The organism is Caballeronia sp. SBC1 (assembly GCF_011493005.1).
Taxonomy (GTDB): domain Bacteria; phylum Pseudomonadota; class Gammaproteobacteria; order Burkholderiales; family Burkholderiaceae; genus Caballeronia.
Genome location: NZ_CP049156.1, coordinates 1,263,636 through 1,321,306 on the forward strand (window position 1 = coordinate 1,263,636; position 57,671 = coordinate 1,321,306).

Annotated in this window: 44 protein-coding genes, 1 tRNA gene and 1 riboswitch (2 of these 46 cut by a window edge); of the genes, 25 read left to right on the plus strand and 20 right to left on the minus strand. The window is 60.5% G+C overall.

Annotation, left to right across the window (positions count from 1 at the left end; translation table 11 throughout):
* Both SBC1_RS05515 and SBC1_RS05520 read left to right on the plus strand, forming a co-directional pair.
* A protein-coding gene (locus SBC1_RS05515) for an Lrp/AsnC family transcriptional regulator (RefSeq protein ID WP_089160731.1) crosses the window boundary here: on the plus strand, positions 1–463 show its 3' portion. It extends 20 nt beyond the left edge of the window; only the last 463 of its 483 coding nucleotides appear in the window; its start codon lies beyond the left edge, outside the window; it ends in the stop codon at positions 461–463.
* Positions 464–584: 121 nt separating this feature from the next.
* On the plus strand, positions 585–791 hold the full coding sequence (locus SBC1_RS05520) for a hypothetical protein (RefSeq protein WP_165088302.1): 207 nt from the start codon (positions 585–587) through the stop codon (positions 789–791).
* Between the two features lie 65 nt (positions 792–856).
* Here SBC1_RS05520 and SBC1_RS05525 read toward each other — a convergent pair whose 3' ends face one another.
* Complete coding sequence (locus SBC1_RS05525; RefSeq protein WP_165088306.1) at positions 857–3,595, minus strand: FUSC family membrane protein; 2,739 nt, start codon at positions 3,593–3,595, stop codon at positions 857–859.
* A 254-nt stretch (positions 3,596–3,849) separates the two neighbouring features.
* Here SBC1_RS05525 and recC point away from each other — a divergent pair, with 254 nt between their 5' ends.
* Genes recC through arfB form a run of 4 tightly spaced genes read left to right on the plus strand, consistent with a single transcriptional unit; the run spans position 3,850 to position 13,410 of the window.
* The gene (gene recC, locus SBC1_RS05530) at positions 3,850–7,239 is read left to right on the plus strand and encodes an exodeoxyribonuclease V subunit gamma (protein ID WP_165088311.1); all 3,390 of its coding nucleotides are present in this window, start codon (positions 3,850–3,852) and stop codon (positions 7,237–7,239) included.
* A complete protein-coding gene (gene recB / locus SBC1_RS05535; RefSeq protein ID WP_165093079.1) occupies positions 7,239–10,949 on the plus strand; it encodes an exodeoxyribonuclease V subunit beta in 3,711 nt (1,236 codons plus the stop codon). Before recC ends, recB begins: the two co-directional genes overlap by 1 nt.
* The gene (locus tag SBC1_RS05540) at positions 10,946–13,000 is read left to right on the plus strand and encodes an AAA family ATPase (RefSeq protein WP_165088315.1); all 2,055 of its coding nucleotides are present in this window, start codon (positions 10,946–10,948) and stop codon (positions 12,998–13,000) included. Before recB ends, SBC1_RS05540 begins: the two co-directional genes overlap by 4 nt.
* Positions 12,997–13,410 carry an alternative ribosome rescue aminoacyl-tRNA hydrolase ArfB gene (gene arfB, locus SBC1_RS05545; RefSeq protein ID WP_241202030.1) on the plus strand — a complete coding sequence of 138 codons (414 nt, stop codon included), beginning with the start codon at positions 12,997–12,999 and terminating at the stop codon, positions 13,408–13,410. The genes SBC1_RS05540 and arfB overlap by 4 nt, the downstream gene beginning before the upstream one ends.
* Before the next feature lie 237 nt (positions 13,411–13,647).
* Here arfB and SBC1_RS05550 read toward each other — a convergent pair whose 3' ends face one another.
* From SBC1_RS05550 to thiC, 5 genes are all read right to left on the minus strand, one after another.
* Entirely contained in the window at positions 13,648–15,246 is a 1,599-nt protein-coding gene (locus SBC1_RS05550) for an L-lactate permease (RefSeq protein ID WP_165088318.1), read from the minus strand.
* Between the two features lie 221 nt (positions 15,247–15,467).
* Positions 15,468–15,602: a hypothetical protein gene (locus SBC1_RS40395; RefSeq protein WP_255540518.1), complete on the minus strand. Its 135-nt coding sequence runs from the start codon at positions 15,600–15,602 to the stop codon at positions 15,468–15,470.
* 259 nt (positions 15,603–15,861) lie between these two features.
* Positions 15,862–16,293, minus strand: a complete 432-nt coding sequence (locus SBC1_RS05555) for a hypothetical protein (protein ID WP_165088323.1) — start codon at positions 16,291–16,293, stop codon at positions 15,862–15,864.
* A 281-nt stretch (positions 16,294–16,574) separates the two neighbouring features.
* The gene (locus SBC1_RS05560) at positions 16,575–16,787 is read right to left on the minus strand and encodes a glycine zipper 2TM domain-containing protein (protein WP_165088326.1); all 213 of its coding nucleotides are present in this window, start codon (positions 16,785–16,787) and stop codon (positions 16,575–16,577) included.
* Positions 16,788–17,098: 311 nt separating this feature from the next.
* Positions 17,099–19,030, minus strand: a complete 1,932-nt coding sequence (gene thiC, locus SBC1_RS05565) for a phosphomethylpyrimidine synthase ThiC (protein ID WP_165088329.1) — start codon at positions 19,028–19,030, stop codon at positions 17,099–17,101.
* Positions 19,031–19,294: 264 nt separating this feature from the next.
* A riboswitch (TPP riboswitch) is annotated at positions 19,295–19,423 on the minus strand.
* Between the two features lie 375 nt (positions 19,424–19,798).
* Here thiC and SBC1_RS05570 point away from each other — a divergent pair.
* Positions 19,799–20,914 (plus strand): EamA family transporter, encoded by a 1,116-nt coding sequence (locus SBC1_RS05570; RefSeq protein ID WP_165088334.1) that lies wholly within the window; start codon positions 19,799–19,801, stop codon positions 20,912–20,914.
* A 461-nt stretch (positions 20,915–21,375) separates the two neighbouring features.
* Positions 21,376–22,989 (plus strand): Fic family protein, encoded by a 1,614-nt coding sequence (locus SBC1_RS05575; RefSeq protein ID WP_206366017.1) that lies wholly within the window; start codon positions 21,376–21,378, stop codon positions 22,987–22,989.
* Positions 22,990–23,196: 207 nt separating this feature from the next.
* On the opposite strand, the gene SBC1_RS05580 is transcribed toward SBC1_RS05575, so the two are convergent.
* Together SBC1_RS05580 and SBC1_RS05585 are read right to left on the minus strand one after the other, a co-directional pair.
* Complete coding sequence (locus SBC1_RS05580; protein WP_165088337.1) at positions 23,197–23,337, minus strand: entericidin A/B family lipoprotein; 141 nt, start codon at positions 23,335–23,337, stop codon at positions 23,197–23,199.
* Between the two features lie 375 nt (positions 23,338–23,712).
* Positions 23,713–25,119 carry a sensor histidine kinase gene (locus SBC1_RS05585; RefSeq protein WP_165088340.1) on the minus strand — a complete coding sequence of 469 codons (1,407 nt, stop codon included), beginning with the start codon at positions 25,117–25,119 and terminating at the stop codon, positions 23,713–23,715.
* Between the two features lie 230 nt (positions 25,120–25,349).
* Between SBC1_RS05585 and SBC1_RS05590 the strand changes: the two genes are divergently transcribed.
* The 5 genes from SBC1_RS05590 to SBC1_RS05610 all read left to right on the plus strand — a co-directional run bounded on the left by SBC1_RS05590 (position 25,350) and on the right by SBC1_RS05610 (position 27,796).
* Positions 25,350–25,526 carry a DUF1328 domain-containing protein gene (locus tag SBC1_RS05590; RefSeq protein ID WP_165088345.1) on the plus strand — a complete coding sequence of 59 codons (177 nt, stop codon included), beginning with the start codon at positions 25,350–25,352 and terminating at the stop codon, positions 25,524–25,526.
* A 186-nt stretch (positions 25,527–25,712) separates the two neighbouring features.
* Positions 25,713–25,874, plus strand: coding sequence for a DUF1328 domain-containing protein (locus SBC1_RS05595; RefSeq protein WP_074264073.1), 162 nt, complete (start codon positions 25,713–25,715; stop codon positions 25,872–25,874).
* Between the two features lie 141 nt (positions 25,875–26,015).
* The gene (locus SBC1_RS05600; RefSeq protein ID WP_165088350.1) at positions 26,016–26,609 is read left to right on the plus strand and encodes a bacterioferritin; all 594 of its coding nucleotides are present in this window, start codon (positions 26,016–26,018) and stop codon (positions 26,607–26,609) included.
* Positions 26,610–26,724: 115 nt separating this feature from the next.
* A complete protein-coding gene (locus tag SBC1_RS05605; RefSeq protein ID WP_165088353.1) occupies positions 26,725–27,357 on the plus strand; it encodes a response regulator transcription factor in 633 nt (210 codons plus the stop codon).
* 13 nt (positions 27,358–27,370) lie between these two features.
* Complete coding sequence (locus SBC1_RS05610; protein WP_241202031.1) at positions 27,371–27,796, plus strand: response regulator; 426 nt, start codon at positions 27,371–27,373, stop codon at positions 27,794–27,796.
* A 37-nt stretch (positions 27,797–27,833) separates the two neighbouring features.
* Here SBC1_RS05610 and SBC1_RS05615 read toward each other — a convergent pair whose 3' ends face one another.
* From SBC1_RS05615 to SBC1_RS05625, 3 genes are all read right to left on the minus strand, one after another.
* Complete coding sequence (locus SBC1_RS05615) at positions 27,834–29,048, minus strand: MFS transporter (RefSeq protein ID WP_165088358.1); 1,215 nt, start codon at positions 29,046–29,048, stop codon at positions 27,834–27,836.
* A 221-nt stretch (positions 29,049–29,269) separates the two neighbouring features.
* Positions 29,270–29,641, minus strand: a complete 372-nt coding sequence (locus SBC1_RS05620; RefSeq protein ID WP_165088361.1) for a nuclear transport factor 2 family protein — start codon at positions 29,639–29,641, stop codon at positions 29,270–29,272.
* Between the two features lie 262 nt (positions 29,642–29,903).
* A tRNA-Leu gene (locus SBC1_RS05625) sits at positions 29,904–29,988 on the minus strand.
* Positions 29,989–30,266: 278 nt separating this feature from the next.
* On the opposite strand from SBC1_RS05625, the gene SBC1_RS40400 reads away from it, so the two are divergent.
* From SBC1_RS40400 to SBC1_RS05635, 3 genes are all read left to right on the plus strand, one after another.
* A complete protein-coding gene (locus SBC1_RS40400; protein ID WP_255540524.1) occupies positions 30,267–30,389 on the plus strand; it encodes a hypothetical protein in 123 nt (40 codons plus the stop codon).
* Positions 30,390–30,623: 234 nt separating this feature from the next.
* Positions 30,624–31,208: a TMEM175 family protein gene (locus SBC1_RS05630; protein ID WP_165088364.1), complete on the plus strand. Its 585-nt coding sequence runs from the start codon at positions 30,624–30,626 to the stop codon at positions 31,206–31,208.
* Between the two features lie 71 nt (positions 31,209–31,279).
* Positions 31,280–31,744, plus strand: coding sequence for a metallophosphoesterase family protein (locus SBC1_RS05635; protein ID WP_165088367.1), 465 nt, complete (start codon positions 31,280–31,282; stop codon positions 31,742–31,744).
* 136 nt (positions 31,745–31,880) lie between these two features.
* Here SBC1_RS05635 and proP read toward each other — a convergent pair whose 3' ends face one another.
* The 3 genes from proP to argA all read right to left on the minus strand — a co-directional run bounded on the left by proP (position 31,881) and on the right by argA (position 35,734).
* A complete protein-coding gene (gene proP / locus SBC1_RS05640) occupies positions 31,881–33,347 on the minus strand; it encodes a glycine betaine/L-proline transporter ProP (protein WP_165093083.1) in 1,467 nt (488 codons plus the stop codon).
* Positions 33,348–33,987: 640 nt separating this feature from the next.
* A complete protein-coding gene (locus SBC1_RS05645) occupies positions 33,988–34,263 on the minus strand; it encodes an oxidative damage protection protein (RefSeq protein WP_165088370.1) in 276 nt (91 codons plus the stop codon).
* Positions 34,264–34,363: 100 nt separating this feature from the next.
* Positions 34,364–35,734 carry an amino-acid N-acetyltransferase gene (gene argA / locus SBC1_RS05650; protein ID WP_165088374.1) on the minus strand — a complete coding sequence of 457 codons (1,371 nt, stop codon included), beginning with the start codon at positions 35,732–35,734 and terminating at the stop codon, positions 34,364–34,366.
* A gap of 1,033 nt (positions 35,735–36,767) precedes the next feature.
* Between argA and hrpA the strand changes: the two genes are divergently transcribed.
* Positions 36,768–41,033, plus strand: coding sequence for an ATP-dependent RNA helicase HrpA (hrpA, locus tag SBC1_RS05655; RefSeq protein ID WP_370469612.1), 4,266 nt, complete (start codon positions 36,768–36,770; stop codon positions 41,031–41,033).
* A 74-nt stretch (positions 41,034–41,107) separates the two neighbouring features.
* On the opposite strand, the gene SBC1_RS05660 is transcribed toward hrpA, so the two are convergent.
* Together SBC1_RS05660 and SBC1_RS05665 are read right to left on the minus strand one after the other, a co-directional pair.
* Complete coding sequence (locus tag SBC1_RS05660) at positions 41,108–41,659, minus strand: outer membrane protein assembly factor BamE (protein WP_165088377.1); 552 nt, start codon at positions 41,657–41,659, stop codon at positions 41,108–41,110.
* Positions 41,660–41,747: 88 nt separating this feature from the next.
* Complete coding sequence (locus SBC1_RS05665) at positions 41,748–44,606, minus strand: YadA-like family protein (protein WP_165088381.1); 2,859 nt, start codon at positions 44,604–44,606, stop codon at positions 41,748–41,750.
* Positions 44,607–45,139: 533 nt separating this feature from the next.
* On the opposite strand from SBC1_RS05665, the gene SBC1_RS05670 reads away from it, so the two are divergent.
* From SBC1_RS05670 to SBC1_RS05685, 4 genes are all read left to right on the plus strand, one after another.
* Positions 45,140–46,150 carry a beta-propeller fold lactonase family protein gene (locus tag SBC1_RS05670; RefSeq protein WP_165088385.1) on the plus strand — a complete coding sequence of 337 codons (1,011 nt, stop codon included), beginning with the start codon at positions 45,140–45,142 and terminating at the stop codon, positions 46,148–46,150.
* 114 nt (positions 46,151–46,264) lie between these two features.
* Positions 46,265–47,284 carry a sterol desaturase family protein gene (locus SBC1_RS05675; RefSeq protein WP_165088389.1) on the plus strand — a complete coding sequence of 340 codons (1,020 nt, stop codon included), beginning with the start codon at positions 46,265–46,267 and terminating at the stop codon, positions 47,282–47,284.
* A 195-nt stretch (positions 47,285–47,479) separates the two neighbouring features.
* Positions 47,480–48,337, plus strand: coding sequence for an EI24 domain-containing protein (locus tag SBC1_RS05680; protein WP_165088394.1), 858 nt, complete (start codon positions 47,480–47,482; stop codon positions 48,335–48,337).
* Positions 48,338–48,359: 22 nt separating this feature from the next.
* The gene (locus tag SBC1_RS05685) at positions 48,360–49,172 is read left to right on the plus strand and encodes a molybdopterin-binding protein (RefSeq protein ID WP_165088399.1); all 813 of its coding nucleotides are present in this window, start codon (positions 48,360–48,362) and stop codon (positions 49,170–49,172) included.
* A gap of 32 nt (positions 49,173–49,204) precedes the next feature.
* On the opposite strand, the gene SBC1_RS05690 is transcribed toward SBC1_RS05685, so the two are convergent.
* Positions 49,205–49,669: a rhodanese-like domain-containing protein gene (locus tag SBC1_RS05690; RefSeq protein WP_165088404.1), complete on the minus strand. Its 465-nt coding sequence runs from the start codon at positions 49,667–49,669 to the stop codon at positions 49,205–49,207.
* A 367-nt stretch (positions 49,670–50,036) separates the two neighbouring features.
* On the opposite strand from SBC1_RS05690, the gene glnA reads away from it, so the two are divergent.
* The 3 genes from glnA (at position 50,037) to ntrC (ending at position 54,415) form a co-directional block, all read left to right on the plus strand.
* The gene (gene glnA / locus SBC1_RS05695; RefSeq protein ID WP_165088406.1) at positions 50,037–51,452 is read left to right on the plus strand and encodes a type I glutamate--ammonia ligase; all 1,416 of its coding nucleotides are present in this window, start codon (positions 50,037–50,039) and stop codon (positions 51,450–51,452) included.
* A 167-nt stretch (positions 51,453–51,619) separates the two neighbouring features.
* Complete coding sequence (gene glnL, locus SBC1_RS05700; RefSeq protein ID WP_165088410.1) at positions 51,620–52,765, plus strand: nitrogen regulation protein NR(II); 1,146 nt, start codon at positions 51,620–51,622, stop codon at positions 52,763–52,765.
* Between the two features lie 144 nt (positions 52,766–52,909).
* Positions 52,910–54,415 (plus strand): nitrogen regulation protein NR(I), encoded by a 1,506-nt coding sequence (gene ntrC / locus SBC1_RS05705; RefSeq protein ID WP_165088414.1) that lies wholly within the window; start codon positions 52,910–52,912, stop codon positions 54,413–54,415.
* 176 nt (positions 54,416–54,591) lie between these two features.
* Here ntrC and xth read toward each other — a convergent pair whose 3' ends face one another.
* The 3 genes from xth to SBC1_RS05720 all read right to left on the minus strand — a co-directional run bounded on the left by xth (position 54,592) and on the right by SBC1_RS05720 (position 56,126).
* Positions 54,592–55,368, minus strand: a complete 777-nt coding sequence (gene xth, locus SBC1_RS05710) for an exodeoxyribonuclease III (protein WP_165088417.1) — start codon at positions 55,366–55,368, stop codon at positions 54,592–54,594.
* Between the two features lie 159 nt (positions 55,369–55,527).
* Positions 55,528–55,821 carry an addiction module antidote protein gene (locus tag SBC1_RS05715; protein ID WP_165088420.1) on the minus strand — a complete coding sequence of 98 codons (294 nt, stop codon included), beginning with the start codon at positions 55,819–55,821 and terminating at the stop codon, positions 55,528–55,530.
* Positions 55,818–56,126 carry a type II toxin-antitoxin system RelE/ParE family toxin gene (locus SBC1_RS05720; protein WP_165088423.1) on the minus strand — a complete coding sequence of 103 codons (309 nt, stop codon included), beginning with the start codon at positions 56,124–56,126 and terminating at the stop codon, positions 55,818–55,820. The genes SBC1_RS05715 and SBC1_RS05720 overlap by 4 nt, the downstream gene beginning before the upstream one ends.
* 296 nt (positions 56,127–56,422) lie before the next feature.
* Here SBC1_RS05720 and SBC1_RS05725 point away from each other — a divergent pair, with 296 nt between their 5' ends.
* Positions 56,423–57,671, plus strand: the 5' portion of a protein-coding gene (locus tag SBC1_RS05725; protein WP_165088428.1) for an amidohydrolase family protein. 26 nt of this gene lie beyond the right edge of the window; 1,249 of the gene's 1,275 nt are visible here — the first part of the coding sequence; its start codon is at positions 56,423–56,425; the stop codon falls past the right edge of the window.

Sequence of the window (57,671 nt, forward strand, 5' to 3'; positions counted from 1 at the left end):
TCGCAAGTTGCTGGAGCTGCTGCAGGAAGACGTGACAATGCCGATTGCCGAACTGGCGACGCGCGTCAATCTCTCGCAAACTCCATGCTGGAAGCGCGTGCAACGGCTAAAGGAAACGGGCGTGATCCGTGCTCAGGTCGCGTTGTGCGATCCGCGCAAGCTGGGGGTTGGGACAACGGTGTTTGTCGCCGTGAAGACCAATCAGCACACGCAGACCTGGGCGGAGGACTTCACGCGCGCGGTGCGCGATATTCCCGAAGTCGTCGAGGTGTATCGAATGAGCGGTGAAACGGATTATCTGATGCGCGTGGTGGTGTCGGATATCGACGATTACGACCGCGTCTACAAAACGCTGATTCGCGCTGTCCCACTCTACGACGTGAGTTCGAGTTTCGCGATGGAACAGATCAAATATTCCACCGCCCTGCCTGTGCGCTCGCCGCTCGGGGTGACGGGAAACTGAGGTTTTGCGGTTGAGGTGGAACGCGTTCTGCGGTGTGGACGGAAGGCTGACGCAACCCTTCTGAAATCCATGTCGGGTAAGATCGTGCGCTTCGTCCAATCCCACTCAGAGCTTCGATTTCATGACCGATGACCGCCGCAAAAAGGCCCCGACGCGGAAGAACCCCACCTTCGCGATCAGTATTCTTATCGTGGTCGTGGTGATGCTTGTGATGGGCACGTTGTTCTTCAACGCCATCCGCGACAAGCGCGAGTACGAAAGAGAGAATCCGCCGGATGCAGCGAGCGCTACTGTACCCGCCGCGGCTGCGACAGGGGCTTCGCAGTAACGCTTTTCCGCCTAGCGGTTTGTGCGGTTATGCGTTTATGTGCGATAGGGTGGGTGTCCGGGCCGTCACTCCGGCAGGTTGATCAGGCTCGCGTTCTTGCGAATCAGCAACGACGCCGTCAGCATTTGCTTGCACTGATGCGCAAGCAGCTTCAGATCCTGGACGGCATCGACCGGGATATCCTGGGCGCGCTCCGCACCCACCACCATGGAATCCAGTTCGCGCGTGAGCAGCTTCGACTGCTCGGCTTGATCTTCGGGGGCGGGCACTCCATCCTGCGCCTGCGTTAGATTGTCGCGGATGACGGTCAGCGCGCGTTGCACGGGTTGCGACGCGTGCCCTGCGGCAGACTTCCCTACCGATTGCAGCAACGGGCCCGCCGCCGTGATCTGCGACGCGAGCACGTGGCTGCGGATCAGCAGATCGTTGAGTTCAGGCACGAATTTTTGCTGCGCTTTCGGTTCGAGCATCATGCGCTGAAACGCCTGGCCGAGATTCGCAAACGCTATATGCACGTTCTTACGCGCGAGGCGATAGCGGAAGTCGCTGTCGAGCGCCTCCGCTGCAATGGCTGCCGCGGCGGAGGCGCCTGAAATGGCGGTCGCGGCCGCGCTTTCGCCGGCGACGTTTTTTTTCTTCGACACCGCAGCCGGGCGATTGTTACCCGTTTCAGTGACGGTTGGTTGATCCGAGGTCTTCGCTGTCGCGCCCGCGAGCGCCTGGGCCGGGGCGTCCGCTTGCTTCATGGGCGCGGGAGGCTGCGCTTCGCCGGACGTCTCCATGGCTGACGCGGCGACCGCATGCCTATCAAAGCTTGCGGCTAACTCGTCGTTCGCGAGGTCTGCTGCGGTGCTTCCGTTCGATACCACCGTCTCCGCCAAAATGGTTGCCCGGTCGCTCACGACGGGCGAAGGCCCGGCGTCGTCTCCATTTGCCAAGCGGAGGGAAGCATTCCCCGCCGTCGCGAGTTCCGCTTCGCCGGCTTCCACCCGCGCAAGCGCGGCTGTTGCTGCTTGCGCTGTTCCGGCGTTGGCATCGGCGAACAGATTGGCGTCCGCCGTGCTCTTCGCTTCAGCCTGAGCGGAGGGCTTGCCGGTCCACCACCAGCTTGCCTCGAGATAATTTCGCATTGCGCCGATCATGTCGCGCACCTGCTTGCCCATCAACCGGTATTCCCAGTACGGGAACAGATGGCTTGCGGCAATGGCGATAGCGCATCCGACGACGGTGTCAATGGCGCGTTCGCCGATCAGCCGCATGCCGCCCGGCGCGAGCAGGTGCAGCATCAGCAACACGTAAGCTGACGTGAACACTACGCTCGCCGTGTAGTTGAACAGCAGCAGGCTGTAGCTCATGACCATGCAGGCGAACATGGCCACCAGCAACACGTGCGGGTCCTTTACCACCAGGATCAGCCCCACGCACGCCGCGCAGCCGATTGCCGTGCCGATGATCCGCTGCACGTTACGCTGTTTGGTGAGCGAGTATCCGGGCTTGAGAATGATGACGGTTGTCATCACGATCCAGTACGCGTTGGTGAGCGGCAGCAGCCGGCCTAGCCAGAACCCTACCCCCACTGCAATAGTCACGCGCAGGGCGTGCCGGAAGCTCGGCGAGGCCATGGTCAGGTTCGAAAAAATCTGCATGAACGGCACACGGCGGCTCGACACAAAACGGGACAAGGTCGGATCGACGCGAATCACCGTTTCCGTGATGCTCGGATCATGCCGTGTCTGGCGACGCATTTTGTCGATCAACCGTGTCGCACTCCAAAGCCTCCTGAACGCGGCGGACACCGCCGAATAGGCCTCCGGATTTTTCTGCGGGACGTCGTGCCGGCGCATCTGGTCGAGCTCGTATTCAATCGCGCGCAACTCGGCTTTCACATTGATGCGTGCCCGCGCCGGGCGGTTTTGCAGCACGGCCAGGCCGATGTCCTCGAGATCGAGTGCGGTCTTTCTCATCAAGTCGCGATAGAAAATCAGGATGTCCTGACCGCCGAAGGAGTTGCGCACGAGCGGGTAATCGGTGTGCGCGCCCACGAACATCTCGTGCAGGTCGACCACGTTGATAAAGAGGTTGAAGAGCATGACCCGGCGGGCATCGAGCTTGCCGCTTCTCAGTTTCGGCAGGTTGCGCAGCACGATGTCGCGCGCCGCGTCCTGGCGCTCGACAGCCGCGATCTGATTTTCGATCAGTTTTCGGTAACACTCGTCAAGATTGGCGTCCAGATCGTAAAAAGCCGAGCGTGCGAGCAGATATTCGGCGCACCTGAACACGCTCTCAGCCAGCGCCTGGCGCTCGATGCGATAGACGAGCGAACGGCTGACGAAGGTCGCCCAGTAGGTGTACCAAAGGCCGCCGAGGAGAATCCATGAAGCGTTGACAAGCGCCTGCATGGGCGTGAAATGCTCTTCCAGCGTCACGATCATCATGAAGAGCGTGGCGAAGCTGATCTGCGGCCAGCGGTTGCCGTACACCACGATCAGTGACAACACGAACGTGAGCGGCACGACGGTCAGCCACAGCGTCACCGCATTCGCGCTCGCGATGCCGGTAGCAAGCGCCGATAAAAAGCCAATGACCGTACACGCCAGCATTTCGTTGTGCTTGTACTTCAACGGCCCAGGCATGTCGACGACGCTTGCGCCTAGCGCACCCGTCGCAATCGTGAATCCGAGTTCACGATTGTGAAATACAGTCAGCATCAGGATGGCCGGCAGCGACACGCCGAGCGCGATCCGCAAGCCACCGAAGAAGTACTGGCTATAAATGAATTTTCTGATTTCTAGCGAGTAACGCATCGACTTCCTAATTTGCTGCCCGGATTTCTTCGGGGTGTCTCAGGTCCCGCCATGGTCTTGATATGCCACGTCGGGGCACTGGACCTGACTTAATGTGGCATCGAGTCTAACCCAACTCGGCGGTGTCCAAACCTAGGCCGTTCGGACGAGTCCCGGTTAAGAACGGCCTTTGCTATCCTGTCGTTTCACCTCGCGACACGTCCGCGGCGTTTGCCGAACGAGCCGTTGCCTTTCATGCCCAACTAGCAGGATCCATGCTCGAACTTTTCTATTCGAATCGCCATGAAACGCTGTCGCAGGCGCTGCTCGACGACGTCGCCGCGTTCGCGCTGAATGGCGGCGATCCATTCGCGAGCCAGACGATCATCGTGCCGAGCGCGGCAGTGCGCCGTCGGCTCGAACTGGACATGGCCGCCCGCTTTGGCATTTGTGCAAACGTGGACCTGTGTTATCTGGCGCAGTGGTTGTGGGCGAGGATCGGCGGTGTGTTACCCGTACCCGAGCATTCGCCGTTTGCGCCCGACCGGTTGGTGTGGCGCTGCTTCCGGCTGCTCGGAGCAATGACGGAAGCAGCGCCGGAGAGCTCGTCGCGACTGCGCGTCTACCTAGATGCCGCCGACGACTCCATGCGCTATGAACTCGCGCGCCGTATCGCAACGGTGTTCGATCACTATCTGACGTATCGGCCGGAATGGCTGCTGCACTGGCAGGCCGGTGGGTCGATCCTGGCGTCGGCCGGCGGGGCAATCGACGCAAACGGTCCGCGCTTGCCGAACGCCACGGCCATCCAGCGCGAGGACGAACGCTGGCAGGCCTCGCTATGGCGTGCGCTGCTCGCCGACCTCGCGCAAGACGCCGGCGCGCACGATCCCACGCCGCCCGCGTACCGGTTCCTGAGCGAATCGCCGAAACTCGATCTCGACGCCGTGATGAAGGCCGAGTGGCCGGAGCGCGTGAGCGTGTTCGCGTTGCCGACCATGCCGCCGTTGCATATTGCGTTGCTGCGCGAGTTGTCGCGATGGATCGACGTGCGGATCTATGCCATTGATCCGTGCCGCGAGTTCTGGTTCGACATCGTGAGCGAGGCGCGTGTGGAGCAACTCGAACTGGCGGGGAAGCTGGATTTCCAGGAAGTGGGCCATCCGCTGCTCGCCGAATGGGGCCGCCAGACGCAGGCGCAATTGCACATGCTGCGCGAGCTGACGGAGAGCGCGGCGTCGCGGGAAGCCAGTCATTTCGAGGAGAATCCCGCGCCCACATGGCTCGCCCGCGTGCAGAACACGATCCTCAATTTGAACGAGGTTGCCGAACTGGGCGAAGCGGACGAAGCGCTTGAACCCGGTATCGAAATTCACGTGTGCCATAGCTTGTCGAGGCAGCTTGAAGTGTTGCACGATCGTTTGCTTGGCTGGTTCGACGAGATGGACGGGCTGCAGCCGTCGGACGTGCTCGTGGCGTTTCCGGATCTCGCGGCGGCGGGTCCGCTTATTGATGGCGTGTTTGGCACCGCGCCCGCTGGCGTGGCCGGTGAGCGCCGGCGGATTCCGTATCGGATCACGGGCCTGCCCCCTTCGCAGGCAAACCCGGTCGCGCGCGTGTTGCTCGATTGGCTGGCGTTGCCTGAACGCAGTGTCGGCGCACCCGAGTTGATCGAATGGTTGCGGGTCGACGCGGTCGCGGCGCGTTATGGCATAGATGCCGTCGCGCTGGAAACCGCGCAAACGTGGCTCGCGGCGGCCGGTGCACGGCGCGGGCTCACGCCGTCGGCCGTTACTGCTGCGGACGTGCCTGCTGCCCGTCACACCTTTTCCGATGCCCTCACGCGGTTGTTCCTCGGCTATGCGTTGCCGGATGGCGGCGCGCCTGTCGACGAGTGGCTGCCGGTTGGCGGCGCTCAGGGGTCGGACGCGGAATTGCTCGGCCGGCTGACGCGGTTTATCGACGACATTGACGCGTTCGGCGAGCGTATAGCCACACCGCGTACGCCGCGGGCCTGGACGCAATTGCTGCTCGACGCACTCACGCAGTTCTTCGATGCCGGTCTGCCGTTTGCAGACTCAATCGCCGACGTCCGGTCGACACTCGATGCACTGATGCTTTCCATGAGCGAAGGCGCCGTGGATACCGAAATTGCCGCCGACGTTCTGCGAACGGCACTCACCGACGCACTCGACGACGCCGCGCGTGGCGGCGTCCCATGGGGCGGCGTGACGTTTTCGTCGCTGACGAGCTTGCGCGGGCTGCCGTATCGCGTGGTCTGCCTGCTCGGCATGGACGACGGCATGTTGCCGAGTCTCGCGCGCGCTGACGAATTCGACCTGATGGCGAGTTTCGGCAAGCTCGGTGACCGGCAACGCCGTGACGACGAACGCAACTTGTTCCTCGACTTGTTGTTGTCGGCGCGAGACCGTTTGATGATCGCGTACACGGGACGCAGCATTCGCGACAACGCCGCGCTGCCGCCTGCCGCGCTGATCGACGAATTGCTCGACTATCTGGCGGAAACGGCGGCGGGCGAGGGGGCATCGCCGAAGGAGATCGAGCGCGCGCGCAGCCGTTTCGTATTCGAGCATCCGTTGCAGCCGTTCGCGCCCGAGTACTTCAGCGCGCCGTTGTTCACCTACGAGCCGGAGCGCGCGGAACTGGCGCAGACGCTCGCGCTCGGCAGGAGCGAGCCGGCAACGAAATTCTTTAGCGGGCCGTTGCCGGCGGAAGAGGTTGAACCCGTTGCGTTCGATGACTTCGAGCGTTTCTGGCGTCATCCGGCGCGCGCTATCTTGCGTGATCGGCTCGGCATTTCGCTCTTCGACGCTGAGACCGAACTCGGGGATACGGAACCATTCGAGCTTGAATATCCGGGCCGGGCCGCGCTGGCCGATCGGGTGCTGCCCGCGCTGCTCGAGCTCACCGCCGACAATGAAGCAAGCGGCCTCGACCGCGCGCGGCGAGTCGCGCGTGCGAGTCCCGAAATGCCAGGCGGCGCGACGGGCGGCGTGTGGCAATCGCGGGAAATTAGCGCCTTGCATTCGCTTGCCAATAGGGTGCGTGTCGCGACAGGGGAAGGCGCGGAGCGCTTGCCGTTCACGCTGGATATCAAGCCACGCTGGCCGGATGCCGAATTATTCGGCCGCCACGACGCTACGTTGCAAGATGATGCTTTGCAGCCGCTGCAGCTTCACGGCACTCTGAGTTTGCTCACCGAAGAAGGCCAGATCATTTACCGATACGACGTGCCGCGCGCCCGCGACTACCTCTCTGCATGGCTTGCACATCTTGCCTATTGCGCCGCGTTGCCCGATGGCCCGCGACGTACGGTGTGGCACGGGCGCGGCACGCAATCGAGTGGCTTTGAACTGACGCCCGTCGACGATCCTCACTCGCACCTGGCAACACTCGCTGCGCTATATCGTGCCGGGCGGCGCATGCCGCTGCGGTTCTTTCCGAAGAGCGCGTGGACATGGGTCAAGGAAAGCGAGTCCAAGGCGCAGGGCGTGTGGATATCGGACAGAACGCGTGGCGAGTCGGACGATCCCGCGCTGCGTATCGCGTTTCGCGGCGCTGAACTGAGACTCGATGAAACTTTCGCCAAGTTGGCCAGGATCGTCTTCGAGCCGTTGATCCAGCACATGCGGAGCGACGCATGATGCGTACCGAAATAACCACAGTGACGGCTAACGCGGCCGACGAACTCGACGTCTTCGAGTGTTCGCTCGATGGCGTGAGCCAGATCGAAGCATCGGCGGGAACGGGGAAGACGTGGAACATCTGCGCGCTCTACGTTCGCCTTCTGCTGGAAAAGAAGCTCGCCGCCGACGCCATTCTTGTCGTCACCTTCACGAAAGCGGCCACGGCTGAACTGCATGAGCGCATCCGCTCGCGGCTCGTCCAGATCGAGCACGCGATGAAAACCGGCGACACCGCGGGCGACGCATTCCTCGAGCGCCTGTTCGAGACTACGCTTGAACGTGTTGATCCTGATGAAGCGCTCAAGCGCATCAAAATCGCGCTGCATACCTTCGATCAGGCCGCCATCCACACAATCCACGCGTTCTGCCAGCGTGCTCTGCAAGAGGCCCCGTTCGCTGCAACCATGCCGTTCGCGTTCGAACTGGAAGCCGACGACAGCGCGTTGCGCTTCGAGATGGCAGCGGACTTCTGGCGTGAACGGGTCGAACCGGCCGCCGCTCGGGATTCGTCGTTCGCCGCGTGGCTCGTGAGCCGAGGCGCAGGACCTGCATCGCTCGACGCACAGCTTTCGCGCCGGCTGAAAAAGCCACTTGCCACGTTGCGCTGGGGAGAGTCGGAGCTCGCCCACCGCGAGGACGCGCAAGCGTTGTTCGATACGGCGTGCGCGGTGTGGCACGCCGAACGCGACACCATAGTGCAATTGCTGGTCGACGCCGAAGCGAAGCTCAGCAAGACCACGCACAAGCGCACGCTGATTGACGCGGCGATTGCTGCGTGGTCCGACTATTTCGCCAGCAACGATTGCCACGCCGCGCCGCCGAAAGAAGCGCTGAAGCTCACCGCGAGCGCGTTGAAGAAAGGCACGAAGGTGAAGAACGAACCACCCTCGCATGCTTTCTTCGAGCACGCCGAGACGCTTGCCGCCGCTGCTGCTGCCGCGGAAGCGGCGCAGCGCGCGGCATGGCTTGGCATCGTGCGTGAGTGGCTTGACTACGCGCCGCTGGAACTGGCGGTGCGCAAGCGGACGCGGCGCGTGGTGTCGTTCGACGACTTGCTGTCCAACCTGTATCAGGCGCTCGCGGCTAATCCGTGGCTCGCCGATGCACTTCGGGCACGTTACCCGGCTGCATTGATCGATGAGTTCCAGGACACAGACCCGCTGCAGTTTGCCATCTTCAACAGCATCTTCGCGCCGCAAGGGCCGTTGTTTCTGGTCGGCGATCCGAAGCAGGCCATCTACAGTTTTCGTGCCGCCGACCTGCATACGTATTTGATGGCGCGCGAGCGGGCGTCGGCGAGATATACGCTTGCGGTCAACCAGCGCTCGACTGCGCCGATCATCGATGCCTGCAACCGCATTTTCGGTGCGAACCCGGCGGCGTTCATTCTCGACGGATTGACTTACCAGCCGGTGCGCGCAGGCACGCGCGAGCGCAAGCCGTTCAATGACAACACAGCGTCGGCGGCGTATTCCGATACCGCGGATTTCTGCGTGTGGATGTTGCCGCAAGGCGATTCAGCGCTGTCGAAAACGAACGCCAACCGTCAGGCGGCGGAGGCCTGCGCGGCCGAGATCGTGCGATTGTTGCGCGGTGCTCAAAACGGCGAAGTAACGATAGGCGACAAGCCCCTGTCGCCCGGCCAGATTGCGGTGCTTGTGCAGACGCACCGGCAGGGCAGTCTCGTCAAGCGGGTGCTCGCAAGCTGGGGCGTGGGCAGCGTGGAACTGGCGCAAGCATCGGTATTCGGTACGTTCGACGCGGAGCAGATCGAGCGTTTGCTAGCCGCCATCGATACCCCCGGCGACTTGCGCCGCTTGCGCGCGGCGCTTGCGACGGACTGGCTCGGGCTCGACGCCGCCGCGTTGTGGAACCTCGAGCATAGCGAAGCGGTGGAGGGTTCCGCCGCGGCCGATGCCATGAGCTGGGTCGAACGTTTCTCGCGTTACCGGATGCTGTGGCACGAGCGCGGTTTTGCGGTGATGTGGCGCACGCTCGCGCGTGAGCTGATGATCGCGCAGCGTCTTGTTGTCGGTCCGGATGGCGAGCGCCGCCTGACCAACGTCAATCATCTGGCCGAGTTGATTCAGGCACGTGGCGCGGTTCAACCGGGCATTGCGCCCACGCTGCGCTGGCTAGCCGCGCAGCGCGCGGAGCAGGGCGGCGGAGAAGATGCGCAGTTGCGGCTCGAGTCTGATCGTAATCTTGTGCAGATCGTCACGGTGCACAAATCGAAGGGTCTGGAATACGCGGTCGTATTCTGTCCATTCCTGAACGACGGCGCGTTGCGCGACCCGCCGTCCACGGGACTGCCCGACGCCCGCGAATATCACGATGACGGCACGGCCATACTGCACTACGGCTACACGGACGAAGAGGGCGAGCGAGCGTCGGGACTCGCCACGCGCGAGCAGGCTGCCGAACGCGCGCGGCTCGTGTATGTGGCACTCACGCGCGCGGTGTACCGGTGTTACGTGGTCGGAGGCGTGTATCTGATCGGCAAATCAGCGAAGGAATCGCGGCGCAGCGTGCTGAACTGGCTGGTCGCGGGCGCGGGCCATGCGTTCGGTGACTGGCTCGCCGAGCCGCCCGAAGAAGACGATGTGATCGGAAGTTGGCAAGCGCTTGCGACGGGCTCCATCTCCGTCGAACCGTTGCCTGTGATCGACATGCGTGAACCGCTCGTGGTGATCCGCGACGCGGGTTTCACGCCTCAGCCGCGAACCAGCCGTCGCGTGTTGCGTGACAGTTGGCGGACCGCCAGCTTCAGTTCCATGATCGCCGCCGGCGCACGTGAGGAATCGAATCAGGCGCAGCCGACTGACGAACGTCCCGACCACGACGGGCGTATCGACGCAATAGCGGCGCTTACACTGGTCACGCCAATTGAAATGCCGTTGCCCGCCGCCCCGATCCAACTCGATACCGACGATATCCTCGCGTTCCCGCGCGGCCCGTCGGCAGGCGAGTGCTTGCACCGCATGTACGAGCTCGCAGATTTCACGGACTCCGCAAATTGGCCCGAAGCGATCGAGCGCGCGTTACATGAACATCCCATTCCCGTCTCAGCGACCGACGCGCTGGCTGCCAACCTGCCCGCGATGATGGCGCGTCTGCTCGCCGATACGGTTGCGACCGAACTCGTGCCAGGCATGCGCCTCGATACCATTCCCACCAAGCGGCGCATGAATGAACTCGAGTTCCTGTTCCCAGCGGAATCGCTTGATTTCACGGCCTTGCGGCGCGTGCTCGTCGCGCATGGCTTCCCCGACGTCGCGCTGGAAGCCGGAACCTTGCGCGGCTTCGTCAAGGGGTTCATCGACTTGATCGTCGAGCATGAAGGGCGTTTCTGGATCGTCGACTGGAAGTCGAATCATCTCGGGCTGACACCCGCCGATTACGACGAGGAATCTCTTGACGCCGCAATGGCCTCGCATGCCTATCACTTGCAGGCGCTCTTTTACACGGTGGCGCTGCATCGTTATCTTCGCTTGCGGCTGCGTGACTACGCGTTTGAGCGGCACATCGGCGGTTATTTGTATTTGTTCGTGCGCGGCGTAAGACCCGATTGGCGCGATGGTGACAGGCCAGCGGGTGTGCATGTGGGCAAGCCATCGCTGGAACTGATCGAGGCGATCGATCGACTGATGCAAGGAGTTGCTGCATGAACGCGCCCGACCTCACGCTTGTCTCCGACGATAACGTTGCGCTCGCCGATGGTTTCGCGCGCCGGATAGGCGCGTTATCGAAACGCCTTCAGGGCGACGCCGACAACGTACGCTGGGCCCAGCGGGCGGCGTTTGCAGTAAGCCGCGCGACGACGCAAGGGCACGTGTGTATCGCGCTCGATGCACTCGCGCAGCGGTATGGCGAAACTGCCGGCGTGGTACATGCCGCATTGCTGGCGAGCGGCGTGGTGTGTGACGGCCGGAAAGCTGCTGCGGACCTGCTTCCTCTTGTTATTGATTCCAGTCGGCGTATCTATCTCGCCCGGTATTTCGACTACGAACGGCGGCTCGCGCGGGCGCTGGTCGAACGTGCCCAGGTGTCTGCTGATGCACCCGATCCGGCTGAATTGAAGGCGCGCGTGGGGCGCTATTTCGCGGCGTCAAAGAACGACGATGACAACATCGACTGGCAGCGCGTCGCCGCGCTCGTCGCGTTGTCAGGGCGTCTCACCATCGTGAGCGGTGGCCCGGGAACGGGCAAGACAACAACGGTTGTCGGCGTGCTCGCTTGCCTGCTAGACGAAAACCCGGCTTTACGCATCGCGCTCGCGGCGCCCACGGGCAAGGCGGCGCAGCGCATGCAGGAAGCGCTGGTCGAACGCGCCAATGTGTTGCCGCCCGAGCTGGCGGCGCGTTTGCCGCACACGTCGTTCACGCTGCAGCGTCTGCTAGGCACGCAGGCGAACGGGCGCTTCCGGCATCATCGCGACAATCCGCTGCCGTTTGATGTGATCGTGATCGACGAGGCGTCCATGATCGATGTCGCGCTGGCCGCGCATCTCCTCGAAGCGGTCGCGCCCGGTGCGCGGCTCGTGATGCTTGGCGACAAGGATCAACTTGCCGCCGTAGAAGCAGGCGCTGTGTTCGCTGAACTGAGCGCGCAGCCGGTTTTCAGCGATGCAGGCGCGGCGCGGATTGCTGCAGCGTTGTCGATGCCGGCAGATCGGTTCATCGCCGCGTTGCCGAGTGGCCGTGAAGGTGAAAGTGACGCTGATGGTCAGACCGAGCTGCTTGAAATCGAGCCCATGTGGATCGACGAACCTGGTTATCTGATCCCGGACGACGACAAAGACGCTTATGACGGCTACAACGTATTGGCGAGCGTGAGCGTGCCCGAAGTCGACTGGCATCCTGCGGCGCCTGCCGCATTCGATCAAACCGCGATCAGTCCGTTGACCGATTGTGTCGTGTGGTTGCAGCGCAATTATCGTTTCGGCCTGGATTCGGATATTGGCAGGTTGTCGGTCGCCATCCGTCGTGGTTCCGTCGACGACGCGCTTGCCGCCCTGACACTCGGCAGCCAGGACAACCCGACAAAAGCGGCGCTGCTTATCGACGACGCGGGACCTCATCTCTCCGAGCGCACGCTGGCGCGCCTGAACGCCGGTTTCGAACCGTACGCGCGAATGCTCGCCGAAACGCTCGAAGCGGGAACCGGGGCGGCACCGCTTTTCGATGCGCTCAACCGCTTTCGCATCCTTGCCGCCACGCGTCATGGGCCGCGAGGTGTCGATGAAATCAACGCGCGTGTATCGGCGTGGGTCCGGACGGCTGCATCGGTCACCCTGGGCGCGGGCGCTCAATGGTTCGCGGGGCGGCCAGTGATCGTTACGCGCAATGACTACGCGTTGGGCGTGTTCAACGGTGATATCGGCATTGCGCTGCCGGCGGCCAGCGGCGCCATGCAGGTCTGCTTCCGCATGGCGGACGGAACGTTGCGGATGCTCTCTCCCGCCGCATTGCCGCCTCACGACACGGCATTCGCGCTGACCGTCCACAAATCACAGGGCTCGGAATTCGATCACGCCGCGCTGGTATTGCCGAGCGCGTTTGGCCGCATGTTGTCTCGGGAACTGGTTTATACGGCGATCACGCGGGCGCGTAGCCGCATAGACGTGATTGGCTCGACGGACGTCTTCGCGCAGGCCGTCCGTACACCTACGCGGCGTGACTCGGGCCTGGCCGCGCGGATTGCGGAGGCGGCATTGTGAATCATACGATAGAGTATGTGATCCGGCCGAACGAGGTCGAGCTGATCGCCGTGCGCGCACAAGGGGCGGGCGGGCAGAACGTCAACAAGGTGTCGAGCGCGATTCACCTGCGTTTCGATATCCAGGCGTCGTCGCTGCCGGAAACGATCAAGATGCGCTTGCTCGCATTACGCGACAGTCGCATCACCCGTGACGGGGTGATCATCATCAAGTCGCAGGAACACCGTACGCAGGACATGAATCGTGCCGCGGCACTTGCGCGGCTCGACGAGATTATCCAGCGCGTCAGCGTGACACGCCGTACGCGCGTGGCGACGAAACCTACCCGGGCGTCGCAGTTGCGAAGGGTGGATGGGAAAGTGCGGCGGGGCGCGGTGAAGGCAACGCGTGGACGGGTAGTGGGAGATTGAGGTGCAGTCAGCCAGTTTCGTACGGCGGTCCGCTTTGGGGCCGGCCAACGATTGACTTGGCCCGTCGCCAGCACAGCCCCGGCCCGCGTAGGAGGGCCACCTACGCCGACCATCCCGGCTCTCAACGCGATCAGCGCTGCCCACCGGAAGCCAAGCCCTGCCACCCGCATTTACGCGTGACAGGAACAGTGCCCTTCAAAGCGGCCGTATAAAAATCAAGGCGGCCGCGTATTACCGTCAATGCGGAATCATCCACGTCAGCACATTTTGCTGCAGCCAAACCAGCACGCCGAGCAGCACGGTCAACAGGATGGAGTGCTTGAACGTCTTCGCGAAAACCACGCCTTCCTTGCCTTTCAGTTCGGTGGTGGCCACACCCGTCGAGATGTTTTGCGGCGAGATCATCTTTCCCATGACGCCACCCGATGAATTCGTGGCGGCCATCAGGATCGGATTGAGATTGAGCTGCCGTGCCGCGACCACTTGCAGATTGCCGAACAGCGCATTACCCGATGTATCGCTGCCGGACAGGAACACCGCCACCCAGCCGAGGAACGCCGACACCAGCGGGAAGAATGCCCCCACCGACGCCACGGCCAGTCCCAGCGTGTAGTTCATTCCCGAGTAGTTCATCAGGTACGCGAGCCCGACAATAGTGGCGACCGTCAGAATGGCGATGCGGGTCTGCACCCACGTATCCACAATCGCCGCGCCGAATTCGCTCACCGGCAGCCGCACGATCAGGGCGGTGATGATCGACGCCAGCAGGATCGCGGTGCCGGTCGCGAGTGGCTGGAAGTCCCAGATCGCCCCGTACGGCTGGTTATAGAGCGTGATGAAGACGGCTTTGTCGAGGCCCGGCCACGGTACCTTGACATCGCCGATCAGGAAGATCTTGGCGACCGTCCACACGATCACCACCACCGATACCGCGATCCATGGCACCCAGCCGTGGCCGCCGGAAAGCTTGCCGCGGACCTGCGCCGCCCGATCAACATTGACGGCGAAACGCTCGTCCGGGGCGGGTTTCCAGACGCGCAGGAACGCAATCGTGAGGATCAGCGAGACCATCGACGCGAGCACGTCGGTGAGCGAGTAATTGATGTAGTTCGCCGTGACGAATTGCGTGAGCGCGAACGTCCCGCCGGCTACCAGGAGCACCGGCCAGATCTTGAGCATGTTGCGAAAGCCCGCGTACACGCCAATCACGTAGAACGGCAGCAGCAGCGCGAAGAACGGCAACTGGCGGCCGACCATCTTGGCGAGCAGGTCAGGGGAGAGATGGGTCACGGCGCCGAGCACGGTGATTGGCACGCCGAGCGCGCCGAACGCGACCGGCGCAGTGTTGAAGATCAGCGTGAAGGTGAGCGCTTCGAGCGTCGGAAAGCCAAGCAGGATCAGCAGCGAACTCGTAATGGCGATCGGCGTGCCGAACCCGGAGATGCCTTCCAGAAGCGCGCCGAAGGAGAAGCCGATCACGACCAGTACGATGCGCCGGTCGTTCGGGAGGTTGTCGATCATCCATACCCGGAACGCTTCGAAGCGGCCCGAACGCTGCGCGATGTTATAGAGCAGGATGGCGGTGAAGACGATCCACATGACCGGCCAGACGGCGAACACGGCGCCTGCCGCGACGGAATCAATCGCCAGTCCCACAGGGAAATGCCACACGGCGATGGCGATTACTATGCCAACAATCAATCCGGCGAGCGACGCTTGCCAGGCAGGGCGGCGCGCCCAACCGAGCAAAACAAGCACGACTGCGATAGGTAGCACGGCGACGAGAAAGGACAAGCCGAGTGAGCCGCCGACAGGCGTCAGAATCTGATGAAACATATCGTCTCCTGGTTTTTATTTTGCTGAACGCTTGGCGTTCTTCGGTCATGGCGACCGGTACTGACAGCCCCGTGAGCTTCGTCCGCGTTGCAATAAGCGCGCCGCCGCTCGGCACATCGTGGCAACTAAGCGTTTGCCTAATGCGTCAGGACTAAGGATAGAGCGAGGATGGCGCGCGTCAAGCAAGGAATACCCATAGCCGTCCGGATTGGGCTGAAGTCTTAACGTGTGGTGGGCTCGTGCGCGTCGGAAGCGTCGGTTTTGGGCGAGCCGTGCGGCGCCGAGCGCAACACCCAGATGGAGATCACGCCAAGACAGGCGGCGAGCCAGAGGAGGACCAGCGCGAAGACCAGCATGATCAGGGATTCCTGTAGCGGCAGCGCCCGGGAGGCGCAGCGATCAGGTATTCCAGCGAAAAGCGTGCCATATCGCACGAGCTGTCACGGAGCGGTCCGAAACGCGTTACTCATACGGCCAGACACGCCACACAAGAGGGGTACAAAACGCGCACAACAACAAACCGCGCTAGTCCAAGCGCGGTTCGTGTGGAAGCATTACACCGAACGCGTAAGGCGCGCCTGCGCAGCAACGCGGAGCGTTGCTCAGTGACGACGCTCAATGACGATAATAATGTCCACGCCCACCGCCGCCGTACCAGCCGAAACCGACAGACAGCGAAGGGCCGTAACCGTACGGATAACCGTAGCCACCGTAATAGGCCGGATATGGCGCGTAGACCGGGTAGCTCGGGTAATAAGCGGGATACGGCGCGTAGACGACAGGCGGCGCAGCAACGTATTGCGGTGTCGTTGACGCATAGGCGGACGGCGGATTGTCGGCGCCTTGGTAACTTTGCGCATAGCCGGTGCCAGACGTCCCCACGGGCGCGACAGGGATCTCCTGCTGCGTTTGTGCTGTACTGACTACCGGGGTGCCCGCGTAGGGTGGATACGCTGGGTAATATCCGTACGCACCATATGGCACGTAGTAACAAGCGCTCAAGCTCAAAGCGCCCACGAAGGCGGATAGTGCGAGCTTCGGGCTCATGATGCGACTCCAAATTGCGTCGAAACGCGACCGTTCGAATGAACGGGATGTCAGGAGCCTAGCGCATCGCTCAAACGTGGGAAAGCAGGGGCACGTGCCCCAATGTTTCTCGCTGTTTCACCGGCTGGGATCGGGCACACGACCGGACACACCCAAGCACTTAAATTAGGTTGTACCCGGCCGCTGTGTTGTCTAAGCGATGGGGCGGTCAAACCGACCGGGCAGAGCGTATCGGATGAAAAATCATCCGGTACGCTTATTCGATACGCTGAGGTATCAACCTACTTGCCGACCTGATTACCGATCAGGCCGCCCGCGGCCGCGCCGCCCACTGTAGACAGCGCGTTGCCGCCGAGTGCCGCCCCCGCTACGCCGCCGATACCCGCGCCGACGGCCGTATCGCGTTGACGTGTTGTCATTTGATCGCATGCAGACAGGCCGCCGAGAAGTGCGGCGATGAGAGCAGCAGCGCCAATCTGTTTGATCTTGTCCATTTCAACTCTCCAAAAACGATGAATCACGAAGGTGTAACGGGTTGCAGTTAAACCGGCGAGGCTCCTTCGGCAGATGAGCCTGACTGTCCACGTCCAACCCGGCGGCGAAAAGACAGTTGCTGCCGATTCTTTCAATGTAGAAGCAGAAACAGTGCCCGACCATCGTATTCGGCAGACAAATGTGAAATCGCGGCCTCCAAATCCTCCTAACCCTCCAAACGAAAAGCGGCGCGTCGCACATGACATGCGACACGCCGCTTTCATTTGCCACCGGGTCGTCGCGCCTTTAGGGGCGCCCAACTCGCTTGTTCTTAGGTGCGCTGGTAAATCTCAGCGCCTTTTTTCACGAACTCGATCGCCTTCGTTTCCATGCCTTGCTTCAGCGCCTCGATATCCGATACCCCTTGCTTCGCCGCATATTCGCGGACGTCCTGGGTGATCTTCATCGAACAGAAGTGCGGGCCGCACATCGAGCAGAAATGCGCGACTTTAGCCGAATCCTTCGGCAGGGTTTCGTCGTGGAATTCACGCGCCTTGTCCGGATCGAGGCCGAGGTTGAACTGGTCGTCCCAGCGGAATTCGAAGCGCGCTTTCGATAACGCGTTGTCCCGCACCTGAGCACCTGGATGACCCTTCGCCAGATCGGCGGCGTGAGCCGCGAGCTTGTAGGTGATGATGCCGGTCTTCACGTCGTCCTTGTTCGGCAGCCCGAGGTGTTCCTTCGGCGTGACGTAGCAGAGCATGGCCGTGCCGAACCAGCCGATCATCGCGGCGCCAATCCCAGACGTGATGTGGTCGTAACCCGGCGCGATATCCGTGGTGAGCGGTCCAAGCGTGTAAAACGGCGCTTCGTCGCACCAGTCGAGTTGCAGGTCCATGTTCTCTTTGATGAGCTGCATGGGCACATGGCCCGGACCTTCGATCATCACCTGCACGTCATGCTTCCACGCAATCTGCGTCAACTCGCCAAGCGTCTTCAGTTCGCCAAGCTGGGCTTCGTCGTTGGCATCGTAGATCGAGCCGGGACGCAGGCCGTCGCCAAGCGAGAAGCTCACGTCGTAGGCCTTCATGATTTCGCAGATGTCTTCGAAGTGCTCATACAGGAAGCTTTCCTTGTGATGAGCCAGACACCATTTCGCCATGATGGAACCGCCGCGCGACACAATGCCCGTCATGCGGTTCGCGGTCATCGGCACGTAGCGCAGCAGCACGCCGGCGTGGATCGTGAAGTAATCCACACCCTGTTCCGCCTGTTCGATCAGCGTGTCGCGGAAAATTTCCCAGGTCAGGTCTTCGGCCTTGCCGTTGACCTTTTCGAGCGCCTGATAAATCGGCACCGTGCCAATGGGCACCGGGCTATTGCGGATGATCCACTCGCGCGTTTCGTGAATGTGCTTGCCGGTCGACAGATCCATGACGGTGTCGCCGCCCCAGCGGATGGCCCAGGTCATCTTGTCGACTTCTTCGCCGATGGATGATGTCACCGCCGAATTGCCGATGTTCGCATTGATCTTCACCAGAAAATTGCGGCCGATGATCATCGGCTCGCTTTCCGGGTGGTTGATGTTCGCCGGGATGATCGCGCGGCCGCGGGCGACTTCCTCGCGCACGAACTCGGGCGTGATTTCCTTGGGCGCGTTGGCACCGAAAGCCTGGGCGCCGAACGCCTGGCCGGGATGCTGGCGGCCCATCATCGTGGCGAGCTTTTCGCCGTTCGGGCCGCTCGTGCGCAGCGATTCCAGATATTCAGCCCGGCGCTGGTTCTCGCGGATCGCGATGTATTCCATCTCCGGCGTGATGATGCCTTGGCGCGCGTAGTGCATCTGCGAAACGTTCTTGCCCGGCAGAGCGCGGCGCGGCGTGCGATGCAAGCCTTTGAAACGCAGGTCGGCAGTAGCCGGATCGGCGGCGCGCTCACGGCCGAAGTTGCTTGAGAGACCGCCGAGCGATTCCGTATCGCCGCGTTCTTCAATCCAACCCTGGCGAACGGCTGGCAGACCCGAGCGGATATCGATCTTTGCCTCCGGGTCCGAATATGGGCCTGAGCAATCGTAGACATAGACCGGCGGATTTTTTTCGCTGCCGAAACTTTCGTTGGTATCGGATTGCGTGATTTCCCGCATCGGCACGCGGATGTCGGCACGTGAGCCCGTCACGTAGATCTTGCGTGAGTTGGGCAGCGGCGCGATGGCAGCAGCGTCGACGACAGCGTCGTCGGACAGAAATTTCGGATTGGCGTTCATGCGGCTCTCCTGTGTCGACCGGATTTAGCGTGTCGACCGGAGTTGGTGCAGAGCACTTACTCCGGTCTCATGCGATTACCCCGGTCCCATGCAGATGGTTGCTTTGGGGAAGGGTGTTTCCCAGCCGGCCGGCGAAAAAACGCTAAGCGCGAAATCGCACGAAAAACGGCTGAGTCAAACGCTAGCTACGGGAGACCGAAGAAAAGCAGAGAAGGAGGCGGGCGGACTTGGCGGGGATGCGCGAGAAAGAAAAAGACCCCAGCGCGGCAAAATCCGAACGCTTCCCTGCGCTGGCATTATCCAGATCAGGTTCAAAGGGTATTTCTCACCCGCGACACACGGACAATCCGGTGACGGATTGCGATGTGCAGCGCAGGACCCCCGCGTTAGCAGCCGTCACAATACACCTCGCCGTAGCGTGTTGGCAACCATCTGTAACACTCACGCGTGCGTCTGCATTGCTTACTGCATAATGACGACCACCGTGTTTTCCCGGATAGGGTCCAGCAACTTTGACCCGATCAGTCCGGCAAACTCGCGGCGGCTCCTGCCGGCTTTTCAAGCTGGTATCGAGCTTCGGCACGTTGTTGCCCGACCCCTTTTTCTGCTTCCGACATGTTGTCCTGCCTTGCCCGTTTTGCCGCGACGCTCAAGCGGCATGCGCGCCGTTCTTCGCTTCCCCTGGTTTTGGGCGAAGCGAAACCGGCGGTTGTCAGCCTGCCCGTCTGGCCGGCTGACGTTGCAATCATCGTCGTCGCGGAGTAACGAATGTCTACACCGTTGCCGCCGCGTTCGCCGGATTCTGATTTGCCACCACCGCAGTTCGTGCCTCCGCAGTCCCAACCCTCGGCTGACGTGCTGCCGTTTCCGCAGGCAGCAGCCGGCGCGCCATTGCCATCTTTGGCGTCGCCGGACGTTCTGCAGGGCGTGACGAGCCCGCAACCCCCAGCCGATACCCCCGCGCGCCGCCCGTTCAATCTTCCCGGCCATTTCCCATTCCGGCTTCCCGCGACGCGTAGCGGCCGCGTGGCGCTTGCCCTTTGCGTCGTGTACCTCGTATGGGGTTCGACCTACATGGCGGTGCATCTGTCGCTGGAATCGTTCCCGCCGCTGCTGCTGTCCGGATTGCGCAACCTGTTCGCCGGCATCGGTTTGTTCATCTTTGCTGCGCGTCGGGACCCGGTCTGGCCGACTTTCGTCGAAGTGCGAAACGCCGCGGCGGTCGGAACGTTACTTGTGGGTTTGTCGAGCGGGATGCTCGCGTTCGGCATGCGCACGGTCGAAACAGGCACGGCTGCCGTCATGGTGGCGACCGTTCCGTTGTTCGCCACGGTCATTGCCGCCATTGCCGGGCGCAAAGTGGCGAAGGGGGAGTGGGTCGCCGTCGGGCTTGGGCTAGTCGGAATTGCGTTGCTGAATCACGGCGATCCGTCGTCGGGTTCAACCGCCGGCAGTCTTGCGATCCTGTGCGGCGCGGTTTTCTGGGCAGGCGGCTCGTTTCTCGCGGGGCGTCTGAAGCTGCCGTCCGACCTGCTGGTATCGACCGCACTGCAGATCGGCCTGGGCGGCGCGATGGCGACAGTCGTTGCGTGGGTCTCGGGCGAGCGTATTGTAAGCATGGGGTTCACGCCGTTTTTGGCTTATCTCTACCTGATGCTCGTCGGCTCGATGGCTGCGTATGTCGCGTATGCGTACTTGATTCGCCACACGAGTCCGATTATTGCGAGCAGCTGCATGTACGTAAATCCCGTTGTGGCTGTGGTGATAGGCGCGCTGTTTCTCGGCGAAGTGATCACGAAGTGGACCGTGATGGCGACCCTCATCATCCTGGCAAGCGTGGGTTTGTCGTTCTGGTTCGATTACAAGAGGCGCGGGCTGGTTTGAAGGCTTGACGACCAGCAGTACAAAACGGCGGACCGTTTCGGGCAATTCCGGAGAAACGGTCCGCCGTTTTTTATGGGTCGGCCGGATAGCCGGGAAAAGATAGACCTTGAGGCTTGCTCTCGTTCGACGCGATGAAACTGGCTATCCACGTGGCCAACGCCCAAAAGGGCCGGTCGCCACGTCATCGCAGACCGTCTGTGCCAGCATAGTTTTCGTGAAAACCATGCGCGAAAAATCAACGGAATTGACGTCAATTTACGCCGCGCAACTTCGACTCAGCGTCATCCCGAGGTCTTTGTAGTACAGGATTTGGCTAGGTCTTTGCCCAACTTCATGCTGAGAAAAGCATAGAACTCTAATTATAGTAAAGCATAAAACTCAAATTATAGTACGACACAAAACTCTGGATATAATACGACACAAAACTCTAATTATGGTCTGAAGTGTCTGGAGCGAACCGCGTGGCCGCACCCAACGAAAAACTGGCTTCTTCCCTGTCGATCCTCAAAATGCTGCAGGACAGGGGACTTTCCGTATTCCAGATAAGTGCGCATCCCGAGCTCACCCGCACGCACCGTGAGCGGCTTCAGAATGCCGGTTTCCTGAAATTGGTTATTCAAGGCTGGTATCAGTCGAACAATCCGGACGACGGGGAGGGGGACTCCACCCATTGGTACGCAAACATGGAAACCTTCGTGGCCGCGTACGCCAACTCCAGGTTTGCAAACCAATGGCAGGTGAGCCCCGAGCTGTCCCTCCTCAAGCACAGCGGCCACACGAGCATCGAAAAGCAGATCCTGTTGTACTCGCCGCTGGCGACCAACCAGCCCCAGGCATTGCCTCACGGCTGTTCCATGTTTCTCTACAAGACCAAGCCCGAGATGCTGGTGGACGGCCGTGCGCCGAACGCGAGCGGACTCATGCTGGTTCCTCTTCCCGAAGCGCTGATCCGGGTCAGTCGTAGCTTCTTCCACACGCACGAGCTTGCCGCGCAGATCGTCACGCGCCAGGTCGATATCAGCACGCTTACCGCCCGATTACTCGAGGGCGGTCACAGTGTTGTTGCCGGCCGTATGGCGGGGGCGTTGCGGGCCGTCGGCCGGGATCAGGACGCCGACCAGCTCCTCGATACGATGAAAGCGGCGGCCTACGTCGTGGCCGAAGATAATCCGTTCGAGCGGCCGCTGGCCCATATTGGCGGCCGGATGAACGAGTCGCCTTACGTGCAGCGCATCCTGGCCATGTGGTCGGGCATGCGAGACATCGTGATCGACCGCTTCCGTAATATTCCGTGCTCGCCGAACCCCGACAGCGAAGCGCTTCTTCACGACATAGAGGCAAGGTACGTTGCGGATGCCTACCACTCGCTGTCTATCGAAGGTTATCGGGTCAGCACTGACCTCATTGCGAAGGTTCGCAATGGCGACTGGAGCCCCCTGACCAACAAGGAAGACCGGCTGACGCGGGATGCCATGGCGGCTAAAGGTTACGCGGAAACCCATGCCCGCGTCCGCTCCCTGATCGGCCGGGTAGTGGCTCAAGCTGACGATCCTTCTGCCACCCTCAAGCGAGATTTTTCACAGTGGTACGTGACGCTGTTTTCGCCGAGCGTTACCGCAGGTATCCTGAAGGCAAGCGATCTGGCCGGGTATCGCAACAACAATGTGTTCATTCGAAATGCGTTGCATGTACCGCTCGCGCCTGAAGCTGTCCGGGATTGCATGCCGGCTCTCTTCGACTTGCTGCAGGCGGAAGAACACCCGGGCGTGCGAGCGGTATTAGGTCATTTCATCTTCGTGTTTATCCACCCGTACATGGATGGCAATGGCCGCCTCAGCCGCTTTCTCATGAACTACCTGCTGACCACGGGAGGCTACCTTTGGACCATCGTGACCGTTCAGTCTCGTACCGCGTATCTGGCGGCGCTGGAGCAGGCCAGCACCTACCGGAATATCAAGCCCTTCGCCGATCTGATTGGCGGACTTATCGAATCGCAGGCGGCTGAACCGATCGAGCGCATCACGCAACGTCCCGAGGCCGGAAGCTGGACCGCTTTACCGTCTGCTTTGGACTGACGCGCGTTCGGGTTCCTTTTGCCGAAACACAAAAAAAGCGAACCTCCGCCAGGGAGGTTCGCTTGATCGAATTCCAACGAATTCCACGACCCGTTCAGTTGTCGGCGGGGCGTCACAACGCTCCGGAACCGGTAAAGGCCGCAGTCAGCAAATCGCCAGCGTGCTAGCGGCCATTAACCGCTAACTATCTGTTGCCAGCTTCCTCGCTTACTCGGCGTTGTGCTTATCGGCCGAATTCGTGATGGCGTTGCCGCCCTTCGAGAGGTCCTGGCCGGCGCCGGCCACCGTGTTGCAAGCTGCGAGTGCGGCAGTTCCAACGAGCAACAGCAAAGCGATAAGTCGAGTCATGAGCAATTCCCCTTGAGTTTGATGCGAGTACGCTGGCCGTTCGGCCATGAATGCGTACCCGATGTTCGAATCCTGTCCGCCGACGTCCAACAGCAAAAGCAGTTGCCAGACACGTTGCGGCCTTGGCTACGACCGATCCTTGAAACGGTTTTGCCGGGTTTGAACAAGCAAGAAAACCATGGCGACTACCACTTCGATCGACCACACCGTCTGAAGAATCATAAAAAACTGCGCGTTCGCAAGCTGTAGGCGCGGATGTTTTTATCGTGTCGGCGCAGTCTGTAACTTGTGTCGGCGCCGTCCTACAAGCGCGGCCCTGGAAGCGCAGCTCGAGCGCGCCAATCAAGAGCCAAGGGGCGCTAGACCCTTAACCCTTTAAGCATCGAAGTTACGCGCGCGGGGCATGGTGACGCGGATATCGGTGCCATGCGGCTGGCGTCGTTCGATCTCGATGCGCCCGCCGCGCGCGCTGACCCGCTGGCGCATGCCCAGCAGTCCGTGCGTGTGCGTGCGCCGCAGATCCTGTGGGCGAATGCCGACGCCGTCATCGGCTATATGCATTGATACGCGCTCGTCATCCAGCGCCAGCGCTATCGACACGCTCGACGCACGCGCGTATTTTGCCGCGTTGGTCAGCGACTCCTGCGCGACCCGGAACAACGCGATTTCGACTTCTTCGCCGAGCTTGATGTCGTCATCGGGGAGCGCGAGTTCGAGCGTCCATCCGGTGCGTTGCGCGGTTTCATCGGCGAGGGTGCGCAACGCCGTGACCAGCCCGAAATTGGCAAGCACGGTTGGCCGCATGTCTTCGATAATCCGTCGCTTCAGCGCAATCCCCTGATCAAGATTCGCAAGCGCACGTCCAAGTTTCTCGGCCATCGCGGGCTCGGCGCTTTTGAGCTTGTTGTTGACCCACGCCACATCCATCTTGCTGGCCGTCAGGATCGAACCGAGTTCATCGTGCAGTTCGCGGGCAAGCTGGGTCTTCTCGTTTTCGCTCACCGATTGCAAATGCCACGCGAGCGCCTCAAGTTGCCGCGTGCGGTCGAACACGAGCTGGTCGAGCTCTTCTTGCTGCGTAATCAGCTTTTGCTGCACGCGGTCTTGCTTGTCCAGCTGGATACCGAGATTGCGAAACAACAGCAGGAACAACACGATATTCAACGCGCACAACGCGCCCACGCAGATCGTGGAAATGCGCTGGTCGGCGCGGCTCGCGTCGAGCGCGGACTGCGCCCGCCGTTCTTCATTCAGACGCAGCAGGGCGAGCGCGCTGTCGAGGACATCGGTAGCCGGTGCAGCGTCTGAACCGGAGCGGGCGGCGAGTCCCGCGTTGATCCGCGCATCGAGGGTCGCGCTGATCTGCTTGAAACTGGCGAGCGCGGTGTCGTCCGATTTACGGCGATAGTACGCATCCAGCGACGCAACCGTTTGTCTGATTTCAGCCGCAACTGCGTTGTAGTGGGCCGAGTAGGTGTTGTCGGGCGAGTTGCGGAACGCGCGTTCATCGGCAGTCAGCGACGCGATATCCGCAGCCAGCACGGTCAACTGCGTGGTGGCGCCTTTCGCGTCGAGCGCGGTCTCGTATTCCGCGGCAATTCGCATGCGGCCGGACTCGAGTATCACCAAGCCGCCGACGGTTATCACAATGGCTACGGTCATGGCGACGGCCCAGCTCCAGCGGCGCATCCAAGCGTTCAGACGCGTGCTGAACCGCGTTGCGCGCCGCGTGATGCCCGCTACCGGATCCGCCGCGCCGCCTTCGTGCAAAGAGGAAGTCATAGGGAAGTCGCCGGGTTTTCTGTCAGGCCAGTGTAGCTTTTCACGCCGTGTCGGGCCGATCGAATTACGTCGACCAGTGCTTGATTGAGGACGGGCCGGATTAAGCCAGAAGTGAATTGAAAGCGTTTGTCGGTGACGTCCTACACGAAAAACGGCCTGCATCCAGATGGCAGTTCATAACCGCCTCGCTAACATTCTGTTACTAGTCCAACCTTATTGGGGAACCGATCATGTTGAAGTGGGCATTGTTTTTCGCCATTGTCGCCGTCATCGCGGGCTTGCTCGGCTTCACCGGCGTGGCAGCGGGCGCGGCCAGCATCGCCAAGTTCCTGTTCGTGCTGTTCCTGATCCTGTGCGTGGTATTCCTCGTGCTCGGTTTTATCGTGACGAAGAAAATAGTCGATTAGCGGACACGCCATCGTCGTAGCCAGCGTTATTTAAACCTCGCGCGCTTCGACCGGCTTTATCTAAACCTCTGTTCCGCGAGTGGCCGGCTTTGCGCTTTACGGCAATCGTCCACTCGAGTCCATCCTGAAAGCCGGATTCGACGCCCGATCCGAGGCCGATAAAACCCAACAAAAGGGAAGGTCGCCATGCTTCATTACGCCGTTGTTTTTTTCATCATTGCGATTATCGCGGCTGTGTTCGGTTTTACCGGGATTGCAGCAGGCGCTGCTGAGATCGCGAAGATCCTGTTCTACATCTTCCTCGTGGTTTTCGTTGTTACGTTGCTGCTGGGCGTGTTTCGAACGTGATGCTCGCGAGCAGGCACGCTGTATGCGGGCAAGGACAAGAGTGACTGCGGACGGCGGTCCGGGCCTATATCCGGCCAGGCTGCCGTCACGAGCCTGTCCAACCGCCAAACAAAAAATCGATTCTCTTTCTGGAGCACATCAATGTCGAAATCGTCTGCTGTAAAAGCTGCACCGGCACAATCGAAGGAATCCGGCGGCAAGTCGGATCCGTTCGTGCTGGATATGGAAAAAATTCGCGCCAACGCACGTCAGCACATGGACGATGGTTCGGTCACGTCGACGTATGGCGCAGACAAGGAAGTCGTTCTGAAGCTGCTGAACGATTCGCTCGCCACCGAGATCGTTTGCACGCTGCGCTATAAACGCCATTACTTCATGGCCAAGGGCATCCATTCGGAAGCCGTCGCTGCCGAATTCGCGCAGCACGCGACCGAAGAGCAGGAACATGCCGACACCATCGCGGAACGCATTGTCCAGTTGGGTGGAGAGCCGAATTTCGCACCCGACAGCCTCGCGTCACGCGCGCATTCCGAGTACAAGGAAGGCGCCAATCTGATCGACATGATTCGCGAGAATCTGATCGCGGAGCGCATTGCGATCGACACGTATGCTGAAATCATTCGCTACCTCGGCGAAAAGGATGTCACCACGCGCCGCCTTTTCGAAACGATCCTGGCGGTCGAAGAAGAGCACGCCGACGACATGGCCGACCTGCTCGACGGCCTCGACGGCTGATCGTTCGTTAGCGGTAAGAGAATACTGAAGCTCCAGGACAACGCGCGGCGGGATGATTCCCGCCGCGCGTTGTCGGTACGATGATTCACCATAAATATGGCCGCAGGCAGCGCAGATGATTCGAGTGTTGATAGCGGACGATCACGCCATTGTGCGAAGCGGATTCCGGCAATTTGTCGCCGATGAACCCGACATGGAAGTCGCCGCCGAAGCGTCCACCGGCGACGAAACCATCGCGCGCGTGCGCGAAAGTGCGTTCGACGTCGTGTTGCTGGACATCGCGATGCCGGACAAGAACGGTATCGATACTTTGCGCGTGATCAAGCAGATCCGCCCGGACCAGGGCGTGCTGATGCTGTCGGGTTATCCGGAAAGCCAGTACGCGATCAATTTGCTGCGCGCTGGCGCCAACGGGTATCTGAACAAGGACGCAGCGCCTGACGAAATCGTGCGGGCAATTCGGACGGTGGCGAGGGGCCATCGCTACCTGTCGGAATTTATCGCCGACGCGCTTGCCGACAAGCTTGAAAAGCCCGCAACCGAGCGTCCGCACGAAGCGTTGTCCGAGCGGGAGTTCCAGATTTTTTGCAAGATCGCGGGGGGCCAGATTCCGACCGAAATAGCGGAGGAGCTGCATTTATCGGTGAAGACGATCAGCACGTACCGCGCGCGCGTTCTCGAAAAAATGCGGCTCGCGAACAATGCCGATCTCACGTATTACGCGATCAAGAACGGTTTGATCGAGTAGGAGGGTGCCCGCCGTGGGCCAACAAACGATCGTCGACAAAACCGGTCTCGCCCATAAGCGGCCGCTGAGCGTGCTGTTGATCGAGGACTCGCCGTTGATTCGGCGCAGTCTGGTGGAAGCGATCGATGCATCCGGCGAACTGCAGGTCACCGCTTGGGCGGATACGCCCGAGACGGCGATCGGCCTGTTGGAAGCGGAGCGATTCGATGCAGTCATTGTCGATCTGCAACTGAAGCACGGTTCCGGCGTCGAGGTGCTGGCATATTTGCAACGCACCGGGATGACCGATTCGGCCTTCGCCGCCGTGCTCACGAACCATGCATTACCGGCGTACCGTGAGCGCTGCCTGCAATACGGCGTGCGCCATTTCTTCGATAAATCCCTGGAATTCGACCGCGTTCTCGACGCGCTGCATCATTACGCTCGCGCGCGGGATTAATCGCGCGAGGGCCGTTCAGCGTGGTTCAGGTGGCTGATCACGCGTTTTTCGAACGGCTTCGTGAATGGCTCAACCCGGCAAGCCCGGTGGCCACCAGTCCCGCGATACACACGCCGACCCATCCGAACGCATGCCATGCCAGCGATGCGACGGCCGAGCCCGCGGCGCCGCCAATGAAATAGACCACCATGTACACGGTATTCACGCGGCTGCGCGCCTCCGGCTTGAGCGCGTAGATTCGCGATTGATTCGATATCTGCGCGGCTTGCACGCCGATATCCAGCACGATCACGCCGATCACCAGGCCCACCAGGCTGCGTCCCGACAGCGCGAACACCACGAACGAGACGGCCACGAGCACGATGCACAGCGAAACCACCGCCCGCGGCCCGCGCTTGTCCGCCGACTTGCCGGCAAGCGGCGCGGCCAGCGCGCCCGCTGCACCGACAATCCCGAACAAGCCGGCCGCCTGAGGGCCGAGATGGAACGGCTCTCCCGCGAGCAAAAGCGTGAGCACCGACCAGAAGATGCTGAACGCGGCGAACAGCGCGCCGCCGGTCATCGATGCCTCGCGCAGCGCTGGCGACTCGACCACGAGATGCCACATCGACACGAGCAGTTTCCCGTAGGGCAGCGTTGAAGTTGGCTTGCTGCGCGGCAGCCGCATGACGACGAGTACGGCAAGCGCGATGGTTGCGGCCACGGAGGCGCCATACACGGCTCGCCATCCGAAATACTCCGCGACAAAACCCGAGACCGTGCGCGCAAGCAGGATGCCGATCAGCAAACCGCTCATCACCGTGCCGACCGCGTGGCCGCGTTGCGCTGGCGGCGCGAGTTCCGCGGCGAACGGCACGGCTTGCTGCGCGATGGTTGCCACGATACCGAGCGCCAGGCTGGCGGCAATCAGCACGCCGAGCGTGGGCGCGGCCGTTGCTGCGACGAGTGCGATACCGAGCGCGGCGAGTTGCAGAAGGATGATCAGGCGGCGGTCAAAGCGATCGCCGAGCGGCGCCAGCAATAACATGCCGATCGCATAGCCGAGTTGAGTGACGGCCGGCACCGCGCCGATCATCCCGGCGCTTTCCGGGAAGGACGCGCGAAACGCCGCGAGCAGCGGCTGATTCGTATAGATATTAGCGACCGATACGCCTGCGATCGTCGCCAGGACGAGCAGCGTTGCCCGTGAGTAGTGTTGGTGGTGCGGCTGATGCGGTGCGTGGGAATTTGAATCGGTGGCGGCAGCGGACATGGGCGGGGGCTCGAGGATTCAAGGCATGAAGCGAGCCGCTGATGATACTAAAGACGCCCGGGATTCGCTGACCGTGGCGCCGTCGTGCGTGATGCAAGTTACAAGTTACAAGTTACAAGTTACAAGTTGCGGCGTGTTCGGCGCCAGCCGTTGATCGGACAAGTCCCCGCTTTCGTTGAAGCGTCGACCTGACGGCGTGTTCCGAACTTGCTGGAATGCATTTACTCCGTGTCGTCGGTGCCCGGCTTCAGCGGGTATTTTTCCGCGAGACTCGCCGGGGTCAGCCACTGGAACGTCTTGAGATTACCGCCTTCAAAAGTGCATTCGACGGCTGCCTGTACCGGCACCGACGTTACTTTGATGGGAGTCACGCCCGCTGGTGGAATTTTTTCGGTGTAGCTGCCCTCGACCACGACACGCGTGCCTTGGTACGAGACGCGTGGTATTTCGTAGCTCAGCTTGGGAAGAGTGGCCGGGTAGGTCTCGACCATCTTGGTCTTGCACTCCTGGCCGTTGCGGTACGGGGTCGTGCAGCCAGCGGTGCAGGTAAGAACGGCAGCAGCGGCCACCGCATAAAAGGTTCGATGTTTCATGATGGCTCGCGCTAGGTAGGACGCGCAGTCTACTTCAGTCGATTAAGCGAAGACAGGATGACTGGCGCTTTCGGCATCGATAAAACGGGGCGATGCGCCCAATCGGCGTTCCTCTCGTTTTCTTTCAGCCAAACCAAATGAAATCCCGGAAAGTGCCCAACGGCGTTGATATGTTCTGTATGAATATACAGTGATCAGCGCGTTGATCGGCGCGCGGCGAAAAACATCCCCTTCGTGCAGGGACGCTCGATCAATCTGACGCTGGTAGCGGGGACCGGACTTGAACCGGCAAGCCGTTAGGCGGCGGATTTTAAGTCCGCTATGTTTACCAATTTCATCACCCCGCCAAGCGGACGGGATTCTACCATCGGACGGCCGGCGGGCCAATCCAGACAGGCGCCAGCGTCTTGCGTCCGCCTGGTCGTCGGGGATCGCGGGACCGGTTTTCATCGTTCGCATTAATCCTCGCGGCATCTTTGCACCGTATTTCGCAGGACGGAAGCCGAAAAATATTCTTCCCGGCTGCATCCATTCGAACCGGCGCTCGCGTATTCAGACACATGAAAATCCGCCGTCACTGAATGGCGGGGTCAACGAGTCGGCGCATCGATTTCAGGAGGCGAGTATGAAGAACGTTTCTATCGGCGCATGGCGTGAGCGCACGCGTCTGGGACTCGGGCTGGCAATTCTCGCAGCCGGAGCAGGGTTGCAACTGCTGCAATGGCTTCACACTTCCGTTCCGGGATAACATCTGAAGATTTCCGGTGTATGGATGCACTGCATTTCATCCCTATACCACGACGTTCTTTCTCTCATTCACGCTAAATCGACAACGTCAGGTCGCTCGCGCATAATTTGCTGCGCGTGGCCGGGGTGGGGCCATATCAGGGGCATCCAGGCCGCCGTGCGGACCCCTTCACTTCGGAGCCAGCGCCTGCGCGTCAGACCATCAACCCCAGCGTTGGAACGAGAAAGGACGAAGATGGGCACAAACCGGATCGAGGCATTCAGCGACGGCGTGATCGCCATCATCATCACGATCATGGTGCTGGAACTCAAGGTGCCGCACGGCGCCGATCTGGCGTCACTCGGCGCGCTCGGTCCCGTGTTCTGCGCCTACGTGCTGAGCTTCGTGTATGTGGGCATCTACTGGAACAATCACCATCACCTGATGCACGTAGTCGAACGCGTCAACGGCAGCGTGCTCTGGGCGAACCTCCACGTACTGTTCTGGCTGTCGCTGTTTCCGTTCACCACCAACTGGATGGGCGAGAACCATCTGGCGTCATGGCCCACTGCCCTCTACGGCTTCGATCTCTTCATGACGGCGGTCGCGTGGTACATCCTCACGCGCGCGTTGATCAGCCTGCATGGCACCAACTCAATGCTGGCGCGCGCACTTGGCGCGGATCGCAAGGGAAAGATTTCAGTCGTGCTGTATCTCGTTGCCATCGGGGCATCGTTTTGGGAGCCGTGGATTGCCGCGGCCTTATACGCGATCGTGGCGGTAGTGTGGCTCGTGCCCGACCGGCGCGTGGAGAAAGTCCTGCTGACTGAAGAGCAATGACCTTGGCCCAGGTGATTTCATCGGCATGAACAGTGCTACGCTCGGACCATAGCGTTCTGCGAGCGAAGCCCATGTCATCTGTCATCCGCATTGGGATCATCTCCGATACCCACAACCTCGTGCGTCCCGAGGCGCTCGACGCGTTACGTGGCTGCGAGCACATCATTCACGCCGGCGATATCTGCAATCCCGCTGTCCTCGATACGCTCAACGAACTCGCGCCCGTCACCGCGGTCCGCGGCAATAACGATTCGGGCGCACGGATCGATGACTTGCCGGAAGCGCTGACGTTTCATATCGGCGGTACGGCGATTCATCTCGTCCACGACATAGCCGACGTTCCGAAGCAACTCGACGGTATTGACGTTGTTGTCACCGGGCATTCGCACAAGCCTTTGATCGAACGCCGCGGTGCGACGCTGTTCGTCAATCCGGGAAGCGCCGGTCCGCGTCGCTTCAAGTTGCCGGTGACGATCGGCATCATGCTGATCGACAAAGGCGAGGTGCAAGCGGAGATCGTGCGGCTAATGGAGTGACTAGCGGCCCAATAACCGGCTGCGTTTTGAGCGAAAAGCAAATAACAAAGAGGCCATCCAACGTTAGCTGGATGGCCTCTTTGTTTAACAACGGAACGATGAGCTAAGCATCATCCGTCGTTCAGCTGAAGCAGTGTTACGCGCGTGCGGTTGCTTCCGGCATCCGGTCATCCATTTCGGCGGCTTGCCGCACGCCGCGCAGCACGGCATGCGCTTCCGATCGCGAACCCACACACGGCGGCGAGCCCTTCAGTGGCTGCCTGGCCGTCTCATGGAGCGCGAGGACCGATACGATTCCGATCAGCGATGCCCCCATCAAGTAGTACGCGGGCATCATCAGATTTCCCGTCGATGAAACCAGCCATGCGGTGACTAGCGGCGTTGTGCCGCCGAACAACGAAACCGATACGTTGAAGCCGATCGCGAGCGCGCCGTAGCGGATCTTGGTGGGGAAGAGCGCGGGTAACGCGGACGGCATGGCGCCGGTGAAACATGAAAGCAACACGCCGAGGATCAGCATGCCACCGAAAATTGGCAGCATGGTGCCCATGCGGATCAGGTTCAGCGCGGGTATCGACAACAGCAGCAACCCGACGCATCCGAACAGCATCACTGGCTTGCGCCCGACCTTGTCCGACAGATGACCCGCTCCCAGCGTCATTGGCATCATCAGCACCATGACGATCAGCACGATGAAGAGCCCGTGCGTTTCGTTGAATTTCAGCGTGGCGGACAAATAGCTCGGCAGGTAAGACAGCGCCATGTAATCGGTCACGTTGAAAATCAGCACGAGCCCGACACATTGCAGCATCGGCCTCCACTGCTTGACCAACATATCGCGCAACTGCTCTTTGGGCGTGCTGTGCGCTTCGCTCTCGCGTTTATCCGCTTCACGCTGGAAGGCAGGCGTTTCTTCAAGCTTCAGCCGGATATACAAGCCGATCAGTCCCATTGGTCCTGCGATCAGGAACGGAATGCGCCATCCCCAGGAGAGCAGCGATTGCTCGGACATGGTCGCGGTCAGCACGGCAACACATCCCGCGCCCAACACATACCCGACGAGCGTACCGAACTCAAGAAAACTGCCCATGAAACCGCGTTTCTTGTCTGTCGCGAATTCTGCGATGAACGTCGCCGCGCCGCCATACTCACCGCCCGTCGAAAAGCCCTGGACCAGACGCGCGACCAGCAGCAGGATCGGCGCAAGAATGCCGATGCTTCCGTACGTGGGAATCAGGCCGATACAAAACGTGCCGATGGCCATCATGATCATGGTCATTGCGAGCACGCGCTTGCGGCCGATGCGATCCCCGAGGGGCCCGAACACCATGCCGCCAAGCGGGCGCACGAGAAATGCCGCGGCAAACGTCCCGAACGTGGCGATCAGTTGCGCCCCCGGATTGGCCGACGGAAAGAACACCTTGCCGAGCGTCACCGCTATATAGCTGTAGACGCCGAAATCGAACCATTCCATTGCATTGCCGATTGCCATCGCGCCGACTGCGCGCTTGAGCAGCGACTTATCGACAATGGTGATGTCGTCGAGCGACAGGTCTTTTTCGGGTTGGGGTTGTCGCCAGAGGCCGACGTTCGGTATTGCCATGAAGAAAAGCTCCAGGTTGTTGCCGAGCCGCCCGTGGGACGGTTCGGCGTGCGCCAGGCGCACGTTGCCGGGAAAGTGCAGTTTCGCGACGAGGCGAGTTTCAGTGCGTGCACTGAAAGCGGTGGCCCGCCCGCCGAACGCAGGAGATGCGCTGACGGTGCGATGGACAATGCCGATGCCTCGCGGCGATGTCGCGAAATGGCACTTCGTGGGAAGCACCGATACTGCGTGCACGGGTACTACGGGGATAGATGGCTGGACGCAGCTAAATTGGGCAACGGAGGCGCCGAGGGTGCAGCAGTCCGGTTGCGTGCTGTGTCGCGGATTGAGAAGGCTTGAGAACAACGTGTCCACGGGCAAATCCAGACCCGGGGAAGCCTCCACAACCACTCGCCGATATCTTGAATTAGCGCTTGAATGAATGCTTCAGGCGCGTCATTGCGAAGAAATTGACTTTGAATTGCAGTTGGAAAGAGGGAAATGATAGCACGATGCAAGACGATACGCAAACCGGCTCTCAGAGAGGGGCGCTCGCGCACGTTTGCACAACCGTTTGCATGATCGTCTGCACCAGTCACGCAAAAAGAAAAAGCCGGCCTCGAAGGGCCGGCTTTTCATTGCCAGAAAACAACTCGTCGGATCAGCTTTGCGTCGGCGGCACGTAGCCTTGAGCGGTATCGGCGCCTTCACCGAAAAAGTACTTTTCCGTCTGCTTCAGCAGGTACTGGCGTGCGCGCGGATCAGCCATGTTCAGGCGGTTTTCGTTGATCAGCATGGTTTGCTGCTTGAGCCAGCCTTGCCAAGCCTCCTTCGAAATCGTTTCGTAGATCCGCTTGCCGAGTTCTCCCGGCAGGGGCGGAAAGTCGAGTCCTTCGGCTTCCTTGCCGAGTTTCGCGCATTGAATCGTTCGGGCCATCTGTCATTCTCCTGTAGCGGGGTAGCTGGACGCTTCGCGTCGGGCGGCCGATCAGTCAGATCTGATCGCGCTCGCAGCCGGACGGACGCCTCGAAATAAGTTAAAGCTGCTTCATCAGCACAAGCGATTTACGTTGCCAGTTGTAAAGCCGGCGGCGATCTTCAGGCAGGTCATCAACGGTTACCTTGATGAATCCGCGTTTGAGAAACCAGTGCTCGGTACGCGTGGTCAGCACGAAGATATGCGTGAGTCCACGCGCCCGTGCGCGTTGCTCGACGCGTTTGAGCAAGCGTTCGCCGTCGCCAGAACCTTGCGCTTCGGGCGAAACAGTCAGGCAGGCCATTTCGCCTATGCGCTCTTGCGTGTACGGGTACAGCGCCACGCAGCCGAACAGCACGCCATCGTGCTCGATCACCGAGAAATGGTCGATGTCACGTTCTATCTGGTGCCGGCCGCGCCGCACGAGCGTGCCGTCCATTTCCAGCGGTTCGATCAGCGTCAGAATCCCGCCGACGTCATCTGGCGTCGCTTCACGGAGGCTTTCGAGGTTCTCGTACGAGATCATCGTGCCGACACCATCGTGCAGGAACAATTCGAGCAGGATGCTGCCGTCGAGCGCGTAAGGAATGATGTGCGCCCGCGCGACACCGCCGCGGCATGCACGAATGGTGTGCTTCAGGTAGAACGCGGCGTCGCCTTGCAGTTCGCCGCTTTCATGCAGCCTGTAGGCGTCGTCCAGCGACATTTCACGCACCAGCTCGCCGTTTTCATCGACGAGGCCGGGGGTTTCGGTCAGGAAAATAATCTTGTCGGCGCGCAGTGCAATGGCTGCCGCCGACGCCACATCTTCCATCGACAAATTGAACGCTTCGCCCGTCGGCGAAAAACCGAGCGGCGAAAGCAGGACGAGTTTGCTGCTCGTAAGCGAATGGCGAATAGAATCGCCGTCGATCTTGCGGACCACGCCGGTGTGCTGGAAATCGACGCCGTCCAGGATGCCGACCGGCCGCGCTGTCACAAAATTGCCCGATACCACGCTGATGTGCGCGTGCGCCATGGGCGTGTTCGGCAAGCCCTGGCTGATCGCCGCCTCGATGTCGAGGCGCACTTCGCCTGCCGCTTCCTTCGCGGATTCAAGCGCGCGGGCGTCGGTGATTCGCAAGCCGTGCGAAAACTCCGATTCCACGCCGTGCAGGTTCAGCTGTTCTTCCACCTGGGGTCGCGAACCGTGCACGAGCACGACGTGGATGCCCATGGCGTGCAGCAGCCCGACGTCCTGAACGAGTGCGTTCAGACGTCCTTCTTGGACCAGTTCGCCACCGAACGCGACCACGAAGGTCTTGTTTCGGAACGCGTGGATATAGGGCGCGACGGAACGCATCCATTCCACGAACTGGCCGTGGTCATCAGGCGCTTCAGGCTCGGTCGAAACCGGCGGAGGCGCGGCAGGGAGGTCGGTTTGAGAATTCATGCCGGGATTATAATGCCGTGCTATGCCGAATGTTTCCAAACGTGCCGCCGATGCGGACAAGCTTGACCCCCAGGAGCAGTTGAAAAAGCTGCGTGAAGCGCTGCTGCGCGATGCAGCGGCGCGCGAAAGCGATGGCGAAAATGACGCCGATGACGACGCGGGGAGTGCCGTCAACCGCAAGAAGGAAGCCGCTGCGCGGCGGTTTGCGGGGGCCTCGGCCGATGCGTCGAAAGCGCCGCACGGCGGGGCGGCCGCCAGCGCGCAAGCCGCTCAGCAGCTTGCCAAAAAAAATGTTCAGAAAAGGCCGGGAGTTTCGCCTTCTTCACCGTCTTCGTCATCTGCTCGGCGCGATCAACCGGGAGGTTCTTCGACCAGTCCCGCGTCTTCTCCGCAGCCCGCGCGAAGAAACGAGCGTGGTGGCAGTTTGGCCTCGTTGTCGTCGTTATCGACTTTGTTGTCCGACAAGGCGGACGCTGCGGGTTCGTCGGCTACTGCCGGAGAAAGGCATAGCGATGCCGCGGGCGCGAACGGTCGGAACGCGGGCAATCCATCGTCGGGCAAGCAAGCCACTGAAAGTCGAACGGCACGTCCTTCCTCAACACCTCACGTTCGCGGTCCTGCCGATGTTTTTGTACAACAACCGGCGGCGGCCGCGCGTCAGGCAGAGGCCAAGAGCATTCAACGTGGGCCGGAAGCCCGCATTGCCGGGTGGAGTGATTCACATCAGCCATCGGGCGATGCTGGCGCGCGGGCCGAAAAGCGCGGACCGGTAGCGAAGGCCGGCCCTGCTCCAGAGGGGACGTCGAATATCCCTGCGATCAGTTCAAGCGCCGAACCTGCACGTCGTGAAGCCGTTGCGAGCGTCGAACGTATCGCGCATCCTGCCCGTCAACGCGAGCGACCGAGTGATGGCGATACTCGACCGGGCGATGGCAAGCAGACTGCGAGCGTCGGGCGTAGCGGGGAACAGACGCAGGATAGAAAACCGTCGTCGACCAATTCCGCCGATCGGGCCGGACGCAATCCGCAGGATGTGAACGCCCTACGAGACGCGGGAAGAACGCATCCTCGCGAAAGCGGCAACGCGGGACGACTGCGAGACGCATCCGTAAATCGGTCCGACGCAACCGTTTCACAGCAATCACCGATCGCAGCGCCGTCCGGAACTCCAGCCGGAAAACGTCCGGCGCGAAAACCTGAACGCCCTGCAACGAAGACAGAGCAGCGTCCCCCCCGTCGTTCCGACGAAGCGGGCAGCACTGGTTCCGTTTCCGGCGCTCAGGAGACCCGGCCGGCAGTCCGGCCGCAGAAGGGCGAACGCAATGAGGCCGATACCGATAGGCAACAGCAATCGGCCGCTGACCCGGCGAACCGGCAGCGGCGTGAGTCCCCACGCCCGCGTCGCGTAGTCGAACCCAACCCCATTCCGCCTATCCGTTTCCCCGAAACGCTCCCGGTGTCTGCCCGACGCGACGAAATCGCTGCGGCGATCCAGGCGAATCAGGTGGTGATCGTCAGCGGCGAAACGGGCTCCGGCAAAACGACGCAGTTGCCGAAAATCTGTCTCGCGCTTGGTCGCGGCCTTGGCGCGGGCGGCACGGGGCTGATCGGCCATACTCAACCGCGCCGGATCGCGGCATCGGCTACGGGTCGGCGGATTGCGGAAGAACTCGGGACGCCGTTCGGCGAAGTAGTCGGATACAAGGTCCGCTTCACAGACAACCTGTCGCCGGGTGCATCGGTGAAACTGATGACCGACGGCATTTTGCTCGCCGAGACGCAGACCGATCCGCTGCTCGCCGCGTACGACACGATCATCATCGACGAAGCGCATGAGCGCAGCCTGAACATCGATTTCCTGCTCGGATACCTGCGCGAAATCTTGCCGCGCCGGCCGGATTTGAAGGTGATCGTGACATCGGCGACTATCGATGCCGACCGTTTCGCGCGCCATTTCGGCAGCGATGAAAAGCCGGCGCCAGTCATCGAAGTGAGTGGGCGGCTGTATCCCGTGGAAGTGCGGTATCGGCCGGTCGAGGAAGAGAGTCCGGCCATCAAGGCTGCTCAGGGCACAGCACAAGGCGCGCAGCAAAAAGATCGCCCGGATCGCCCACGAACCCAGCGCGAAAACGACCGCGATTTGATGGAAGCGATCGTGGACGCCGTCGACGAACTCTGTCGCGAAGGCCCTGGCGACGTCCTCGTGTTCCTCCCCGGCGAGCGAGAAATTCGCGACGCCGCCGAGGCGCTGCGCAAGCACCATCCGCCGCACACCGAAATCCTGCCATTGTTCGCGCGCTTGTCCGCCGCCGAGCAGGAGCGTGTGTTCCGCACATCGAACGCGCGCCGGATCGTGCTGGCGACGAATGTCGCGGAAACGTCGCTGACGGTTCCGGGCATTCGTTATGTCGTCGATATCGGGCTTGCACGCGTAAAACGCTATTCTTATCGCAACAAAGTCGAGCAGTTGCAGATCGAGCCAATTTCGCAAAGCTCGGCGAATCAGCGTGCCGGCCGTTGCGGGCGCGTGGCGGACGGCGTGTGCATTCGTCTTTATGAAGAAGACGATTACAACCTGCGCGTGCGTTTCACCGATCCCGAGATTCTCCGGTCGTCACTGGCCGCGGTGATTTTGCGGATGAAATCGCTGCACCTGACGGCGATCGAAACATTCCCGTTCCTCGAGCCGCCGCCGGGCCGGGCGATCGCTGACGGTTATCAATTGCTGAACGAACTTGGCGCTGTCGATGACGACAACGCTCTCACGCCACTCGGGCGCGAACTGGCGCGTTTGCCGCTGGATCCGCGCGTCGGCCGGATGATTCTTGCCGCACGCGATCATCAGTCGTTGCGCGAGGTGTTGATCATTGCGAGCGCGTTGTCGGTTCAGGACCCGCGCGATCGGCCGATCGAGGCGCAGGAGCAGGCCGATCTGGCGCACAAGAAATTCGCCGATGAACGCTCAGAGTTCCTGCAATGGACAAAAATCTGGACGTGGTTCGAGGACGCGATTGCGCACAAAAAATCGAACAAGCAGCTCACCGATGCCTGCCGTGCGAACTTTTTGAATCACGTGCGGCTGCGTGAATGGCGCGACGTGCATTCGCAATTGCTGACAGTCGTCCGTGAACATGGCTGGCGCCTGAACGAGTCCGAAGCGACGTTCGAGCAGGTTCATCTCGCTTTGCTGACGGGTTTGCTTGGCAACGTGGGCCTGAAAGCCGACGACGAGCCGTATTACCTTGGCGCGCGCGGCATCAAGTTTTATCTGTGGCCGGGTTCGGCGCTGCTGAAGAAAGCCGGGCGTTGGGTCATAGCCGGCGAACTTGTGGAGACGAGCCGGTTGTATGCGCGGTGTATCGCGAAAATCGAACCCGAATGGCTTGAGCAGGTCGGCGCGCATTTGTTGCGCAAGTCGATCTCGGAGCCGCATTGGGAAAAGAAGGCCGCGCAGGTGGCGGCCTTCGAACGCGCGACGCTGCACGGCCTGACGGTCTATGCGCGACGGCGCGTGAGTTTCGGCAAGCAGGACCCGGAGCGCGCGCGTGAGTTGTTCATTCGCGGTGCGCTGGTCGATGGTGAATTCGAAACGAAACTGCCGTTTTTTGCGCACAACCGCAAGTTGCTCGCGGATATTGAACAGTTGGAGCACAAGTCGCGTCGCCAGGATGTGCTCGTCGATGACGAATTGATCTTTGGTTTCTACGATTCGCTCGTGCCGAAGGGCATCTACTCCGGCGCGGCGTTCGAGCGCTGGTATCGGGATGAGGAAAAAAAGAACGGCGCGTCATCGCGCCTGCTTTTCCTCTCGCGCGACGACCTGATGCGCCACGAAGCTGCTGGCATCACAACCGACCTGTTCCCGAAACGGATGACGATGGCCGGTATCGAAATGACGCTGACCTATCACTTCGAACCCGGTTCTCCACGCGACGGTGTGACGTTGACCGTGCCGCTGTTCGGCCTGAATCAAGTCGACGCCCGCCGTTCGGAATGGTTGGTTCGCGGCATGCTGAAGGAAAAAATACAGCTGTTGCTGAAGTCGCTGCCGCAGAAATTGCGACGCCACCTCGTGCCATTGCCCGAGTTTTCGGCGGGCGTCGTCGAGCGGCACAGCGGCAAGACTTTCGGCGCGGGTGGTTTGCTCGAAGCGTTGATCGCGGACATTCGTGAGCAAACGCAGGTCGCGATGAAGTCGTCGGACTTCAAGCTCGAAACGCTGCCAGCGCATTTGTTCATGAACTTCAAGGTCATCGACGAACACGGCCGGCAACTCGCGATGGGCCGTAATCTCTCGCAATTGCGAACCGAGCTGGGCAGCCAGGCGCAGCAGCATTTCCAGAAGCTGGCGGCGGGGGCGACTTTAGACGGGAGTAATGATGCGACGGCGCCGATTACGCGAGCGGCTTCGGCGTCCGAGTCTTCCGGATCCAGTTCAAGCACCGCGCTCTACGAAAACCTCACCACGTGGGATTTCGGCAAATTGCCCGAGTTGCTGGAAATCCGGCGGAGGGGGCAGACGCTATTTGGCTATCCGGCGCTCGTCGATCGGGGGACGCATTGCGACGTCGAAGTGTTCGATTCGCCGGAAGAAGCTGCGCGGATTCATCGGGCGGGTTTGCGTCGATTGTTCGCGTTGCAGTTACGCGAGCCGATTCGCTATCTCGAACGTAATCTGGGCGGGTTGCGCGAGATGTCGTTGCAATACATGGCGCTGGGCACGCAGGAGGAGCTTGCGAACCAGATCATCGAAACGGCGTTGGACCGTGCGTGCCTGCAAGATCCGCTTCCAGATAACGATGTGGATTTCTACGCGCGCCGTGACCAGGGCAAGAGCCGGCTGACACTTCTCGCGCAGGAAATCGCGCGGCTGGCGGGGCAGATCCTGATGGAATACGCGACGGTGTTGAAGAAACTGACGCAGGCCAAATCGTTCGGCGCGCCGTATGCGGATATGGTCGCGCAACTGAACGCATTGATCGGCAAGCGCTTTGTTATCGATACGCCTTACACGCAGTTATCTCATTTCCCACGGTATCTGAACGCGATGGCGTTGCGGATTGAAAAGCTGAAAGCCGATGCTGTGAGGGACGCGCGATTGTCGGCGGAAATAGCGCCGCTGCTGCAAAACTATCAGCGGGCGGTCGCGCAACGCGGTGGTGTGGCGGATGTGCGATTAAGTGAATACAGGTGGCTACTGGAAGAACTGCGGGTGTCGCTGTTTGCGCAAGAGCTTCGCACGCCAATGCCTATTTCGGTCAAGCGCTTGTATAAGGTGTGGGAGTCGATGCAGCGTTAACGCTGGCGGGAAAGCGCGAGGCTCGATTGATGGCGAGTTCGCGCTTTCTTGCTTCTGTTCCGGCTTCTACAAGATTACTTCGCCGTTTCGCCCGAAGGCTGGACGACTTCAAGACTCAGTGGCGCACCTGACAGAACGACGGGCTCGCTGTTCACTGAACCGCTTGCCTGCGTGCTGACGGGGGCCACCACATACTTCTGCCATTTCCCGGCCACAAGGCTTTCTACGCTGTCGCCGCATTTGCGATAGAAATTGCGCGCTTCGTCACTCGAGGTGAATACAGCCTTTAGCTGGCAAACCATTTGCGGTGTGCCGGCATCGTTCGTGACGTTCAACACGTAGTCCCATTCGCGGACGCCGAAGAACCCCTCCTGAAACTGCGGACGGCCGAGAAGAGCGGCGATCTGGTTTTTGTTCATTCCCGGCTTGAGCTTGCGCAAGGCTTCGGTCAACGGATAGCTGCCACCGAGATTCGACGCCGTGTCGGGTGCCGGAAACACCAGTTGATCTTGGCTGCCGTCACTGGAAAGCCGGCTGCCTGTGCCGCAGCCCGACAAAAGAAGGGCAGTGGCGAGTGCAGCGGCAACAGGAAGTGCGCGTGATGCTTTGCGGAGGGTGAAGTTCATCTCTTGATCGGATTCCGTTGTTTTCATTGATCCAGTGTCGCGGGCTTTTGCAACTGCCCGCGACACCCCTTCTGGATGATGCGTTGACTTACCAGTGCATGCCGGCACCGACCGAGACGCCGAACTGACCGCGCGTGCTTGTCGTACCGCTTACCTTGTAAGCCCAGATGCCGTTCTCAGACAGTTGCGATACACCGATCGCGACTGCGGATTGACCGCCATACGTGCCGCCACCCAAGGCCACCATGCCGCGGCCTGGCAATACCGCTTGCGGCAAGCCTGCGACTGCGAGCGCCGACGCCGTGCCGGCGTAGGCATCGCGACGCGTGCCTTCCGTTTTCGAGTCGGTGTAGTCGTTGGCTTGCTTCAACGTGCTGCCGGCGCTTTGGTTCAACTGGTTCAGGTTGACTGCGTCGGTGCCTTGTGTGCCCGGCGCGACGTTCGTGATCTGACGTTCGCTTCCTGCGGCACCGACCGAAACCGTGTTCGCGCGATCTGCGACGGAGTTCTGGCCGAGCGCGACGGCGTTGTCGGCCGAAGCTTGAGCGCCGTTACCGGTGGCAACCGAACCGGTGCCAGTGGCAATTGCGTTCTGGCCGAGCGCGACAGTGTTGTCGGCTGAAGCTTGAGCGCCGTTACCCATGGCAACCGAGCCGGTACCAGCGGCCAACGCGTTCTGGCCGAGCGCGACGGCGTTATCGGCAGAAGCCTGAGCGCCGCTGCCCATGGCAACCGAACCCGCGCCAGCCGCCACTGCGTTTGCGCCTATTGCAACCGCCTCAACACCCGTCGCCGATGCGGCTTGCGTGCTGCGCGAACCATCCGCGCTGAACAGCGAATCGCTCGGGTCGACAACGATGTTTTTCACTGCGTTGTTCACCGCGTTGTTGACGGCATCGCCAACGCTCGCGTTGACCTGACCGATAGCGTCGTTCAACTGACCGACGTTCACCGCGTCAGTTGTTTCTACACCGGCAGCGACGTTGTGAAGAGTCGTACCGCCATCACCTTCCAGCGTGGCGTTTGCATGATCAACCGAGCCGTCGGCGTTGCGGTCATATTTGACTGCGCCGTCGGCTGCGGCGGTTGCTGCGGTGATCGCAGCGGTTGACTGGTCGCTGACTGCTTTCAACTGTGCAACGTTGACCGCGTCGGTATCTGCCGCGCCAGGTGCAACGCCGCTGATCGTGCGGCCACCGACGTTGACTTCACCCGTCGACGTTTGCGATCCCGACAAGCCGTAAGCGGCGTAGCCGGATTGTGCACCGACCGTTGTTGCCGATCCCGCGCCGAGCGCCACGCTGTTGGCGTTATTCGCAATCGCATTGTTGCCGATGGCGATCGAGTTTTCGAACGCTGCGTTGGCGTTGCTGCCAACCGCGATGCTGCTCGTGCCGGCTGCGATTGCCGAGTGGCCGACTGCGAGGGCGTCGACGTCGGTTGCTTGCGCCGAATCGCCAAAGGCGGTTGCGTCGACAGCGGATGCCTGAGCATTCGCGCCAATAGCGATGGATTGCGCTTTCGTTGCCAGGGCCGTGTCGCCGACCGCAACAGCGCTGTCCGATGCAATTGTATTCGCGCCGGTTGCAACGGAGTTTGCGCCGGTGGCACCTGAGTTAAATCCGATTGCAACACCGTTCGTACGGTTCGCGTTGGCGAGCGAGCCGACTGCAGTTGAGTCGTCCCCGAATGCCACGGCGCCCTGGCCTAAGGCTGTCGATCGTGCTCCGATAGCAAGGGAGTTCGTGCCGATGGCCGACGAAGTGTCACCTTCGGCTTGTGCGTTGAATCCAACGGCCACAGCGCTTTGCGCCGATTTCGCGGAGTTGCCCGCAGCGACGGAGTTGTCTCCTGCGGCAGTGGCGTAACTACCCGCCGCAAGCGCGTTCGCGCCCTGCGCCTGGGCCGAAGTGCCAACAGCGGTTGAGCCCACGGCTGAGGCCGTAGCGTTCGCGCCCAAGGCACTCGACTGGTTGGCGTTCGCGATGGCTGTATCGCCGAGAGCTATCGAACTTTCACCAAGAGCCGCAGCGCGTGGTCCGACCGCAGCCGCGTTTTTCTTCGCTGCCGAGTTCGTGCCGACGGCGACGGAGTTCTCTTCTGCGGCGACGGCATAGCTGCCAACGGCCACGCCATTAAGCGCGTTTGCCTCTGCAAGCGCGCCAACAGCGGTCGCGCTGTCGGCGGACGCCGCAGCGCCCGCACCAGCGGCGATTGACTGCGCTCCGGTCGCTACTGCGGTATCGCCGAATGCCATCGAGCTGGCTCCGCTCGCCGCAGCGTTGGGGCCAACCGCCACCGCGCTATCGCCGGATGCGGTGGTACTTGCGCCCAGCGCAACCGCGTTGGCTGCCATGGCTCTACTTGTTGAGCCGATTGCGATCGCGTTTGCCGCAGCGTCCAGGTTCGGTCCTTGCACAAGCGCGTCACTGCCTAAGGCAATGGCACCGTCGCCCTTTGTTCGGGCGTAAGGACCTACCGCAACAGCGTTCGTTCCGTCTGCGGTGCTGAACATACCGAATGCAGTCCCGCCGTCGTCGTAGCCTTTCGCCCCAGCACCGACCGCCGTGGACCCCATGCCCGCAGCGACGCTCCGGTTTCCAAGCGCTGTTGAAAATTCACCCGATGCTGAGGCCTTCCAGCCGACTGCTGTCGTCTGGTCGGAGGATGCGTTACTGTCAATACCGATGGCAACCGACTGCGCTCCGCTTGCTACCGCGCTCGGTGCGAGGCGAGTCGAATCGGATCCCGTGCCTATTCCAGCCCAATCATCGACCGATTGCGCGTGCGCGGCCGAACCGGCCAGCAGGCCGCCGACGATTGCCGCTTGCACCATGACCAATTTGCCTGCTGATGAAGAGCGCTTGCTCTTCGACTTCGACGTCTCGGAAGCCGCGACCCATGTGCCGGAGGTTTCGTTCCAGACCGCTTTAAAGATTCTATTCATGAAAGAAGGATGTCTAACAATTTGACAAATACATGTCGGGTTGATCGATGGAGCATGTCGCGCTCATATCCGCATTGGTAGTCGGCATTAAAACGCGGCCGTTCCTTGTAACGAGGATCTCCCGCCTCGCAAATTCTGGCCCGCTTGGGCGTTGGACAGGCTTCCTACATTGCTGCGCTTCGGACTCAGAAGAGCAGGATGATCCCGGTTGTCGAGTCGGCGATATACACGATCTTTCCTAAATTGATCTCGATCCGCAATAAATAGTTGGGATTGCAAACTAAATGAAGTTTGTGTGGAAATGAGTGGCATTTGTATGGAATTTTGTCGCGTCTCCGGAAACCCGTTCGCGCGCTTCTCCCTTGGAGCTATTGGCGCGCCGGCGCGTGTCGCATTCCTGGGCCGCGATTTAGATTGAGCTGCTGCAGCGTTTGCGCAGCAAGTGCGAAAAAATGCCAGAACCCCGGTCTGCGTCAACCCTCTTAAAAGCGCAAACGTTCTACAATGAGTGTTGTTTTCCGACCCGAGTTTTCATGCGTAATTCTTCCCGTACTCGTTTCTCTCGCGCGATTGCTGCAACCGCTGCTTTGATCGCTGCCTTTTCCATGGGCACCGCTGCCCGTGCCAACAATGTGATCGTGTTGAATTCCGGGGAGGCTACGCTGAGCATCATCGACGAAGCGACTCGCCAGGTTGTATCCACGATCCCGACTGGCAAGGAACCGCATCACCTCATGGCGACGCCCGACAATTCGTCATTAATTGTCGCGAACTCGGTGTCGAACAACCTGATGTTCATTGACCCGAAGACGGGCAAGCTGCAGCGCTGGGTAGAAAACATCGAGGACCCGTACCAGATTGGCTTCTCGCCGGACAAAAAATGGCTTGTGTCCACAGGCTTGCGACTCGATCGGCTCGATATCTACCGGTATGACGGCAGCAATATTTCGATCGCAAAGCGGATTCCGCTGGCGGTCATGCCAAGCCATATCGCGTTCACAAACGACAGCAAGACAGCATTCATTTCGCTGCAGGTGTCGGGCGAGGTCGCGGCCATCGATCTGGCCACACAGACGGTGAAATGGAAAATGAAGGTCGGCAAGGTGCCGGCTGGCCTCTGGATGACGCCCAACGACCAATACCTGTTGGTCGGCATAACCGGCGCGGACTACGTTGCGGTCGTTGACTGGCGTAATCAGAAGGTCATCAAGACGATCAAGACGGGCAATGGTGCGCACAATTTCCGTTCGCTGGCCGACGGCAAGCACGTGTTGGTGTCGAACCGGGTCGCGAGCACGATCAGCATCATCGATCAGGATTCGCTAACGAACGTCGGCGACATCACGGGATTGCTGCCAGGCCCCGACGATATGGAGCTTTCCGCCGACAAACGTTATCTTTGGGTGACGTTCCGGTTCGCAAAACGTGTTGGGGTCATTGACCTGAACGACCGGAAACTGGTCCAGACAATAGCCGTGGGTCGTTCTCCTCACGGGATCTACTTCTTTAATCGAGCTCCGGTGACCGGCCCGAACGGCGGTTGAGACTGTTGGCCGAATGACCAGTTGAATTGAAGGGCTGCTGAACCGCGTCCAGCCGCATTGAGCCGTATAGCAGCGAAGACGGGGTAGGGCACCCGGTAAAAGTAACGGAGCACCATGTTTCATTCCATCTTCTCCATGTTCGACAATGTCGTTTCGACCATGCAGACGCTGCTGTACATCAACGTGGTGCAGCCGTTCCTGTTCAAAGCCGATCTGATGGGTTACGACGAAGACACGTTTGACGCGCTCTATTGGGTGATCGTGGGTGTGCTTGAAGTTCTCGTCATGTATGTCATCCTGCGGCCGCTCGAAGCGTTGCGGCCCGCCGAGAAATGGCAGGACCGCAAAGGCGTGCGCGTTGACGCGCTCTATACGTGGATCGTCAAGCTGGGCATCCTGAATCTGTTCTTTTTCTTCACTTTCCAGCCGTTCTTCGACAGCTTCCAGAGCTGGTTGCGGCTTCACGATATCTCCAATATCCAGCTCGACAACCTGTGGCCGGGCGTGACGTCCCAGCCAATCGTTGCGTTTCTTATCTATCTGGTGGTGCTTGATTTCGTCGGCTATTGGTATCACCGGCTGGAGCACAGAATCGGCATCTGGTGGGAATTGCACGCGGTGCATCACAGTCAGCAAAAGATGTCGTTGTGGTCGGACGACAGAAACCATCTGCTCGACAACGTCATGCAAGCAGGGGTTTTTGCTACCGTAGCGCTGGTGATCGGTGTGCAGCCGTCGCAGTTCGTGGTGCTGGTCGCGATCACTAACCTGATGCAAAGCGTCCAGCACGCAAATATCCGTGTGCACTTCGGCTGGCTAGGCGAGCGCCTGCTCGTCAGTCCAGCGTTCCATAGGCGGCATCACGCGATTGGTTACGGCCACGAGGGCACCACATACGGATGCAACTTTGGCGTGCTGCTTCCATGGTGGGACATGCTGTTCAGGAGCGTGTCGTGGAATCGCGAGCTCGAGCCGACTGGCATCCGTGATCAACTGGCTGTGGGCGATGTGCCCGGGCGTGATTACGGCGATGGTTTTGTCTCGCAGCACTGGCTTGCGTTCAAACGGATAGCGGAACGGCTCGCGTCGCATCGGGCAACTCGAGTTCCAGGCTCGGATTCGACCGCTGTCTGAGCGGCCCCGGTGAGGGGCCTTTCGGGGCGCAACGGGCGCACTTGCTTGGGCTTGGCGCTCTTGGGCAATTCAATCCAAGTCGCCGGCCTCGGCCGGCGACTTTGTTTTCTGCTGCAGCGTTAGCCATCTGGACGAGCAGCGCGGCATGCGCTCTCTGGTTTATCCTGTCTCTTTCCCCTTAAGACACCCCTTTGCATGAATGACTTGCTGCGTTCGTTCGTGCGCGCACTCGCGAACGCGTTTCATCCGAGAATGCTGTGGCTGACCTTCATGCCTTTCGCCGTGGCGACAGTGGCGTGGGGCGCGCTCCTATGGTTTTTCTGGCAGACGCTGACGGGCGCCGCGCGTGACTGGCTTGATGGCTGGGCGTTGACGTCGGCAATGTACCGGCTGTTCGATTCCATCGGATTTTCGTCGCTACACGCGGTGATTGCACCGTTTTTTATAGTAATCATGGCGATTCCACTGATCGTCGTAACAATCCTGTTGCTGATCGCGACGCTTTCCATGCCTGCCGTGATCAAGCTGCTGACACGGCGCCAATACGCCGCGCTGGAAATGCGACACGGCGGTTCCTGGTATGGGAGTCTTGGACATTCAGTCATTACAACCGTGGTGTGCCTGGTGCTGCTGGTCGTCACGCTTCCGCTATGGTTGATCCCGCCATTTTTCGCGATCATTCCGCCCGTGTTGTGGGGTTGGCTGACTTATCGCGTGATGACATATGACGCGCTCGCGTTGCATGCAAGCGCGCAGGAGCGGCGGGCGATTGTGCGGCGCGCGCGCTGGCCGCTGTTTGGGATAGGCGTGATCAGCGGTTTGCTCGGGTCTCTTCCGACAATGCTGTGGGCGTGGTCGGTCTGGCTGCTGCCATTGTTTCCGGTCGTGGCGGCGGCGACCATCTGGATCTATGCGTTCATCCTCGTTTTTTCGGCACTTTGGTTTGCCCACTACTGCTTGCACGCACTCGAGCGTCTGCGAATAGAAACCGCTGCGGCTTCGCCTCCACTGAGCGGTCCCGCAGCGCCGCCCGAATTCCGAATTTCCGGCTAATTTTCACGATCAAGGAGCATTCATGGGCTTTGGCATGATCATCATTGGCGATGAGATTTTGTCCGGTCGCAGGACCGACAAGCATCTGCCGAAAGTTATCGAATTGTTGTCGGCGCGCGGGTTGTCGCTCGACTGGGCGGAATACATTGGCGATGACCGCGAACGCATCACGGCTACGCTCAAGCGTGGCTTTGCGTCTGGTGACATAGTGTTTTCCACGGGTGGAATTGGCGCGACGCCCGACGATCACACGCGGCAATGCGCCGCCGCAGCGCTAGGCGTACCGCTCGAACTGCACCCAGAAGCAGCCGAGCTGATCCGCGCGCGTATCCGGGAGACGGCGGGCGACAAGCCGGTGGATCTCGAATTGCCGGAAAACCTGCATCGGCTGAACATGGGTACGTTTCCGAAGGGCGCGAGCATTATTCCGAACAGCTACAACCGGATTCCCGGCTTCTCTGTCGGAAACATCCATTTCGTGCCCGGCTTCCCTGTCATGGCGTGGCCAATGATTGAATGGGTGCTGGACACGAAATATGCGGATCTGCATCACGCGAAGCCTTATGTAGAGCGATCGGTGCTGGTCTTTGGGTTGCCGGAATCGCGTATCACACCACTGATGGAAGCGATCGAACGCGATTTCGCCGGGGTGCGCGTCTTTAGCCTGCCAAGCGTCGGCGACGCGACGCGCGGGGAGGTCTTCGGGCGCGCTCACATCGACCTCGGTGTCAAAGGCGAGCCGGAAGTGGCAAACGCGGCGTTCGCCCGCTTGCGTGAGGGTGTGGCCGCGTTAGGCGGCGAGATAGTGGAGATTGAACCAGGCGCAGCGACCTGAGCCGCGACGAACCCGACCAATCAACAGAGGCTTTATGCACCAATCCAGGGCAGGCCCCGAAAGCACCAACCGGAAACGGTTTTGCGGTGGCCTTGTCCGTCTTTGTCGCCCTCGAACCCCTCGAGCAGATCGAAGGCTTTTGTGAAACCTTCCTTTTGAGCCAGGACCGCTGCCAGTTTCGAACGGGCTGCACTGCGGCAGAGGAACAGGACGGGTGTGTCGGGCGTGGCCACTTCGCGCAACTGCTGCATAAACGCCGTGTTTGGAACGGAACCGGGATACTGAATCCATTCGATGTGCGAATACTGCACGGTATCAATGGCCGGCCGGCCGACCCAGTCGAGCTCGGCGCGCGTGCGCACGTCGACGAGGCGAACTGAGGAGTCGAGTTGCAGAAGCTCGAACGCCTCGGCGGGCAAAATGGCGCCCGCGTACGGCAACTGGTTTTGATCGGCGCGTTGCGTCGCTTGGGCGTACAACTGCTCGAGAGTGCTCATGGACAAGGTCTCCAATCGGACATTTTAATCAGGCATTCTAGCTTGCTGTCCGCGCTTCAATGACGCCCGGCCGACGAATACGGCAGTACGCATCGGACCGGTGCGAAGCGTTTGAATTGCCCCGAATCAGTGCTAACGTTACGGGTCTTAGTTTTGTGTGCACCGAATGTGTGCGTGACTACGCGATTTTGATCGAGTAAGCCCCTTGAACGGTAATGGTGCTTCCCCGAAAAAGCGCGCAGCTTCAACTGCTTAGCGCAACAATGGTGCACTTGGCATGGAAGCTGCTTTTGACTCTGCCGATGGTTTCGAATCGGTTAGACGGCGAATTAGTGTTCGTCGACTTTTGTTAATCAGGAGATAGGTAATGAGCAAATCCGTGGCCGACGTCATGCAACTCGTCAAGGACGAGGACGTCAAGTTTGTCGACTTCCGTTTCACCGACACGCGCGGTAAAGAGCAACACGTTTCGGTGCCGGTCTCGGCATTCGACGAAGACAAATTTGAAAGCGGCCACGCTTTCGACGGTTCGTCTATCGCCGGATGGAAAGGCATCGAGGCATCGGACATGCTGTTGATGCCGGATGCGGATACCGCGTTTATCGATCCGTTCTACGAAGAGTCGACGCTCGTGATGTCCTGCGACGTGGTGGAGCCGGCAGATGGCAAGGGCTATGAACGCGATCCGCGCTCGCTCGCGAAGCGCGCAGAAGCGTATTTGAAGAGCTCGGGCCTGGGCGACACGGCTTTCTTCGGTCCAGAGCCGGAATTCTTCATTTTCGACTCGGTGCGCTGGAGCGCGGACCAGTCGGGCTGCTTCGTCAAGGTCGGTTCGGAAGAAGCACCGTGGTCGTCGTCGATGGAATTCGAAGGCGGCAACACAGGTCACCGTCCGGGCACGAAGGGCGGTTACTTCCCGGTTGCTCCGGTCGACACGTTCCAGGACATCCGTTCGGAAATGTGCCTGTTGCTCGAGCAGATCGGCATTCCGGTTGAAGTGCACCACCACGAGGTGGCGGGCCAGGGCCAGAACGAAATCGGCACGAAGTTCTCGACGCTGGTTCAGCGCGCCGACTGGACGCAGCAACTGAAGTACATCGTCCAGAACGTGGCGCACACGTATGGCAAGACGGCGACGTTCATGCCGAAGCCGATCGTTGGCGACAACGGTTCGGGCATGCACGTTCACCAGTCGATCTGGAAGGACGGCAAGAACCTGTTCGCTGGTGACGGTTATGCAGGCCTGTCGGAATTCGCGCTGTTCTACATCGGCGGCATCATCAAGCATGCTCGCGCGCTGAACGCGATCACGAACCCGTCGACGAACTCGTACAAGCGTCTCGTGCCGCACTTCGAAGCACCGGTCAAGCTGGCTTACTCTGCGAAGAACCGTTCGGCTTCGATCCGCATTCCGCACGTGTCGAACCCGAAGGGCCGCCGTATCGAAACGCGTTTCCCGGATCCGATGGCGAACCCGTACCTGTGCTTCTCGGCGCTGATGATGGCCGGCCTGGACGGCGTGCAAAACAAGATCCACCCGGGCGAAGCAGCGGACAAGAACCTGTACGACCTGCCGCCGGAAGAGGATGCAAAGATCCCGACCGTGTGTGCTGGCCTCGACGAAGCGCTGGACGCGCTCAACGCTGATCGTGGGTTCCTGACGGTCGGCGGCGTGTTCACCGATTCCATGCTCGACGCGTATATCGAACTGAAGACGAATGAACTGCAGCGCTATCGCCAGGCTGTGCATCCGATCGAGTTCGAAATGTACTACTCGCTGTAAGCGCGTTGCATGGCGCACGTGCTTCTTCGTTCGCTGTCTTGCGGAGAAGTGCGTCGCGTGACGCGAAGCAGGAGTGTCGAATGATCGAAAAAGGGACGGCGTGCCGTCCCTTTTTTTAATCTCCGGCGCTTCTCCTGACAAGTTTCAAGACGGGGTCTCACTGCACGATGGTTCTCAAGAATCTCATCAAGGCGAGAAAGAGTCCTCCCGACAATTCGTTGTCCGACGACGCTGCGCTCGTCGCTACACATTTGCTGCCGGGCATGGAAGCGCTGCCCACGGTCGTGCTTGTACTGGACAAGCTGACCCTCAAGATCGCGTTTGCGAATCCGTCGGCGGAAGCCATGCTCGAGCGCTCGCGCAAGCAACTGGCTCAAACCTCATGGCCCGAACTGTTCGCCAATGCGGACGAACTGGTGACGACCATTGCGTCGATTGCCGATCACCGTTTCAACGCAACGCATCTCGACGCCGTGCTCGAACGTCCCGGCCGCGAGCCGCTGCATGTTCACGCGATTGTCGCGTATCTGGAAGTCGCACCAAATTACGTACTGCTCGAACTATTTGAGAACGAGCGGCATTTGAAGACCGACCGCGAAGAGCGTATTCACGATCTGACGGCGGTGAACAAGCAACTGATTCGCAACCTCGCGCATGAAATCAAGAATCCGCTTGGCGGCATTCGAGGCGCAGCGCAACTACTCGAGTTCGAGCTGGGCGCGCGTGAACGCGACGAGTTACGCGAATACACGCAGGTGATCATCAAGGAATCGGATCGTCTGCAAACGCTGGTCGACCGCTTGCTCGAGCCGCACCGGCATCCGCATATTGTTGGCGACGTGAATATTCACGAAGTCTGCGAGCGCGTGCGCGCCGTGATTCTCGCGGAGTTTCCGCGTGGCCTCACGCTCGATCGCGATTACGACGTGAGCGTGCCCGACTTGCGCGGCGACAAAGAGCAGCTTATCCAGGCGTTGCTCAACATCGTGCGCAACGCGGCGGAAGCGCTGCGTGAACGCATTTCACAAGGCGATGCGCGTATAGAGTTGCGTACGCGTATTGCTCGCAAAGTGACTATTGGCAAGCGCCTGCACAAACTGGCACTGGACTTGCATATCACTGACAACGGTCCCGGCATCCCGGAAGAGATACGCGACCGGATTTTCTATCCGCTTGTGTCCGGGCGGGAAGATGGGAGTGGACTGGGCCTCACGCTCGCGCAGACTTTCGTGCAACAGCACGATGGGTTGATCGAGGTGGATAGCAAGCCGGGTTGCACCGAGTTCACCATCTTGTTGCCGTTCGAAGGCTGACTGGACACCGATGAAGGATCGAAGCACCGAAGCATGGAGTCAAGCATCGATCACGAGGGTTCATCGACATTTTAAAAGCGCTAGTGCGCCTGACCGTTTCGACGGGCTTATACCGAACCACACGAAGACATCTCGCCGAACTATATGAAGCCGATCTGGATAGTAGACGACGACCAATCCATCCGCTGGGTGCTTGAAAAAGCGCTCGCAAGAGAGAACTTCGCTACGCGCAGTTTTTCCGGCGTCCGGGACGCGCTCACAGCGCTCGAACAGGAAAGCCCGCAAGTGCTTGTGTCCGACATCCGCATGCCGGGAGGTTCGGGACTCGAATTGTTGCAAACTGTGCGCGACAAGCTGCCCGGTTTGCCGGTCATCATCATGACGGCGTTCTCCGATCTCGACAGCGCCGTGGCCGCGTTCCAGGGTGGTGCGTTCGAATACCTGGCAAAGCCGTTCGATGTCGACAAGGCGGTTGAGCTGATTCGCCGTGCTGTTGATGAAAGCATGCGTGGCGAAGCGGCCTACGACAACAGCGTCACCGAAACGCCCGAAATGCTTGGCCAGGCGCCAGCGATGCAGGACATGTTTCGTGCGATCGGCCGTTTGTCACATTCCGCCGCCACTGTGCTCATCACGGGAGAATCGGGCACCGGAAAGGAGCTTGTCGCGCGTGCGCTGCACCGACATAGCCCGCGCGCAAACGGACCGTTCATCGCGTTGAACACCGCCGCGATCCCGAAGGATTTGCTTGAGTCCGAGCTGTTCGGTCACGAGCGTGGCGCGTTCACGGGCGCGCAGGCGATGCGGCAGGGGCGGTTCGAGCAAGCTGAAAACGGTACGTTGTTCCTCGATGAAATCGGCGATATGCCGTTCGATCTGCAGACGCGTCTGTTGCGTGTGTTATCCGATGGGCAGTTTTATCGCGTGGGGGGCCACAACCCATTGAAGGCGAACGTTCGGGTGATCGCGGCGACTCACCAGAATCTCGAATCTCGCGTGCGGCAGGGCTTGTTCCGTGAGGACTTGTATCACCGGCTGAACGTGATTCGCTTGCGCTTGCCCGCGCTGCGCGAGCGTAGTGAAGACATTCCGTTGCTCACGCGGCATTTCCTGCAGAAAAGCGCGCGTGATCTGGGTGTCGAGCCGAAGCGGGTATCGGAAGATGCACTTGGGTTTTTGGCATCGCTGCCATTTCCTGGGAATGTTCGACAACTCGAAAACCTGTGTAACTGGCTTACCGTGATGGCGCCGGCGCAGACGATCGAGCAAAAGGATTTGCCGCCGGATCTCACGCCGACTCAGGAATACGCCGGTGAGAGCACTGCGTTAACAGCGTCGGCGGCGGAAAATAGCGGTGGGTCGAACGCGGGCCTATCTGGCGGCGTCAGCGGTTTGCCGGCTTCGCTTGGTACGCCGCCTGGCGGCGTTCCCGCGAGCGTGTGGGAAAACGGCTTGCGGACCGAGGTCGCGCGGTTGCTGCGCGAGAATACTGCCGATGTCATGGACGAACTAGCGCGCCGCTTTGAAGCTGCGGTGATTCGCGAGGCGCTCGACTTTACTCGCGGCCGGAAGGTGGAAGCGGCCGAGCGGCTGGGAATCGGCCGCAATACGATCACGCGCAAGATTCAGGAGTTGCACCTGGACGCTTGATGCGGCTGGTAGTGGACGGCGTCTGGCGACGCCCTCGTTGCGGTTTTTCAGATGTGGTTTATAGACGCGGCTTGGTGACGACCTGCAAGCCTTCACGCATCAAGTTTCAAGCGAGGCACAACGCAATCGCCTGCGTGCCTTGACTGGCTTCGCTTTAATCCGCCGCGGCCAACTACTCAGCTAATCGTCGCGATCACCGGCGCGTGATCGGACGGCTGTTCCCACTTTCTCGGCACTTTGTCCACTTCACACGCTGTGCATCGAGCGGCGAGTTCAGCCGTGACCAGAATGTGATCGATGCGCAGCCCCGCGTTGCGACGGAACCCGAGCATCCGATAGTCCCACCACGTGTACAGCTTCTCGGGCTGCTCGAAGATGCGGAAGGTGTCGGTAAGTCCCAATTCGATTAACTGCACGAAGTGCGCGCGTTCTTCGGGCGACACAAGGTTCTGGCCTTCCCAGGCTTTTGGGTCGTGAACGTCGCGGTCTTCCGGCGCGATGTTGTAGTCGCCCAGCAGCGCAAGTTGCGGATACGTTTTCATCTCGCCTTCGATCCAGTCCCGCAGCGCTTCGAGCCAACGCATCTTGTAGGCGAACTTCTCCGTGCCGGGCGCCTGGCCGTTCGGGAAATACGCCGAGACGATTCGCACGCCTTCGACGGTCGCGGCAATCACGCGTTGCTGCGGGTCCTCGAACGCGGGAATGTTGCGTACGATCGTGGTTTCGTCGACCGTCAGGCTGTCGCGTACCAGAATGCCGACGCCGTTATAGGTCTTCTGACCGGCAAACCAGCTTTTGTAGCCGACAGCGGCAAGTTCGGCGACGGGGAATTTGTCGTCCGTTAGCTTGAGTTCTTGCAAGCACAACACGTCGACGCCGCTCGTTGCCAGCCAGTCGATCACATGCTGTTGGCGGACCTTGAGTGAGTTGACGTTCCAGGTGGCAATTTTCATTTGATTGGTGCGGAGATTGACTCTCGTCAGTGATGAGCTGTAGGCGTAAACATAAGCCGTCAGTTGGTCTTTCAGCCTTATAGGCCATAGGCCCGATTGATTGACGCGTGGGCGCAGTTTACCTGAGCCATGGGCCATAAGCCCTCAAGGCAAAGGGCTTCAGTGATGTACTGGCACGGCGACGAGTTTTACCCCCAACGCAGCGGCAACTTTCTGGATGGTCTCAAAGCGGGGTTTCGCGCCTTCCGCGAGCGATTTGTACAGGCTTTCGCGTTGCACACCTGCGTCGGAGGCGACTTTTGACATGCCGCGTGCTTTCACGATATCTGCAAGAGCCGATAGCAGAATGTCGGAATCGCCCGAAGCAAGCGCCTCGTTCAGATATGCCGCGATGGCCTCTTCGCTATCGAGATAGTCGGATGCGTCGAAAGCCGAAATGTGAGTTGAGTTCATTTTCGTTCCTGTCTGATTCGCTGCCACATGGCCTTCGCTCGGGCGATATCCGATATCTGCCCTCGCTTGCTTCCCCCGGCCAACAGCAGATAAACGGTCGAGCCGTCGCGCACGTAGTACACGCGATAGCCCGCACCTGTGTGAATCCGCATTTCCCACACGCTGCTGCCGACGTCGTGACAATCGCCGAAATTTCCCAACGCGGCGCGTTTAATCCGAATCAAGATGGCGGCTCTTGCTAACACATCAGTCACGCCCAACAGCCAAACCGAAAAGTCGTGCGTTTGATTGATTGTGTTCGTCATGCGTGTGGATCCCAGATAACGTAAAGTGGGATGCCTTGATGAAATGTATCCTATTGGATACGAAAATTCAAGGCATCGATCGAATTCAGTGATGAGATTTTTGGTCGCTCGAAAACCAGCATTGGAGTGACTTGAACCCGGTGACACACGCCATGCATCGGGCGAGTGGAGTTGTCACTGTGATCGGTCGCGCGAGCTTCCTGCAGTCGACCGAATGGCTAACGTGGCCAGCGCCTTGAAAATCGTGCTTTCTGTCCCGCTACAATCATCGAAACACTTGGCAAAAGGACAACTCCATGGACCTGATCATTCGACGTGCAACGCTTGCGGATTCCCGCGATCTGGTGGATATCGGGATAGAACACGGCCGCTTTGCTGCGATCGAGCCGCAACTCGCCGCCACCGCGCCGGAGGAAATCGATGCGGCAGGTTCTCTCGTCACCGCGCCGTTCGTCGATGCGCATTTCCATATGGACGCCACGCTGTCCTACGGGTTGCCACGTGTGAATGCGTCGGGAACGCTACTCGAAGGGATCGCGTTATGGGGCGAGCTGAAGCCAGAGTTAACACAGGAAGCACTGGTCGACCGGGCGATGCAGTATTGCGACTGGGCCGTCGCGCGCGGCCTGCTTGCGATTCGCTCACATGTGGACGTCTGCGATCCACGTCTGCTCGCCGTGGAAGCGCTGCTTGAAGTAAAGCGTCGCGTGAAGCCGTATCTGGACTTGCAACTCGTTGCGTTCCCGCAGGACGGCGTCTTGCGCAGTAAGGGCGCGTTCGAGAACCTGAAGCGAGCGATATCAATGGGCGTGGATGTGGTCGGTGGAATTCCGCATTTCGAACGCACAATGGCCGACGGCGCCGAGTCCGTGCGCCTTCTGTGTGAGTTCGCGGCGCAGAAGGGGCTGCGCGTAGACATGCATTGCGATGAGTCAGATGACCCGATGTCGCGTCATATCGAAACATTGGCGGCGCAGACGCATCGGCTGGGGCTGCAGGGGCGGGTTACGGGTTCGCACCTTACGTCGATGCATTCCATGGACAACTATTACGTGAGCAAGCTGATCCCGTTGATCCGCGATTCCGGCGTAGCCGCGATCGCGAATCCGCTGATCAACATCACGCTCCAGGGCCGCGCCGATACCTACCCCAAGCGCCGAGGCATGACGCGGGTGCCGGAGTTGATGGCAGCGGGCGTAGACGTAGCGTTTGGCCACGACTGCGTGTTGGACCCGTGGTACAGCCTGGGCTCGGGCGACATGCTGGAAGTGGCGCACATGGGTTTGCACGTCGCACAGATGACGGGCATTGACGCCATGCGCGCGGCCTTCGATGCAGTGACGACGACACCGGCGAAGATCCTGGGTATGGAAGGGTATGGGATTGCTGTGGGTAACAACGCGGATTGCGTGGTGCTGGACGCACGCGATCCTGTGGAAGCCATTCGATTGCGTGCAGCGCGTACGGCCGTTCTTCGTCGCGGCAAGGTAGTCAGCCGCGCGCCGGCGATGCGGGCGAAACTCAGCCTGGAAGGGAGGCCGGAGG

Excerpts from the sequence above, each read along its gene's own strand:
- glnL (WP_165088410.1), top strand. The coding sequence starts at position 51,620 with ATGGTTCTCAAGAATCTCATCAAGGCGAGAAAGAGTCCTCCCGACAAT.
- ntrC (WP_165088414.1), top strand. The coding sequence starts at position 52,910 with ATGAAGCCGATCTGGATAGTAGACGACGACCAATCCATCCGCTGGGTG.
- argA (WP_165088374.1), bottom strand. The coding sequence starts at position 35,734 with ATGAATTCTCAAACCGACCTCCCTGCCGCGCCTCCGCCGGTTTCGACC.
- SBC1_RS05620 (WP_165088361.1), bottom strand. The coding sequence starts at position 29,641 with ATGAAACATCGAACCTTTTATGCGGTGGCCGCTGCTGCCGTTCTTACC.
- SBC1_RS05600 (WP_165088350.1), top strand. The coding sequence starts at position 26,016 with ATGTCGAAATCGTCTGCTGTAAAAGCTGCACCGGCACAATCGAAGGAA.
- SBC1_RS05665 (WP_165088381.1), bottom strand. The coding sequence starts at position 44,606 with ATGAATAGAATCTTTAAAGCGGTCTGGAACGAAACCTCCGGCACATGG.
- SBC1_RS05590 (WP_165088345.1), top strand. The coding sequence starts at position 25,350 with ATGTTGAAGTGGGCATTGTTTTTCGCCATTGTCGCCGTCATCGCGGGC.
- SBC1_RS05630 (WP_165088364.1), top strand. The coding sequence starts at position 30,624 with ATGGGCACAAACCGGATCGAGGCATTCAGCGACGGCGTGATCGCCATC.
- SBC1_RS05615 (WP_165088358.1), bottom strand. The coding sequence starts at position 29,048 with ATGTCCGCTGCCGCCACCGATTCAAATTCCCACGCACCGCATCAGCCG.
- SBC1_RS05670 (WP_165088385.1), top strand. The coding sequence starts at position 45,140 with ATGCGTAATTCTTCCCGTACTCGTTTCTCTCGCGCGATTGCTGCAACC.
- SBC1_RS40400 (WP_255540524.1), top strand. The coding sequence starts at position 30,267 with ATGAAGAACGTTTCTATCGGCGCATGGCGTGAGCGCACGCGTCTGGGA.
- SBC1_RS05520 (WP_165088302.1), top strand. The coding sequence starts at position 585 with ATGACCGATGACCGCCGCAAAAAGGCCCCGACGCGGAAGAACCCCACC.
- SBC1_RS40395 (WP_255540518.1), bottom strand. The coding sequence starts at position 15,602 with ATGCTGGTCTTCGCGCTGGTCCTCCTCTGGCTCGCCGCCTGTCTTGGC.
- SBC1_RS05690 (WP_165088404.1), bottom strand. The coding sequence starts at position 49,669 with ATGAGCACTCTCGAGCAGTTGTACGCCCAAGCGACGCAACGCGCCGAT.
- SBC1_RS05525 (WP_165088306.1), bottom strand. The coding sequence starts at position 3,595 with ATGCGTTACTCGCTAGAAATCAGAAAATTCATTTATAGCCAGTACTTC.
- SBC1_RS05680 (WP_165088394.1), top strand. The coding sequence starts at position 47,480 with ATGAATGACTTGCTGCGTTCGTTCGTGCGCGCACTCGCGAACGCGTTT.
- proP (WP_165093083.1), bottom strand. The coding sequence starts at position 33,347 with ATGGCAATACCGAACGTCGGCCTCTGGCGACAACCCCAACCCGAAAAA.
- recB (WP_165093079.1), top strand. The coding sequence starts at position 7,239 with ATGCGTACCGAAATAACCACAGTGACGGCTAACGCGGCCGACGAACTC.
- xth (WP_165088417.1), bottom strand. The coding sequence starts at position 55,368 with ATGAAAATTGCCACCTGGAACGTCAACTCACTCAAGGTCCGCCAACAG.
- SBC1_RS05685 (WP_165088399.1), top strand. The coding sequence starts at position 48,360 with ATGGGCTTTGGCATGATCATCATTGGCGATGAGATTTTGTCCGGTCGC.
- SBC1_RS05580 (WP_165088337.1), bottom strand. The coding sequence starts at position 23,337 with ATGACTCGACTTATCGCTTTGCTGTTGCTCGTTGGAACTGCCGCACTC.
- recC (WP_165088311.1), top strand. The coding sequence starts at position 3,850 with ATGCTCGAACTTTTCTATTCGAATCGCCATGAAACGCTGTCGCAGGCG.
- SBC1_RS05715 (WP_165088420.1), bottom strand. The coding sequence starts at position 55,821 with ATGAACTCAACTCACATTTCGGCTTTCGACGCATCCGACTATCTCGAT.
- SBC1_RS05555 (WP_165088323.1), bottom strand. The coding sequence starts at position 16,293 with ATGAGCCCGAAGCTCGCACTATCCGCCTTCGTGGGCGCTTTGAGCTTG.
- SBC1_RS05560 (WP_165088326.1), bottom strand. The coding sequence starts at position 16,787 with ATGGACAAGATCAAACAGATTGGCGCTGCTGCTCTCATCGCCGCACTT.
- glnA (WP_165088406.1), top strand. The coding sequence starts at position 50,037 with ATGAGCAAATCCGTGGCCGACGTCATGCAACTCGTCAAGGACGAGGAC.
- SBC1_RS05540 (WP_165088315.1), top strand. The coding sequence starts at position 10,946 with ATGAACGCGCCCGACCTCACGCTTGTCTCCGACGATAACGTTGCGCTC.
- SBC1_RS05595 (WP_074264073.1), top strand. The coding sequence starts at position 25,713 with ATGCTTCATTACGCCGTTGTTTTTTTCATCATTGCGATTATCGCGGCT.
- thiC (WP_165088329.1), bottom strand. The coding sequence starts at position 19,030 with ATGAACGCCAATCCGAAATTTCTGTCCGACGACGCTGTCGTCGACGCT.
- SBC1_RS05570 (WP_165088334.1), top strand. The coding sequence starts at position 19,799 with ATGTCTACACCGTTGCCGCCGCGTTCGCCGGATTCTGATTTGCCACCA.
- SBC1_RS05605 (WP_165088353.1), top strand. The coding sequence starts at position 26,725 with ATGATTCGAGTGTTGATAGCGGACGATCACGCCATTGTGCGAAGCGGA.
- SBC1_RS05675 (WP_165088389.1), top strand. The coding sequence starts at position 46,265 with ATGTTTCATTCCATCTTCTCCATGTTCGACAATGTCGTTTCGACCATG.
- SBC1_RS05585 (WP_165088340.1), bottom strand. The coding sequence starts at position 25,119 with ATGACTTCCTCTTTGCACGAAGGCGGCGCGGCGGATCCGGTAGCGGGC.
- SBC1_RS05720 (WP_165088423.1), bottom strand. The coding sequence starts at position 56,126 with ATGACGAACACAATCAATCAAACGCACGACTTTTCGGTTTGGCTGTTG.
- SBC1_RS05645 (WP_165088370.1), bottom strand. The coding sequence starts at position 34,263 with ATGGCCCGAACGATTCAATGCGCGAAACTCGGCAAGGAAGCCGAAGGA.
- SBC1_RS05660 (WP_165088377.1), bottom strand. The coding sequence starts at position 41,659 with ATGAACTTCACCCTCCGCAAAGCATCACGCGCACTTCCTGTTGCCGCT.
- SBC1_RS05550 (WP_165088318.1), bottom strand. The coding sequence starts at position 15,246 with ATGTTTCATCAGATTCTGACGCCTGTCGGCGGCTCACTCGGCTTGTCC.
- SBC1_RS05635 (WP_165088367.1), top strand. The coding sequence starts at position 31,280 with ATGTCATCTGTCATCCGCATTGGGATCATCTCCGATACCCACAACCTC.